Source organism: Gordonibacter massiliensis (ex Traore et al. 2017) (assembly GCF_019731765.1).
Taxonomy (GTDB): Bacteria; Actinomycetota; Coriobacteriia; order Coriobacteriales; family Eggerthellaceae; genus Gordonibacter; species Gordonibacter massiliensis.
The window spans coordinates 55,990-113,660 of the sequence record NZ_JAASIO010000004.1; the positions used below are offsets into that span (position 1 = coordinate 55,990).

The 57,671-nt window shown below is 63.9% G+C and carries 40 protein-coding genes (1 of these 40 running past the window's edge); 35 read left to right on the forward strand and 5 right to left on the reverse strand.

Annotated features, from left to right (window positions below; genetic code table 11):
• From HCH03_RS06355 to HCH03_RS06370, 4 genes are all read left to right on the forward strand, one after another.
• A protein-coding gene (locus tag HCH03_RS06355) for a coiled-coil domain-containing protein (protein ID WP_246599789.1) crosses the window boundary here: on the forward strand, positions 1-865 show its 3' portion. The gene continues 332 nt to the left of window position 1, outside the view; 865 of the gene's 1,197 nt are visible here — the last part of the coding sequence; the start codon falls outside the window, past its left edge; the stop codon is at positions 863-865.
• Positions 866-1,426: 561 nt separating this feature from the next.
• On the forward strand, positions 1,427-2,488 hold the full coding sequence (gene pheS, locus HCH03_RS06360) for a phenylalanine--tRNA ligase subunit alpha (protein WP_221688806.1): 1,062 nt from the start codon (positions 1,427-1,429) through the stop codon (positions 2,486-2,488).
• Between the two features lie 351 nt (positions 2,489-2,839).
• Positions 2,840-5,317 carry a phenylalanine--tRNA ligase subunit beta gene (gene pheT, locus HCH03_RS06365; protein ID WP_221688807.1) on the forward strand — a complete coding sequence of 826 codons (2,478 nt, stop codon included), beginning with the start codon at positions 2,840-2,842 and terminating at the stop codon, positions 5,315-5,317.
• 116 nt (positions 5,318-5,433) lie between these two features.
• Positions 5,434-6,297 (forward strand): DegV family protein, encoded by an 864-nt coding sequence (locus HCH03_RS06370; protein WP_221688808.1) that lies wholly within the window; start codon positions 5,434-5,436, stop codon positions 6,295-6,297.
• A 36-nt stretch (positions 6,298-6,333) separates the two neighbouring features.
• Here the strand turns inward: HCH03_RS06370 and HCH03_RS06375 are convergent, their stop codons facing one another.
• Entirely contained in the window at positions 6,334-7,158 is an 825-nt protein-coding gene (locus HCH03_RS06375) for a hypothetical protein (protein ID WP_221688809.1), read from the reverse strand.
• Positions 7,159-7,398: 240 nt separating this feature from the next.
• Between HCH03_RS06375 and HCH03_RS06380 the strand changes: the two genes are divergently transcribed.
• Positions 7,399-8,283: a methionyl aminopeptidase gene (locus HCH03_RS06380; protein WP_221688810.1), complete on the forward strand. Its 885-nt coding sequence runs from the start codon at positions 7,399-7,401 to the stop codon at positions 8,281-8,283.
• Positions 8,284-8,514: 231 nt separating this feature from the next.
• On the opposite strand, the gene HCH03_RS06385 is transcribed toward HCH03_RS06380, so the two are convergent.
• Entirely contained in the window at positions 8,515-9,234 is a 720-nt protein-coding gene (locus HCH03_RS06385) for a LytR/AlgR family response regulator transcription factor (RefSeq protein ID WP_221688811.1), read from the reverse strand.
• Positions 9,235-9,819: 585 nt separating this feature from the next.
• On the opposite strand from HCH03_RS06385, the gene HCH03_RS06390 reads away from it, so the two are divergent.
• The 11 genes from HCH03_RS06390 (at position 9,820) to HCH03_RS06440 (ending at position 31,737) form a co-directional block, all read left to right on the forward strand.
• On the forward strand, positions 9,820-22,038 hold the full coding sequence (locus HCH03_RS06390) for a fibronectin type III domain-containing protein (protein WP_221688812.1): 12,219 nt from the start codon (positions 9,820-9,822) through the stop codon (positions 22,036-22,038).
• 333 nt (positions 22,039-22,371) lie between these two features.
• Positions 22,372-23,061, forward strand: a complete 690-nt coding sequence (locus HCH03_RS06395) for a TVP38/TMEM64 family protein (protein ID WP_246599793.1) — start codon at positions 22,372-22,374, stop codon at positions 23,059-23,061.
• A gap of 405 nt (positions 23,062-23,466) precedes the next feature.
• Positions 23,467-24,330, forward strand: a complete 864-nt coding sequence (locus HCH03_RS06400; RefSeq protein ID WP_221688814.1) for a DUF6557 family protein — start codon at positions 23,467-23,469, stop codon at positions 24,328-24,330.
• A 4-nt stretch (positions 24,331-24,334) separates the two neighbouring features.
• On the forward strand, positions 24,335-24,562 hold the full coding sequence (locus HCH03_RS06405) for a hypothetical protein (RefSeq protein WP_221688815.1): 228 nt from the start codon (positions 24,335-24,337) through the stop codon (positions 24,560-24,562).
• Positions 24,563-24,902: 340 nt separating this feature from the next.
• Positions 24,903-26,108 carry a class II glutamine amidotransferase gene (locus HCH03_RS06410; protein WP_221688816.1) on the forward strand — a complete coding sequence of 402 codons (1,206 nt, stop codon included), beginning with the start codon at positions 24,903-24,905 and terminating at the stop codon, positions 26,106-26,108.
• A 3-nt stretch (positions 26,109-26,111) separates the two neighbouring features.
• Positions 26,112-27,617 carry a glutamate synthase-related protein gene (locus HCH03_RS06415; protein ID WP_080143526.1) on the forward strand — a complete coding sequence of 502 codons (1,506 nt, stop codon included), beginning with the start codon at positions 26,112-26,114 and terminating at the stop codon, positions 27,615-27,617.
• Between the two features lie 5 nt (positions 27,618-27,622).
• A complete protein-coding gene (locus tag HCH03_RS06420) occupies positions 27,623-28,087 on the forward strand; it encodes a 4Fe-4S dicluster domain-containing protein (RefSeq protein ID WP_080145201.1) in 465 nt (154 codons plus the stop codon).
• 1 nt (position 28,088) lies between these two features.
• Positions 28,089-29,447 (forward strand): NAD(P)/FAD-dependent oxidoreductase, encoded by a 1,359-nt coding sequence (locus HCH03_RS06425; RefSeq protein WP_221688817.1) that lies wholly within the window; start codon positions 28,089-28,091, stop codon positions 29,445-29,447.
• Positions 29,444-30,208, forward strand: coding sequence for a glutamate synthase (locus HCH03_RS06430; protein WP_221688818.1), 765 nt, complete (start codon positions 29,444-29,446; stop codon positions 30,206-30,208). The genes HCH03_RS06425 and HCH03_RS06430 overlap by 4 nt, the downstream gene beginning before the upstream one ends.
• 79 nt (positions 30,209-30,287) lie before the next feature.
• On the forward strand, positions 30,288-31,439 hold the full coding sequence (locus HCH03_RS16780; protein WP_221688819.1) for a PucR family transcriptional regulator: 1,152 nt from the start codon (positions 30,288-30,290) through the stop codon (positions 31,437-31,439).
• 118 nt (positions 31,440-31,557) lie between these two features.
• Entirely contained in the window at positions 31,558-31,737 is a 180-nt protein-coding gene (locus HCH03_RS06440) for a hypothetical protein (protein WP_080143522.1), read from the forward strand.
• Between the two features lie 103 nt (positions 31,738-31,840).
• On the opposite strand, the gene HCH03_RS06445 is transcribed toward HCH03_RS06440, so the two are convergent.
• From HCH03_RS06445 to HCH03_RS06455, 3 genes are all read right to left on the reverse strand, one after another.
• Complete coding sequence (locus tag HCH03_RS06445; RefSeq protein WP_080143521.1) at positions 31,841-32,269, reverse strand: FKBP-type peptidyl-prolyl cis-trans isomerase; 429 nt, start codon at positions 32,267-32,269, stop codon at positions 31,841-31,843.
• Positions 32,270-32,420: 151 nt separating this feature from the next.
• Complete coding sequence (locus HCH03_RS06450) at positions 32,421-32,855, reverse strand: FKBP-type peptidyl-prolyl cis-trans isomerase (protein ID WP_080145200.1); 435 nt, start codon at positions 32,853-32,855, stop codon at positions 32,421-32,423.
• Positions 32,856-32,925: 70 nt separating this feature from the next.
• Entirely contained in the window at positions 32,926-34,239 is a 1,314-nt protein-coding gene (locus HCH03_RS06455; RefSeq protein WP_221688820.1) for a glutamate-cysteine ligase family protein, read from the reverse strand.
• 164 nt (positions 34,240-34,403) lie between these two features.
• Between HCH03_RS06455 and HCH03_RS06460 the strand changes: the two genes are divergently transcribed.
• From HCH03_RS06460 to HCH03_RS06550, 19 genes are all read left to right on the forward strand, one after another.
• Positions 34,404-36,215, forward strand: coding sequence for a polysaccharide biosynthesis protein (locus HCH03_RS06460; RefSeq protein ID WP_246599794.1), 1,812 nt, complete (start codon positions 34,404-34,406; stop codon positions 36,213-36,215).
• 252 nt (positions 36,216-36,467) lie between these two features.
• A complete protein-coding gene (locus HCH03_RS06465; protein ID WP_080143518.1) occupies positions 36,468-37,124 on the forward strand; it encodes a recombinase family protein in 657 nt (218 codons plus the stop codon).
• A gap of 255 nt (positions 37,125-37,379) precedes the next feature.
• The gene (locus HCH03_RS06470; protein ID WP_221688822.1) at positions 37,380-37,934 is read left to right on the forward strand and encodes a transcription termination/antitermination NusG family protein; all 555 of its coding nucleotides are present in this window, start codon (positions 37,380-37,382) and stop codon (positions 37,932-37,934) included.
• A 201-nt stretch (positions 37,935-38,135) separates the two neighbouring features.
• Positions 38,136-38,675 carry an antiterminator LoaP gene (gene loaP / locus HCH03_RS06475; protein WP_221688823.1) on the forward strand — a complete coding sequence of 180 codons (540 nt, stop codon included), beginning with the start codon at positions 38,136-38,138 and terminating at the stop codon, positions 38,673-38,675.
• Positions 38,676-38,926: 251 nt separating this feature from the next.
• Positions 38,927-39,673, forward strand: a complete 747-nt coding sequence (locus HCH03_RS06480) for a sugar transferase (RefSeq protein ID WP_221688824.1) — start codon at positions 38,927-38,929, stop codon at positions 39,671-39,673.
• On the forward strand, positions 39,673-40,140 hold the full coding sequence (gene pssD, locus HCH03_RS06485) for a PssD/Cps14F family polysaccharide biosynthesis glycosyltransferase (protein WP_221688825.1): 468 nt from the start codon (positions 39,673-39,675) through the stop codon (positions 40,138-40,140). Before HCH03_RS06480 ends, pssD begins: the two co-directional genes overlap by 1 nt.
• 12 nt (positions 40,141-40,152) lie before the next feature.
• Positions 40,153-40,641 carry a glycosyltransferase gene (locus HCH03_RS06490; RefSeq protein WP_221688826.1) on the forward strand — a complete coding sequence of 163 codons (489 nt, stop codon included), beginning with the start codon at positions 40,153-40,155 and terminating at the stop codon, positions 40,639-40,641.
• Between the two features lie 4 nt (positions 40,642-40,645).
• On the forward strand, positions 40,646-41,770 hold the full coding sequence (locus HCH03_RS06495; protein WP_221688827.1) for a polysaccharide pyruvyl transferase family protein: 1,125 nt from the start codon (positions 40,646-40,648) through the stop codon (positions 41,768-41,770).
• Positions 41,755-43,515, forward strand: a complete 1,761-nt coding sequence (gene menD / locus HCH03_RS06500) for a 2-succinyl-5-enolpyruvyl-6-hydroxy-3-cyclohexene-1-carboxylic-acid synthase (RefSeq protein ID WP_221688828.1) — start codon at positions 41,755-41,757, stop codon at positions 43,513-43,515. Before HCH03_RS06495 ends, menD begins: the two co-directional genes overlap by 16 nt.
• 1 nt (position 43,516) lies before the next feature.
• A complete protein-coding gene (locus HCH03_RS06505) occupies positions 43,517-44,383 on the forward strand; it encodes an SDR family NAD(P)-dependent oxidoreductase (RefSeq protein ID WP_221688829.1) in 867 nt (288 codons plus the stop codon).
• A gap of 206 nt (positions 44,384-44,589) precedes the next feature.
• On the forward strand, positions 44,590-45,414 hold the full coding sequence (locus tag HCH03_RS06510) for a glycosyltransferase family 32 protein (RefSeq protein WP_221688830.1): 825 nt from the start codon (positions 44,590-44,592) through the stop codon (positions 45,412-45,414).
• A gap of 123 nt (positions 45,415-45,537) precedes the next feature.
• Positions 45,538-47,085 carry an O-antigen ligase family protein gene (locus HCH03_RS06515; protein WP_221688831.1) on the forward strand — a complete coding sequence of 516 codons (1,548 nt, stop codon included), beginning with the start codon at positions 45,538-45,540 and terminating at the stop codon, positions 47,083-47,085.
• Positions 47,082-49,397, forward strand: coding sequence for a polysaccharide pyruvyl transferase family protein (locus HCH03_RS06520; protein WP_221688832.1), 2,316 nt, complete (start codon positions 47,082-47,084; stop codon positions 49,395-49,397). The genes HCH03_RS06515 and HCH03_RS06520 overlap by 4 nt, the downstream gene beginning before the upstream one ends.
• Positions 49,398-49,400: 3 nt before the next feature.
• The gene (locus HCH03_RS06525; RefSeq protein WP_221688833.1) at positions 49,401-50,828 is read left to right on the forward strand and encodes an oligosaccharide flippase family protein; all 1,428 of its coding nucleotides are present in this window, start codon (positions 49,401-49,403) and stop codon (positions 50,826-50,828) included.
• Positions 50,825-51,919, forward strand: a complete 1,095-nt coding sequence (wecB, locus tag HCH03_RS06530) for a non-hydrolyzing UDP-N-acetylglucosamine 2-epimerase (protein ID WP_221688834.1) — start codon at positions 50,825-50,827, stop codon at positions 51,917-51,919. Before HCH03_RS06525 ends, wecB begins: the two co-directional genes overlap by 4 nt.
• A gap of 542 nt (positions 51,920-52,461) precedes the next feature.
• On the forward strand, positions 52,462-53,532 hold the full coding sequence (gene argC / locus HCH03_RS06535; protein ID WP_221688835.1) for an N-acetyl-gamma-glutamyl-phosphate reductase: 1,071 nt from the start codon (positions 52,462-52,464) through the stop codon (positions 53,530-53,532).
• 66 nt (positions 53,533-53,598) lie between these two features.
• On the forward strand, positions 53,599-54,933 hold the full coding sequence (argJ, locus tag HCH03_RS06540; RefSeq protein ID WP_221688836.1) for a bifunctional glutamate N-acetyltransferase/amino-acid acetyltransferase ArgJ: 1,335 nt from the start codon (positions 53,599-53,601) through the stop codon (positions 54,931-54,933).
• A complete protein-coding gene (gene argB / locus HCH03_RS06545) occupies positions 54,930-55,913 on the forward strand; it encodes an acetylglutamate kinase (protein WP_080143497.1) in 984 nt (327 codons plus the stop codon). Before argJ ends, argB begins: the two co-directional genes overlap by 4 nt.
• Before the next feature lie 168 nt (positions 55,914-56,081).
• Positions 56,082-57,359 (forward strand): aminotransferase class III-fold pyridoxal phosphate-dependent enzyme, encoded by a 1,278-nt coding sequence (locus HCH03_RS06550; protein WP_221688837.1) that lies wholly within the window; start codon positions 56,082-56,084, stop codon positions 57,357-57,359.
• Positions 57,360-57,671 lie beyond the last annotated feature (312 nt).

Genomic DNA, 57,671 nt, shown 5'->3' on the forward strand with positions numbered 1-57,671 from the left:
GGCGGCCCAGCAGGAGCTCATCGAAGGCCGTTCCGCCCTCGGCAAGGCCGCCGCCTACGAATACCGCGGCGGCTCCGCGCAATCGCTCGTCTCGGTGCTGCTGGACTCGCAGGACTTCGACGAGTTCGTGCGCAACCTCTTCTACCTCTCCGCCGTGATGCGCTATCAATCCGACGAGATAGCGGCGCAAAAAGAACGCTCCGAGCGCTTCGACGCGCTCATCGAGGATCTGAACGCGCAGAAAGACGAGCAGGACAAGAAGCTCGCCGAGCTCGAGGAGAAGAAGGCGGAGGCCGAGCAGACGGTGACGGCCGCGTCATCCCAGCTGCAAGGGGCGCAGAGTGAGTACGCTTCCGTCATCGAGGAGCTCCAACGGAAGGCCGAGGAGGCGGAGGCCCAGGGCGGGGTGAGCGAGCCGGTGGCCGTTGAGGAATCGAACACCAACACCATGCGCCCCGGCGACCAGGTGCAGCAGCCCGAGCCCGACCCGACCCCCTCGCCGACGCCCGATCCGGAGCCGACGCCCGACCCGGGAATAGGCTGGTCGACGGGCGTTGCCTCCGCTTACGGCGGTTCCACCGACCCCTACACGCCCAACCCCGGCACCACGGCCACCGGCGACACGTGCGACGACTGGTCCATGGGCGTGGCCGTGCCCATGGCGTGGCCCCGGTACTGGCAATATTACGGCCGCACCGTCGAGATATCCTACATGGGCATGACCGTGCTCGCCACCGTGAACGACTGCGGCTACATGGGCGGCGGCAGCCGTTCGCTCGATCTGCAGCCCGGCGTGTGGAAGGCCTTCGGCTTCTCGTCGTGCAACGACTGGGGCCTGCGCACGGTGAACTACCGGTTCCTGTAATTAGGCGTATCAAAAGCCGGCGAAAGCGCGCTTTCGGCGATCGCGTCGTAGGGCACGGGCATCTGCCCTTGCCGTCTACCTGCGGAAAAACACCTTGTTGAGCGGCAAGGGCAAAGCCAGCACCCTACAAAACCAACGAAACCGCGCTTTCGATGCTATGAGCCCCTTTTGCGCACAGCATCGGATGTGTGCTACACTTCACGGTTACATGCGACGACGAAGACAGCGCCGTGCGACGCGGTTGTCACCAGAGACGGGTGCCACCGGCTGAAAGCACCCGGACGACCAGGACGGCGATTCCCTTCCGAGCAGCGCGTTTGAACGCGGACGGTGCGCCTTGCGCGCCGAGACGCCAAGTAGGACGCGACGGGCGCTCCCGTCACAGGGCGAAACGAGCGGGCGGACGCATGAGCGGCCGTCAACCGAGGTGGTACCGCGAGAGCCTTCTCTCGTCCTTGGATCGGGGAGCAATCCCCAGCGAACCAAGGCGAGAGAAGGCTCTTTTTTGTGTGCGTCCGCCGCAGGCGGCGCGGGGAAGAGACGGAAAGGAAGCGCGAGGACATGGGTATCGTGGACGAGGTGGCGGCGCTGCGCGAGCAGACGCTCGCCCGCATCGCACAGGCGGCCGACACGGCCGCGCTCGAGCAGGTGCGCATCGGGGTGCTGGGCAAGGCCGGCACGCTGACGGCGCATCTGCGCAGCATGGGCCAGGTGGCCAAGGAAGAGCGCGCCCAGGTGGGCAAGACGGTGAACGAGGTGCGCGCCGCCGTGGAGGAGGCGCTGGCCGCGCGCAAGGCGGCCCTCGACGCCGCCGAGCTGGCCGCCGCCATCGACGCGGCCGCCGTGGACGTGACGCTGCCGGGCCGCGCCCAGCAGATGGGCACGCGCCATCTCATCAACGCCATCACCGACGAGATCTCCGAGATATTCCTCGGCCTGGGCTACACGGTGGCCCACGGCCCCGAGGTGGAGACCGACTACTACAACTTCGAGGCGCTGAACGCCCCGGCCGACCATCCCAGCCGCGGCTTGGCCGACACGTTCTACGTGGTCGATCGCTCGGGCGAGGCGTCCAGCGTGCGCGGCGAGTCCGACGTGCTGCTGCGCACCCAGACCTCGGGCGTGCAGGTGCACGCGATGGAGGACCGCGAGCTGCCCATCTACGTGATCGCCCCGGGCAAGGTGTACCGCCGCGACGTGGCCGACCCCAGCCACCTTCCGCAGTTCCACCAGATCGAGGGCCTGGTGGTGGACGAGGGCATCACGTTCGGCGACCTGAAGGGCACGCTCGACTACCTGTGCAAGCAGGTGTTCGGCGAGGAGCGCAAGACGCGCTTCCGCGCCCACTACTTCCCGTTCACGGAGCCGTCGGCCGAGGTGGACGTGAGCTGCGGCATCTGCCACGGCGAAGGCTGCCGCATGTGCAAGGGCACCGGCTGGCTGGAGATCCTCGGCTGCGGCATGGTGGACCCCAACGTGCTGTCCATGTCGGGCATCGACCCGGAGAAGTACTCCGGTTTCGCGTTCGGCATGGGAGTGGAGCGCATCGCCTGCCTGAAGTACAACGTGCCCGACCTGCGCATGCTGCTGGAAGGCGACATGCGCTTCCTGCGGCAGTTTTAGGGTTTCTGGCGGCGCAGGCGGGGCGGAGCCCAGTCGCTCAAACAGTCCTCGCTGCGCTGCGGAACTCGCTTGGTGGGCCCCGCCCCGCCTGCGCCTTCGCACGATGGACAGCGTTGCATGAAGCACGGGTGCGCTTATCACCGGTGCTGGGGGGCGTTCAGGCAGACAAGCGCTTGGTGAGAGGAAGGCCCCGTAGGGGCGATCTCCTGATCGCCCGTTTCGGCGGAACTGCGCTTTGTCATCCTGAGCGGAGCGCGAAGCGCGTAGTCGAAGGATCCCGTGCGGCGCGAAAGCGCGCATGCGAACGGAAGTAATATGCACCCTGTGCGCATCAAGGATAGGAAGCGAACGATGAAAGTATCACTCAAATGGCTCTCTGAGTATGTGGACGTGCCGGCGGACACGAAGGCGTTCTGCGACCGGCTCGATCTGACGGGCACGGGCGTGGAGGCGGTCGAGAAGACCGGCGCGGCGCTCGACGGCGTGTGCGTGGGGTTCGTGGAAACGTGCGAGCCGCACCCCGACAGCGACCACATGCACGTGGTGACGGTTGACGTGGGCGCCGGCGAGCCGGTGCAGATCGTGTGCGGCGCGCCGAACATCGCGGCCGGCATCAAGGTGCCGGTGGCTTGCGTGGGCGCGGTGCTGCCCGGCGACTTCAAGATCAAGAAGTCGAAGCTGCGCGGCGTGGCCAGCAGCGGCATGTGCTGCTCCGGCCGCGAGCTGGGGCTTTCCGGCGACCACTCCGGCATCATGGTGCTGCCCGAGGACGCGCCGGTGGGCATGCCCATCGCCGACTACCTGAAGCTGGCCGACACGGTGCTCGACCTGGAGATCACGCCGAACCGCCCCGACTGCCTCTCCATGGTGGGCATGGCGCGCGAGGTGGGCGCCATGTACCGCGCCGACTACGCGAGCCCGCTTGCGGACATGGCGGCGAAGCTGGAGCTGGACGCCGCCGCGACGCCCGTGGACGAGCAGGTGAAGATCACCATCGACGACGCGGTGCGCTGCCCGCGCTACACGGCGCGCGTCATCCGCGGATGCAAGGTGGGCCCCAGCCCCGACTGGATGGTCGAGCGCCTGGCGGCCATCGGCCAGCGCTCCATCAACAACATCGTGGACGTGACGAACTACATCCTGTTCCTGTTCGGCCAGCCGCTGCACGCGTTCGACCTGGCCAAGCTGAAGAACGCCGACGGCCTCGCGCACATCGTGGTGCGTGAGGCGCAAGACGGCGAGCGCCTGACGACGCTCGACGGCGAGGACCGCGAGCTCACGTCCGACATGACGGTGATATCCACGCCGGAGCTGGGCGCGGTGGCGCTCGCGGGCGTCATGGGCGGGCTGGACACCGAGGTCACGGACGAGACGGTGGACATCCTTCTGGAGGCCGCCACGTTCGAGCCCGGCCGCACGAGCCGCACGAGCCGCAACCTGGGCCTGTTCAGCGAGAGCTCCATGCGCTACGAGCGCGGCGTGGACGACCACGGCATCGCGGAGCGCTCGGCCGCAGCCGCGGCGCTCATGGTGGAGGTGGCCGGCGGCACGGTGTGCGCCGCCGCAGGCAACGACGACGGCATCGTGGACGAGTGGCCGGCACCTTCCACGCCTTGCGACCTGCGCTTCCGTATCCCGCGCTTCTGCGCCATGATGGGCGCCGACATCCCGCGCGCCGACATCGCCGACATCCTGGCGCGCCTCGGCTGCACGGTGAGTGACGACCCGGCGGGCGACGCCGACGTGCTGGCCGTGGTCGCCCCCACGTTCCGTCCCGACCTCGAGCGCGAGATAGACCTGTACGAGGAAGTGCTGCGCCTGTGGGGCATGGACCGCATCCCGGCCACGCTGCCCGGCGGCCCCGGCCGCGTGGGCACGCGCTCGCACACGGAGCACGTGCTGGACACCGTCAACGACGTCATGCGCGCGAGCGGCCTCAACGAGACCATGACCTACTCGTTCGCCGAGCCGGACGACCTCGACCGCCTGCGCATGGCGCCCGAGGGCCTGGGCGAGCCGGTGGAGCTCATCAACCCGCTGAACGCCGACCAGTCCGTCATGCGCCAGAGCATCGTGCCGGGCCTTCTGCGCAGCGTGGCCTACAACCAGAGCCGCGGCGTGAAGAACGTCCAGCTTTACGAGATGGGCATGGTGTTCTTCGCGCACGAAGGCCGCAAGCAGCCCAAGGAGCGCCGCCGTCTGGCAGGCGTGCTCGCGGGCGCCATGCGCGACGCGGGCTGGAACGACCGTCCCGCCGCCTTCGACTTCTTCGACGGCAAGGGCGTCATCGAGAGCCTGGCGCGCGAGCTGGCGCTGCCGAAGCTGCGCTTCAAGGCGCTCGCCGCCGACGAGGCCCCGCACCTGCAGCCCGGACGCGCGGCCGAGGTCCTCTCCGGCGGCACCGTGCTCGGCTGGGTGGGCGAGCTGCACCCGCTGGCCGTGGACGCCTTCGAGGCGGATGCGCCCGTGGTGGCGTTCGAGCTGGACGTGGAGGCGCTCGCGAAGGCGTCGCGCCCCGCGCGCGACTACGTGGACGTCCCGTCGTTCCCGGCCGTGTCCATGGACGTGGCCTTCGTGGTGGACGAGGGCGTGTCCCACGAGAAGCTCGTGCAGTGCATGAGCTCGGCGGGCGGCAAGCTGCTGGAGGACGCGCGCCTGTTCGACGTGTACCGCGACGAGAAGCGCGTGGGCGCGGGCAAGAAGTCGATGGCCTACGCCCTCACGTACCGCGCGGCCGACCGCACGCTCACGAGCGACGAGGTGGACAAGGCTCATGAGCGCTTGGTGAAAAAGGTGTGCGGGGCCACCGGCGCCGAGGTGCGCGGCTAGCAGATCGTCCATAATAGGTCTCTATGCGTGAGAAACGGGCGATGCGGCCGGGGGGCCGCTCGCCCGCATCGAGCGGCGGGGAATCCCGTCGCTCATTGTTTGAGAGGGTGGAGCAGGTGGGGAAGAACGTCGCGGTCGTCACGGACACCAACAGCGGCATCATGCAGGAGGAGGCCGACCGGCTGGGCGTGTACGTGGTGCCCATGCCCTTCGTCGTGGACGGCGAGGAGTGCTTCGAGGGCGTGAACCTCGACGCGGGGCGTTTCTACGCGCGCCAAACGGACGGTGCCGACATCGTCACGTCGCAGCCGTCCATCGTCGATCTGGGCCGACGTTGGAAGGAGCTGCTCGAAACGCACGACGAGATTGTCTACATCCCCATGTCGAGCGGCCTGTCCGGCTCGTGCGCCACGGCGTGCCAACTGGCCGAGCGCAGCGGCGGGCGCGTGCACGTGGCGGACAACCAGCGCATCTCGGTCACGCAGCGCGAGGCGGTGCTCGACGCGCTGCGCTGGGTGAGCGAGGGCAAGTCGGCCGCTGAAACCTGCGCGCTGCTGGAGCGCACGAAGCTCGACGCCAGCATCTACCTCATGGTGGACACCATGGCGCACCTGCGCAAGAGCGGTCGCATCACGCCGGCTGCGGCGGCCATCGGCTCGGTGCTCAAGATCAAGCCGGTTCTGCAGATCCAGGGCGAGAAGCTGGACGCGTTCACGGTGGCTAAGACGTTCAAGGCGGCGAAGCGCGCCATGATCAAGGCGCTCGCGGCCGACATCGCCAAGCGCTTCGGCGAGGTGGCCGACGTGCATCTCTACGTGGCGCACACGAACCGCGACGAGGACGCCCGAACGTTCGCCGACGAGGTGCGCGCCCATTTCGGCACGCCCGACGTGTACGTCGACCGCCTGCCTCTGAGCATCGCCTGCCACGTGGGCCCCGGCGCCCTGGGCATCGGCTGCGCGAAGCGCCAGTTCGCGTAGGGCGAGTCGCCGACTCTGCGCGTCAGCCCCCGCGCGTCAGCCCTGTGCGGATGCGGCCGTCGCCGACTCGTATATGCCGATAGCCTCCATCAGGCTCGTATCCCCGGAGCTCAGCACGCCGTCGCGCGTGTAGAAGGCGAGCGAGTACGTGGTGGAGCTGTACGAGGAGGACTCGCCTTCCAGCCGCTGGCTCCAAACATCCAGCCGCCACAGCACCCCGGCGCCCCCTTCGGGACAGGCTCCGATGCGCGTGACTTCGTGCCGGTTGAACCGGTAGTTGTCCACGACCGTGCGCGATAGCTCGCCCTCGCAACCGGCCGCTTCCAGCAGCGAAGCGCAAACGGTTTCCGCCTCCTCCTCGCTGGCGAGCGGAGCCGTCACGTTCATGCTGATAGCCCCGGGTCGCCTTCCCTCGAGCATGAGGTCGGGCGTGGTCTCGCCCCCGCCGACGCCCGTATGCAGGCGCGTGGTCGAGTCGGCGGGCGAAAGCGGCGTGTCGGCGGACACGCTCTTCCAAGCCCCAATAGGAACGCCGATCTCGTATTCGAATCCGAGGCGCTCCAGGGTTGCGGGGGTCTCCGCGGGGTCGAGCGAGAGGATGGCTCCGAGGTCGTAGGCGGAGGCGATCGAGGCGGGGTCGACCCCGTATGAGGGCTGCGCAACGACCTTGTCTGCGCCATCCGCAATTTCAAGAGGGGCGGCTTCGCGGTCGGTCACCTGCTCGCCGAAAGGTTCGGGCGAAACGGAGCCGTCCGGGTCGTTGCTTTCCCGAGGGGCGGCGCCGCACCCCGCGATCGTCGCGCAGGCGAGGGCGAGCGCGAAGCACCAGGCGATCGGGATGAGACGGGGTTGCTGCGGCATAGGGCGCTTCCTTTCGACGGGGCTTCTCGCCACGTAGCCTGCGCCCGGTCGGCACGACCGTTCGCAGGCGAAGCCGCGCGGTTGCCCGGCCATTATCAGGTAACACGATTTCGCCGGTGGAATTGTCGGGTTTTCGTACGCTTCTCCTTCCAAGCGGTTGCGGAAACGGCGGATCGCTCCCTTCTGCCTGTTCGCTCCGTCTAACAAGCGGTACAATGACCGCGAGCGAAAGGAATCAGCATGTACGACGGTGAAGAACGGCCCGGCCGCAACGACGCGTGTTGGTGCGGCAGCGGGCGCAAGTACAAGAAATGCCACTTGGACTTCGACGAGCGGCTGCAGGGCCTGTACGAGCAGGGTTTCGAAGTGCCCGAGCGCGCGTTGTTGAAGAGCGCGGCCGACATCGAGGGCATCAAGCGCAGCGCGGCCATCAACATCGGTGTGCTGGACTACGTGTCCGAGCGCATCGGGCCCGGCGTGACCACCGAACAGGTCGACCGCTGGGTGCACGATTACACGGTGGAGCACGGCGGCATCCCGGCCGACCTCAACTACGAGGGCTATCCGAAAAGCGTGTGCACCTCTCTGAACGAGGTGGTGTGCCACGGCATCCCCTCCGAGGACGACGTGCTGCAAGAGGGCGATATCGTGAACGTGGACTGCTCCACCATTCTGGACGGCTACTATTCCGACTCGTCGCGCATGTTCTGCATCGGCGCGGTGTCGCCGGAGCGCCAGCGCCTGGTGGATGAGACGAAGAAGGCCATGGAGGCGGGTATCGCCGCCGTGAAGCCCTGGGGCCTCTTGGGCGACGTGGGCGCGGCGGTGAAAGCGCATGCGAACGCGTGCGGCTTTTCGGTGGTGCGCGAGTTCGGCGGCCACGGCATCGGCCTCGACTTCCACGAGGACCCGTTCGTAAGCCATGTGGCCGAGGCGGGCACGGGCATGGTGCTGGTGCCGGGCCTCGTGTTCACCATCGAGCCCATGATCAACGCCGGCGCGCAGGAGATCGACATGAGCGACCCGAACGGCTGGACTGTGCGCACCGCCGACGGCAGCGACACCGCCCAATGGGAAGTGCAGCTGGTAGTCACCGAGGACGGCTGCGAGCTGCTATCCTGGTAGACCCCCCTCCCCGCAGCGAGCGCCCGCATTGTCGCCCCAAAGACGCGTTTTTCGCAGCAAAACCGCGTCTTTGGGGCGACAATGCGTTTTCTGGCGGCGCGTGAGGTTTGCAAAGTCCCGGAAACAGCCCCTTTTCGGGTTTGCAAAGTCGCGATTTCTGCCTGTTTTCGGGTTTGCAAAGTCCGTCCGCTTTTGAAGTGCCCCCCCGCAAGCGTCCGAGCGCGCCCGCCTTTACCCCCGTGCGCGGGAGAACAGGTAGTCGAAGTAGCGGCTGCGTGCTTCGGTGCGCGATGCCTGGCGCACGGGCAGCTTCGTGCCGTCGTCCATGAGGAAGCAGCCGTCGTCGGTGAGGTCGTCGGCGTGGGCGAGGTTCACCATGATGCCCCGGTTGCAAACGAACAGCTGCGGATAGGGGGCCACCAGGTCTGCGAGCCGGCTGAAGGACTGGCGCCAGCGCAGCGGTCCGTTCACGGTGCTGAGGTTCAGGTAGTGCCCGTCGGCGGTGATGGAGCGCACCTGCGACAGCGGCACGTTCACCGCCGTGGCGCCGTCGTGCACGCGCAGAACGGTCTCGTCGCCGGCCAGGCGCGCGATGGCCTCGTCGAGCGCGGCGGCGATGTCGTCGGGTGAGAAGGGCTTGGTCAAGTAGTGGAACGCGCGCACGCGGAAGCCGTCCACGGCGTGCTCGCTCGATATGGTGGTGAAGATGATGAGGCCGGGGTAGTTCTCGCGTCGCAGCCGTTCGGCCACCTCGATGCCGTTGGCCCCGTCCAGGTACACGTCTAGGAACACGAGGTCGTAGGCGAGCGCATCGGGGGCTTCGAACAGGTTTTCGCCGCTGCTGAAGCGGCTGATATCGCAGGTGCGTCCGCGCTTCTCCAGATGCGTGCGCAGCGTTTGCTCAAGGGTTTCAGCATCATGGGTGCAATCGTCGACGATGGCGATTCTCATCGGTCTCTTTCTACGGTACAGGCCGGCAGGAAAAGGCTCGCCTAGACGGCGCGCATCGCTTGTGCGGGGCGTCATTCGAGCCTCCTTTCCATTTTGGCGGTATCGTCGAAGGTCGACGGATGTTTTCGTGCCAGATCGCCGTGTTTCGTGCCAGCTCGCGCATGCCGGGGATCGCTTGGCGAACAGTATAATGCAGTGCCCCTCCCATTCTCGGAAACGTTTCACCGTCGCGCCGGCAAGCTCTCTCGAGGGGAGTTGGGTCGCCGGCGAACCGTGGGGTCGGGAAGGGGGTGCTGGTTGCCCCGAAGGGCGGACGAGCTTGCCGCATCCAGGCGACAGGCGGGCTGCCGTGTTCGGCCGGCGGACGCGGCGTTGCCTTTAAGGCGCATCCCCGCCGCACTCGCCGCTGGCGGCGCGGTCGCCCTGCTTTCGTGCCACATCGTCTCGTTTCGTGCCAGAAAGCGGTTTTCGCTTTCGCACCTCGGTAAACTTTCCCTTGAGTTGTGCTTTCCTGCGAGAACGAGGTGCGGTATGGGTCGGACATGCAAGCGTGAACACGGAAGCAAGCGGACGGCGTTCGCGGCATTGCTCGCAACGGGAGTGCTGGCGGCACTCCTCGCGCTAACCGGCTTCGCGACCCCCTCGCCCGCCTTCGCGGCAGAGCTGCAAGGCAAGGGCACCGCCGACGAGCCCACGCTCATCTACAACACCGACGACCTCATCGCATGGTGCAACGAGCTTACCGCCAAGGGCCCCGACTGGGAGCGCACCCAGTACGCGCGCCTCATGAACGACCTCACCGGCCCCGGCATCGACGGCACGGAGTACGGCGGCGCCATCACCGACGACGTCGTCAAGGACATGGCCCACCCCGACCTGCAGGCAGCCGAGTTCGACGGCAACGGCCACCTTGTGGAACTCCAGCTCACCACTCACGAGCACGGCGGCCTGTTCAAAACCGGCGGCAAGCCGAACGGGGCCGGCGGCTCCACCACGGTCAAGGACCTCCACCTCCTGGGCTCGGTGATGCACGCCCACGCAGGTTCCGATGACCGTGCGGCCACCCTGTTCGAAAGCATCGGCACCAAGGACAACCCCTCCGACGATCGCCACCTCAAAATAGAAAGTTGCACGAGCCAGGCCTACGTGTTCGGCGAGAAGGACAGCGGCGGCTTCATCGGCGCCTACTACGACAACGAGTACGGAAACCTCCTTGTCACGAACTGCGCGAACTTCGGCGACGTCACCTCCAACGACGGCGACGCCGGCGGCATGGTGGGTCGCATCGACACGCCGGGCACGGTAAGGCGCGATTGCGCCATCCGGTACAGCTCCAACAACGGCTACATCACGGCGTGGGGCAACGGCAACGCCGGCGGCATGGCGGGATGCATGAGCGTGGGCGAGAACTACCTCGCCGATTTCGATTACTGCTTCAACCAGGGAACGGTTTTCTCCTACAGCGGCGCCCAGTACGCCGGCGGCCTGGTGGGATACTTCGATAACACGTTCTACTACTCCAACTCACAGCACGAGGGGTGCTACAACGCGGGCCTCATCAGGGCCTTGGCCGACCATGCGGGCGGCATCATCGGCGGTGTTAGCGAAGGGGGCAGGGGCAACGTCATCCACAGCTTCACCTCTCGCGATAGCGTGCCGGAAAGCGCCGTGAGCGACAATAGTCGCAACGGCACCATTGTGAGAGATGCCGAGCTCTCCTCCTCGCACGTGCTCTCGGAGCTGGGCTACGACGTGTACGAAGACGACAGGTCGTGGTCGTGCACGAACTCCGAGTATCCGGTGCTCAAGGAGACGGGCGCCGGTCTGAGAATCGAATCGACGTGGATAAGCCCCCTGACCAGCAGGGTGGACCAAGCGAGCTATCATTGGAACATGATTCCGGGCGACGACGGCTACTTCAAGCTTCCCAGCTCGTACTCGCCGGACGGTTATCATCGGGCCTACTGGACGCGCGAGGCTCCCAAGGCCGACGGCACGTGGGACGCGCCTCCCAAAAAATACAATATGGACCAAAACGACATCCACGACCGCATCTACGGAGGCGAGCCCGTCTTCTACGCCTACTGCGTGCCCGACTCCTACACTGTCAAATTCGAGTTGAACCCTCCCGGGTCCATCAACCAGTACAAGATGGATCCGACGGGGACGGAGGCGAGCAAGACGGTCATGGAAGGCGATCCCCTCGGCGCGCTGCCCGTCTGCTCGTACACGGGCACGAAGGCCGACGAAGGCTGCTCCTTCCTCGGTTGGGCCACCGAGCGCGACGGGAGCGACCCCTCGGCAACCTGGGCTCACGAGGACACCGCCGACCTCGCCGACTACGCGGACAGCAAAAACACCGTCACGCTGTACGCGCAATGGGGCGAGCCGGGGCTTCCCGCGTTCGAGATCTTCCGGCAGCCCGAGGACTGGACGCTCATCTCCGCGGAAGCCGACGCGATCCACGAAGTCTGCTTCGACTTCGCCACCAGCTTCAAGACGAGCTCCTCGGACGGCTTCGACACGACGCTGCAGCGCAAGAAGGGTGGCACGTGGGAAGACGTGTGTCCCGTCGGGCACAACGACGCGCAGCACATCTTCTACATCGACTCCATGGACGAGGCCCGCTACGACTACCGCTTCAAGATAGACTACCAGGCGTGGCCGTACGAGGGCACCGTCTACACCGGCTCGGCGCGCATCGTGCTGGACATCCCGCAGACGCAGACGAAGGTCTCGTCCGTCGAGCTGAAAGACGACACGGAGGAGGACGAGGCCCTGGGCACGCACTCCTACGACGTCAATGGGAGCCTCGTGGGCGACATCCCCGTGCTCATGGACCAAGAGAACTCCTCCGACTACGGCCATCTGGCATGGATAGAGGGCGGTCCCACCAACATAATCACGAAGAAGCAGTATTTCGAACCCGACTACGGCTCGACCCGCTCGTTCACGCTGGAAAACCAGCACCTGCACGAGGGCCAGGCCTACACCCTGTGCGTGGCGCGCACGTCCCCCCGCTACAACATAAAGGGCAACTACCAAGGCGAGAGCGAGCCGTACCGCGTGCCGTTCGTGGTGCCGTATGCCGACAACGTGGCCGCCAGCATCACGCCGGTGCAGGTGACGGACGAGCCCGTGGTGAAGGACACCGACAACGGCAAGAAGCCGGTCAACTTCCATCAGGACTACGATGCGTTCACCAACGAAACGATCAACCTCGCGGCGGACGTCGAGTTCGCGCAGCCCTTGGACAGCGATCCGGTCGTTCTGTGGGACTACTACAAGGACGGATGGTCCCAGGTGCCCGACGAGTTCTTCGTCAAGGACGACGCCGGCAACCCCATCAAGGGCGTGGCTTGGAACGACGACCGCACGAGCGCGCGTTTGTACGCCACGGTGAGGGCCGATATGAAGTTCGACGACGCGCGCTTCCGAGTGCGGCTGTCCACGCCGCCGGCGCCCGTCGACACGGTGAGCGAATGGTCTCCGTGCGAGCTCACCGTGTTCGCTCCCGCGCCGAAGGACATCGCCGTGGACATCGTCGGCGACGGCACGCGCGCGGCCATCGACTGGGCATGGAGCGACGGTGCAGGCCGCACCCAGCCGGACGGCGGTTTCAAGGTCACGGTCGAGCTCGGCAACTCGGTGGTGTACGAGCAGAGCTTCTACAGCCATGAGCCCGGCCAGCCTGTGTACGTGGATCTGGAATCCCAGAAGCATTACGTGGCGACCGTGGAGGCGTACGACGGCGGCAAGAAGAATTGGGATGCCTGCGACTTCGATACGCAGGGCGAGCTAACGTGCGTTTGGGACCAGACCCATCTCACGGATGACGGCATCGGGCAATGGTGCAGCGTGGACTACGACTGGGCGGGCTACGACGACGGCAAGCATGTGGCTCGATACGAATGGCGGCTCACGAAGAAGCTGGAGGACCCTCAGGACGAAGACTTCAGCCTTTCGATGGTCACCACGGATGACTCGATGGTGTATTATCCGAACGAGTTCAAGAACCTTCCCGGAGGCTGGGATCCCACCAAGGCGGAGTGGTGCGACGTGATCGCCTCGGTGTGGGAGACCGACAGCCGCGGCAATCCCACGAAGAAGGTCGAGGGCACGGAGAAGCACCTTCTTCCCATACCGGTCCTTCACGCCACTTCCGAGCCGCTCAAGGTGACGGTGGAGAATGTCGGGTCGTACAGCGCCTCGGTATCGTGGGGATCGTCCGAGGAAGGCACCCCCCGCGCTTACCGCATCACAGTGACGGGGGCGACCAGCTACACGGTGGAGGTACCCTCTCCTGGGAAGCAGACTCTCGATCTGGAGAACCTCGTTCCGGGCGGCGACTACCAGGTGACCGTGTCTGCCTGCGACCCGCGCAGCGACGTGAACCTGGCCGCGTCGGAGCCGGTGTCGTTCACCACGGCCGAGCTGCCCCAGGCGGGCACGTGGTCTGCGTCGGTGGCCGAGGAGCAGGGCGTGGTGGGCACGGACACGTTCCACATCGCAGCCGACTACGCGGCGGACAGCGGCGACTTCAAGGCGGCTACCGGATACTTGTACACGTGGCGCGAAGGCGACGACGACTGGGTGGACACGGGCGAGACGGCCACGGTCGGAAACAGCGACGAGTCGCGCACGATGACCTTCGAGCACGAGCTGACCTCCGCCGACTACGGGCGGCAGTGGAGGGTGTGCGTGGTGGCGGAGCGGGGCGACGGCACGTCCACGGTGTGGACGAACCCCACCGCCGCCGACGTGGAGCCGCCGCGGATGACGAATGTGGAGTTGGGCGAGGCCACCATCGACAGCCTGAAGGCGACGTTCCCGGAGATCGAGGGGATCAAGGACGCCGACGGCGGGTACATCATCGAGCGCCAGGAGATAGACGAGAACAACTATATCGTGCGCTCCACGACGTACCTGGTGAACGCCCGCGAGGCCACGGCGGGTGCCGACGGGAAGCTGCATCGCAAGCTAACCGGCCTCAAGCCCGATACGGAGTACCGGGTGATAGTGTCGGCGTTCGCGAACGGGGTGGAAGGCGAATCCGGGGTGTCGAGCGGCGTGAAGACGCTGGCGGAGCCCACCATCGAGGTGCCCGCCTTCTCGCAGATGCCGAAGAGCGTGCGGGTGGAACCGGGCGCGGATGCCGTGTTCACGGCGCAAGCGAGCGTGGGCGACGGAGGCGGCGCGCTCTCGTACCGCTGGCAGCGCAAGGCGATGGACGAGCAGGACTTCTCCGACATCGCGGCGAGCGAGAAGTATGCGATCGGCACCGATGAAACCACCGGTGCGACCACGCTCACGGTGCGCGATGTGGACGCGTCGGACGTGGGCGCGGCCATCCGCTGCGTGGCGGTGAACGCGAAGAGCGACCAGACGGCCGAGGCGGCCAGCGGGGCGGCCTACCTGACGGTGGTTCCTGCTCCGGTGGCGAACGTGCAGGCGCAGGCGACCAACCCGACGTCGGGCGAGATCACCTGGACTCCGAGCGGCGCGGTGCGCCGCTACGCGGTGAGCTACCAGTGCATGGCGTATCCTCAGGCCGGGCCCATGCTCTGGAAGGTCGTCACCATCGAGGAGGGCGCGCAGACGGGCGCCTGTCAGCTTGACGGGCTGCAGCCCGGAATGGACTACTCGGTGTACGTGTACGCCGCGCCGCTGGCCGGTTTCTGGTCGAGCGCCTCGCAGTCGTACGCGACCCTCAAGCTGCCGCAAGAGAGCGCGCTCGCCGAGGCGACGGTGTCGCCGGACAAGGAGCAGGTCGATGCCGGCGAAACGGTGGAGTTCAAGGTTTCGACGAACGTCGACGCCGAGGCATCGGAGGAGCTGGAGTACCGCTGGCAGCGCAACGTCTTCGGCGACAGCTGGTGCGACGTGGACGGCGGCGACGCGGCGACGCTCTCCGTCACGGCGCCCGAGGGCGGCGCGGCGGACGCCTACCGCTGCATCGTCACGTCTACGAGAACGACGAAAAACTACGGCAAAGTAGTGGGCACCGATCGGAAAAGCGTGACCAGCTCCACCGGACTGCTGCTGACGAGCGTTCCCGTGGGGCAGCCCGTGCAGCTTGCCGCCGAGGCGAGCACGACGTCGGCGCACCTGTCCTGGGCAAGCGCCGACGTGCGTCCGGCAACCTACGAGGTGCAGTACGCGGAAGGGCCGAAACCGGTCGATGACGCGTGGGTTGACGTGGAGAACGTGGGCGCGAACACGTCGTGCGACGTGGAGGGCCTCGATCCCAACAACGTGTATTCCTGGCGCGTGCGCGCCGTGGTGCGCGGCGAGCTGCGGTCCGACTGGGCGTCGGGCGGCACGTTCGTCACGCTCGCGGAGACGAGCGCGCTTTCCGCCGTGTCGGTGACGCCCCGCTTCGGCACGGCCGTGGCGGGCAGCGGCGAGGGCGTCGTGTACACGGCGACGACGAACCTGGACGGTGCCCAAAACGGGGAAACGCTGTCGTACCAGTGGCAGGAAAGCGCGACCGGCGACCAATGGAGCGACATGCCGGAGCAGACGGGGCGCACGATGGTCGCGGACGCTTCGAGCAGCGCGCCGCGCTCGTGCCTGTACCGCTGCGTGGTGACGGCCGGTAAGGACGGCGTGGCGCTGAAGTCCATGGCCAGCGAGGCGGTGAGCTTCGTGACCGTGCCGAAGGTGCCTGCCGGCCTGGTGGCGAGCGACATCACGGCGGCCACGGCGGAGCTTGCGTGGACGAACGCCCTGAACGAGGGCGACGGCCTGTCCTATCGCGTGTTCTGGCGCGAATCGGGGTCTGCAGACTGGCAGAGCGCCAGCACCGAACGCGAGGCCTCGTATGCGCTGAGCAGCCTGAAGCCCGCCACCACCTACGAGTGGTACGTGCAGGTGATGAACGGCGTCACGCCGTCGGTGCGCTCGGCAACGTCGCTGTTCGTCACGCAGTCGCTGCCGCTTGTGCCCCAGCTTACGCATGTGGTGGTGGGTCCGATGGACCAAACGGTCGAAGCGGGCGAGCAGGCAACGTTCGCTGCGCTCACGAACGTGGACGACGTCGACTCCTCGGTCGCGACGAAGACGTATGTGTGGGAGAAGCGGGGCCTCGATTCAAGCGATTGGGCCGTGATCGACGACGCGACGGACCGCGTGCTGACGCTCGATGCCGGCACGAGCGCCTACGTGCGCTGCACGGTGACGTACAACCCGGTGGGGCTGGCGGCCGTGCCGCTGGCCGGAACCTCCGTGACCAGCAACGAGGCGCGCGTGCGCGAGACGCCCGCGCCGCCGAGCGACCTTCAGGTTAGCGACGTGGAGAAGGAATCGGCTGTGGTCACGTGGGACGATGGGGGGCAGGACGTCGAGTCCGACCTGATGTGGCGTGCCGTCGGCGCGAGCGAGTGGAACCAGGCGCTGGGTTGGGATCCGGGCGACGCGCCCGTGCGCCTGCCCGACCTTGTGCCGGGCACGGTGTACGAGTGGGGCGTGCGCTCCACCGCCACGTACAGCGATCCGCTGAGCTCGGACTGGGTGGCGGGCCCTCCGTTCGTCACGTTGCCGGAGAGCATCGTGTTCTCGAAGGTGGAGGTTGCGCCGTCCGCGCCGAGCGTCGTGGTGGGCACGGACAGCACCGTCGAGCTCGTGGCGAAGGCCGACAACGACGTCGATCACGAGCAGCTTTCCTACCAATGGCAGCAGCGCAACGCCGATTCCGGTTGGGACGACCTGCAGGAGCAGACCGGTGCCACGTTGCAGGTTTCCACGAAAAATATGCCGGTTGGCACGTACGGCTACCGCTGTGTGGTCAAGGCAGCGCGAGGCATCTACGAGAAGGAAGTCACGAGCAACGAGTCCATCGTGACCGTGACGCCCCTCGCGCCCGTCAAGCTTCAGGAAAGCGACATCGAGGCGAATACGGCCACGTTCGGTTGGACGTGGGACGGTGCATTGGCCGAGGGCGACGAGTTCGTCGTGGGCTACCACATGGTTGCGGGTCCTGCCGGCATCAAAAACGACCCCTGGCACTACAGCAACGAAGAGGACATCATATCCAACGGCAAGCTCGTCGTAGACAACGAGAACAGGACGTGCAAGGCCGCGTTGTTGGCGGAGCGATCCGTCTACGAGTGGCGCGTGCGGGTTGTGAAGGACGGCGTAACGTCGTCCTGGTCGGAGGTTTCCGCGTTCATCACGCCGCCCACGAAGCCGGTCGAGGGGCTCTATGCGGTGGCGGTGGCGCCGTCCGACCAGCTGGTGGGCGCGGACGATTCGGTGGAGCTCTCCGCTGCCACGAATGTGGACGACGACCAGAGCAAGGGCACGCTCGAGTACCGGTGGGAGTGGTGCGCGCTAACCGAGAAGCCCTACGAAACCGAGACAACATGGAAAGAGATCGAGGGTGCGACGGGGGCAAGCTTGACGCTTTCCGGGGAACAGGGGGAGACAAACCGCTACGTGCGTTGCACGGTGACGCAGACCGTCGGCGAGACGAGCACGGCCGTGGCCAGCAACCCGGCCAGAATACGCGTCGAGCCCTCGCCGCCGAGCGATCCGTATGTGGTGTTCAATGAAAACTACTACAACAACGGCATCACCCTCGGGTGGACTTTGAGCGGTCGTCGCTACGGCGTCGACGGCTACGAGATGGAATACCGCATGGCGGGTGCGAGCGAATGGACCACGCGCAGCAGTTTTGTCGGTTTGGGCGAGACGCTGAATTACTCGATGCTAACGCCGGGCGCCTCCTACGAGTGGCGGGTGCGCACGATTATGAGCGACGGCCCGGTTACGGAGTGGGTGGACGGCCCCGCGTTCACTGCGCCGAAGGTGGATGCCACGCCGGCGCGGGCGGCGGCGGTCGTCGGCAACGGCCGCACCCTCACGTTCACGGCCACGCCTGCCGTGGACGTGGGCGTGCAGGAACCGACGGGGTACCAGTGGCAGCGCAAGGGGGCCGACAGCAACAGCTGGACCAACCTGGAGAACGAAACCTCGCCCACGCTGAGCATTGAGGCGAACGCTGCGGCCGAGGCCGGAACGAGCACGTATCGCTGCCTGGTTACGATGCATCCCCCCAAAAAAGACGGCAGCGTTTCCGATTGCCTCGTGCCCAGCAACGCGGTGACCTGCACGCTTGCACCCGCCGCCCCGAAGGGGCTGACGGCGTCCGCCGTCGAATCCGACAAGGCAACGCTTGCGTGGGAGTGGTCGAGCGGCAGCTTGTCCGGGGCCGCGTACAACGTGTTCTATCGGGAAAGCGGCACCGTCACTTGGACGAAGGTCGCGGCTTTTCAGACGTCGTGCATGGTCGAAGGCTTGAAGCCCGACACGGTTTACGAGTGGCGCGTGCAAACCGTGCAGAACGACGTGGAATCGCTGCCGTCGTTCGCGAACGTGTTCTCCACGGCCGCGGAGCATTCCGATGCGCAGCTTGAGGCGGTTGTCGTCGAGCCCACCGACCTGGTGATGGCGTCAAGCGAATCGGCGGAGCTTTCGGCCGCCACGAACCTGGACGGCGTGGAGGGCGTGGACGCCGGCGCGCTCGCTTACGAGTGGCAGACGCGTGCGCTCGATTCCGGCTCTGGAGCGTGGCAAACGGTGGAGGGCGCCACGGAGGCCAAGGCGACGCTTCCCGTCGGAACGAACGGCTACGTGCGCTGCTTGGTCACGTACATGGCTGCTCCGGGGGCCGATCCGGTGACGAAGCCCAGCAACGAGGCGCGCGTGCGCGTGCGGCCCGACGCGATCGCGACTGGATTGACGGTTGACGCCCTGGACGAAACCGAGGCCGCGCTTTCGTGGTCCGGCGCGCTGCCCGAGGGCTGCACCTTCGCGCTGTCGTACCGGGCGGCCGGAGCCGAAGACTGGGCGTCGGTCGCCGGGCTTGCGGAAGCCTCGCAAACCGTGACCGGCCTCACCCCCGGCACCAAGTACGAGTGGCGCGTGCGCACGGTGTCCGACAACGGCCTTGCGTCCGCATGGGTCGACGGCCCCGCGTTCTCCACCAAGGCGAAGGACAGCACGCTCGAGGGCGCGGTCGCGGCCCCCGAGCGCGTGGAGGGCGTGGCCGGAAGCGACGAGCCGGCGGCATTCTCTGTGACCGAGATCGTCGGCGGGGTAGGCGAGGCGCTCGCCTACCAGTGGCAGAATTACGTTGGTGGCGCATGGGCGGATCTGCCGGGCGAGACGCGCGACGGCATCCAGCTGTCCGTGGCCGACCGCGAGGCGGGCGAGCATTCCCTGCGCTGCCTCGTCACCGGCACGCCGGAGGGCGGCGCGCCCAAGACGGTAGAGAGCAACACGGTGGTCGTGGCGCTCTCGCCGGCGGCTCCCTCCGACCTTGCCGCCGAGGGCGCGGCGGATACGGCGACGCTTGCCTGGTCGTGGGCCGGTCCGGGGTCGGCGGGCTCGTTCGCCGTGGAGTACCGCGTGGCGGACACCGAGCCGTGGACGCTTGCGGAGAACGTGGACTCCCAGGCCATGAAGTGCGTCCTGGAGGGCCTCGAGGCCGCCACGGCGTACGAGTGGCGCGTGAAGGCGACCCAGAACGGCATGGACTCCGCGTGGTCCGACATGGCTTCGTTCTCCACCGCTCCGGCGTTGGAGAGCGTGACGGTCGATCCGGCCTCCCAGGAGGTCGCGCCGGACGCGCAGGCGACGTTCGCCGCCGTCACCAACCTCGACGACGTCGAGGGCGCGGGCTACACGCTCTCGTACGCGTGGGAGCGTCGGGCGTTCGATTCCGGCGCCGACGCGTGGAGCATAATCGAGGGCGAGACGGGTCGCGAGCTCACGCTGCCCGCCGGCACCGACGCGTACGTGCGCTGCACGGTTGAGCAGGCGTTCGGCAGCGGCTCGAAGGTGTCGAAGACGAGCGACGCGGCCGTCGTGCGCGTGAAGCCGGCCGCGCCTGCGGAGTTGAAGGCGGGCGAGCCGGGCGAGACCGAGGTTCGACTTTCCTGGTCGGGCACGTTGCCGGAGGGAGGCTCCTACGAGCTGTCCTATAAGAAGGCGGACGCTGCCGAGTGGACCGAGGTCGGCGACCTGCACGACGCGTCGTACCAGGCGGAGGGCCTCGAACCCGGCACCGACTACGTGTGGCGGGTGCGCGCGGCGTCGCCCAACGGCCTTGCGTCCGAGTGGGTCGACGGTCCGGAGTTCCGCACCGCGTCCAAGGGCAGCCTGCTGAAGGAGGCCACGGTGTCGCCGGCCTCCGCGTCGGGCATCGCCGGCTCCGGCGCTGCGACGACGTTCGCCGTGACCACGAACGTGGACGACGACGCCGAGGAGAGCCTGTCCTTCCAGTGGCAGTCCGACCAGGGCGGCTCGTGGGTCGACATCGCCGGCGCCACCGGGCGCACGCTCGAGGTGAAGGCCGACGAGTCCCGCGAGGCGGGCAAGCACGGCTTCCGCTGCGTGGCCACGTCCCAGCGCGGCGACGGCCCGAGCAAGGCGGTGGAGAGCAACGGGGCGGTCCTCGCGCTCTCGCCGGCGGCTCCTTCGGGCCTCGCGGCCGAGGCTGCCGTGGACGAAGCGACGCTCGCCTGGGCGTGGGCAGGCCCTGGCGCTGCGGGCTCGTTCGCCGTGGAGTACCGTGTAGCGGGCGAGGGGGCGTGGACATCTGCGGAGAACGTGGACGTCCAGGCCATGCAGTGCGTCTTGAAGGGCCTCGAGCCCGCCACGGCGTACGAGTGGCGCGTGAAGGCCACTCAGAACGGCGTGGACTCCGCGTGGTCCGGCACGGGCTCGTTCTCCACGCGGTCCGTGAAACCCGTTCTGGAAAGCATCGCGGTGGATCCGTCCTCCCAGGAGATCGGGCCGAGCGAGCAGGCTTCGCTCAAGGCCGCCACGAACCTGGGCGACGAGGATGCGAGCGTCGCGTACGCATGGGAGCTGCGAGCGCTCGATTCCGATCCTGCGGATGTGGACGCGTGGCATCCCGTCGGCGACGGCGGGCGCTCGGTGACGCTGGACGCCGGCACGGGCGGTTACGTGCGCTGCACGGCCGCGCAGGCGCTCGACGGGGGTGCGCCGGTCGTCGTGACCAGCAAGGAGGCGCTCGTGCTGGTGAGGCCGGTCACGCCCGGCAACCTGCAAGCAGGCGAGGTCGGGTTCGCGGACGCGGTGCTCTCGTGGGAGGGCGACGCGGCCGCCGACACCTTCACGGTGGGGTACCGCGCGGTTGCCGCCGGAGCCGATTGGACGGAGGTCGCGGGGCTGACTGGTGCGACGCTGCCGCTGTCCGGCTTGGCCGAGGGCACGGCCTACGAGTGGTACGTCCAGGCGTTCCGGGGGTCGGGCGACAACGTCCTGGCTTCCGAGAAGGTCTTAGGACCCTCGTTCACCACGCTTGTGCATCAGGCCTACCGCGTGATCGCCGGGGCTGACGGCACGTGGAAGCCGGGGCAGTCCGGGTTGGCGTTCACCGTCAACGGGCCGCTGGACAAGTTCCTATCGGTGACCGTGGACGGCGCCAAGCTTGTTCTGGGTGCGGACTACACGGTTGCCGAGGGCAGCACCGTAGTGACGCTTTCGGCCGCTTACCTGGCCGAGCTCTCGGTTGGCGCGCACGAGCTGACGGTTGCGTTCGCAGACGGATCGGCCAGCGCGGCGTTCACCGTGGTGCAGGCTGATCCCGGCCCGACGCCCAATCCGCCGACGCCGGATCCGCCGAGTCCGACGCCCACGCCCGACAACGGCGGCGGCGACAACGGTGGCAAGGCGCTCGCACCCACGGGCGACCCGCTGGCTCCCGTGCCCCTCGTCGTCGGCGCATTGGCCGCCGTCTGCGTCGCCCTCGTCGCCCGCCGCAAACTGTCCTAAGGAGGCTCGGCCCGGCACCGCTCCCCGGTGCCGGGCCGTCCCTTTCAGGCGACCCGGTGTCGTGCGGGGTGGTAAAAAGGTGCGGCTGTGGCAATCGTCTCCAGGGCGAAAAATTCTGACCTAGGACAACGCTTTCGAGGCCGGCAAAAAGCCGTGGAAAAACCGCCGAATCATGTCCCCGATTGGGGACAGGTGCCTTTTGGTACATTTCCCAGGCGGTTGCCAAGTTGTTTCCCCGCCCGAACGCACGAGCCGTTTCGGCGTACGACAATTCATGGCATGGCGAAAAGCGAAAACAACGGGGCACTGCGCAGGCGACGGAAAGCGTTCGTTTTGGTTGTCGCGTGCGTTGCCGTAGCCCTCGCCGTGCTGGCGGTTCTCTACGGACGGGACGCGCTCGCCTATCTCGCCGACGGGCGGCGCGTGCAGGAGCAAGCGGCCCGTTTGGGGCCGGTGGCGCCTATCGCCTTCGTTGTCCTCGTTGTCGTGCAGCAGCTTTCCGCGTTCATTCCGGCCGAACCCTTCGAGCTGGCGGCCGGTTACGCGTTCGGCTTCTGGGAGGGCTCGCTCGTCTACCTTGTCGGAAGCGTGTTCGGTACCGTTGCCATCATCGTGGCCGTGCACTTGGTGGGCGATCGCGTGCTGGGGCTGCTCGTGTCCCCTGGCAAACTTGAGCGGTTCGAGCGGTTGGGCGACTCGCCGCGCTTCGAGCTGCTGTTGCTTTTGTACTTCCTCATCCCGGTCGCGCCGAAGGACGTCATGACGTACGTGGCGGCGCTCGCCGGCGTCAAGCCGCTGCGCATCCTGCTTATCACCACGGCGGGGCGGCTTCCCTCCATCGCGGCGTCGGCGCTGGCCTCTTCGCTTGCGGCGGGAGGCGACTGGCGTGCGGCCGCCTTCGTTGCCGGAGGCATCGCCGCGTTCGTCGTTGCGGGCGCGACGGTGTACTACCGCATGCGCAAGCACCAGGAGACGCGAAGGGGTGCCGACGACCGCACGGGAGCGGGGCGGGGCGACAGCTGAGACCCAACCTGCTTGTTCCGCATGGATGGAGCAAGCAGCGAAAAGGCGAAAAGTTGTCACCTTTAGAAAATTTAACAAACAAACGTTCGTATAATATGCTACACTATTAACGAACGAAAGAGCCAGTGCAAGCGCTGCCATTCCCGTCGCCGAAGGCGACGGCGCAGCCCATAGATGGCGGCGGTGTTCCGCGTCGCCCGTACCACGCTTGCAGGATCCTCTCAGCCCCAGGAACCCAAGGGAAGCGAGGTGTCTTGCCATGGTCGCGTTTGCGATGTCGGCAGGGTGTGGGAAGTCGGTTGCATGCGTCCGAGTGGTTGCGTGCGGCCGGAGCCGTCATGACTTTTGCGCGCTTGCAGAGCGCGGCGCGTGCGTCGATGCGGGCCGCGTTGGAAGGAGGGCGTCATGAGCGCCGCGCGCCTCTGGGATCGCGCGCGCCTGCGCCCCGGTGATCTGCCTACCCTCCAAGAAACGCTCGACGCATGCGACCGGCACCTTCTGGAGCGGGTCATCCTCGAGGAATTCGCCTGCCGCGGCACCTGCGTCGACGCGAAGCGCCTCAAGCGCATGCGCCGCCGTCTCGACGCGTCGCTCGACGCCATGAGCGCCCTTCGGGTCGAACGGGGGCCGAACAAGGGATGGGTGCTGGCTCCGCGCGAGTCGTACGTGCTCGATGCACGCCAAGCGTCGATAGCGTGGCGGCTCTGCGCCGCGCTCGTCCCGCGCTACGACGTGGCCGCCGCCAAACGCCTGCTCGACGCCTCCGGTGGGCAAGCGGTGTCGTACAAACAGGTGAAAGCAGCCGATCGTCGCTTGCGTTCTTTGACGGTTGGCGGGCGGGGCTCGTTGGAGGAAGACGCTTTCGGGGAGCGGAGCTACGCGCTGTCGCCCTGGGAGCGCACGCTTGGGTGCAAAGTGTGGCTAGGGGGCGATTGGCGCACGCGCGAACGCTACCTCGTCCTTGCGAGCGCGTTCTGGGAGATGACGTTCTTCGGCTTCGAGTACGACAAGATCCAAGCACGCATGGCTCGCGAGAAGGCTGCACGCCTGATGGGCTCGAGTCTCGACGAAGGAGGAAAGCCCCTTCGCTTCGCGAGCGCCCGCCGCTTTGGCGCGGCGCCGGTCGACTACGGCCTCGGCGTCCCCGATCGCTTTTCCGACGATGCGCTCAAGAGCCTTTCTCAGCGCGTTGCGGTGATGAACCACAACGCTCGCCATGCCTTCTACGAGCGCATGCTCGATCTCGCACGCTGCTTGGAAAGGAGCTGACGACATGGATGTCTTGCAGTTGGCCCATGCGGGGAGCGTTCGCGCGCTCATCCGGCTCGTTCGCGGGTACCCCCGTCCCGTCGTCATCGCGGACGGAGCCGAAGAGGCGGCGGTCGTGCTGTCGCCGGCCGCCTTCGAGGCGATCCTGCTTGGAGGCGGCGAAGGCCCCTTCACGTCGCCGAGGGGAGGGGCGGCTGATCCCTTGCGCGTGCTCGACGCGGGCGCGGGCTGATCGTCGGGGGCCGTAACAGAGTCGAAACACGACACATACGTGGCCGAAACATAAGCGCCGTAAACTTGTTGCACCACAGAATGTGGGTGCCTTGCATCCTCGTCTGCCGCTTCGAAGGAGCCTGCGTTTCGCAGGCGACGGCTTCGCGGCGGGCAACAGCTGCGGACGGCGCGTCGACTCGGACCTCCGCGCGTCGTCCCGACGGCTGCGACGAGGATGCAAAGCCCCCACATTTCTTATGAACGGCGACAACCGTTCGCGGCGCGCGTCGACCGCCTCCGCTGCGAACGGCCAGGTGCCGCCGCGCGGTTGGCGCGGCTTGCAGACGAGGAGAGTGACCATGTCCCCACGGGAAAGGCTCCGGGAAGGTGCGACGCGCATCCCGTCCGGATGCGCCATAGCCGGCATCATGGACCGTACTGGGCGGCGGCATGACGGCGACGACATCCTGAAGTCGATCGCGCTCATGCACGACCGCAGCAACGGCTTGGGAGGCGGTTTCGCCGCCTACGGCATCTACCCCGAATACGCCGAGTTGTACGCGTTCCACATCATGTACGAGAGCAAGGAAGCTCGCACCGAGACGGAGGCGTACCTCGACGCGCACTTCATGTGCGAGAAGCAGGAACGCATACCCACCGAGAACGTGCGCGGCATCCAGGACCCGCCGGACATCTGGCGCTACTTCGCCGCACCCCACCCGGTGAAACTCAATATGAGCGGCCTGGACGAAGCCGAGTACACCATGCAGCACGTGTTCCGCATCAACGCTTCCATCGACGGCGCCTTCGTCGCCTCGTCGGGCAAGAACATGGGCGCGTTCAAGGGCGTGGGATACCCCGAGGACATCGGCGAGTTCTACCGCATCCGCGACTACGACGCCTGGTTGTGGACGGCACACGGGCGCTTTCCCACGAACACGCCCGGCTGGTGGGGCGGGGCGCATCCGTTCACGCTGTTGAACTGGTCCATCGTGCACAACGGCGAGATATCCAGCTACGACGCGAACCGGCGCTACGTCGAGCAGTACGGTTACGACTGCGCCCTCATGACCGACACCGAGGTTATCACCTACCTGTTCGACCTGCTCGTGCGCCGACACGGGTTCTCCCAGGAGATGGCGGCCCATATCATGTGCGCACCCGCCTGGGACGTCATCGACAAGATGGAGCCCGAGCGGGCCGCGTTCGAGACGGCGCTCCGTTGCGTGTATTCCAGCGCCCTCGTGAACGGGCCCATGTCGGTGATCCTGGGGTCCGACGAGGGCATGCTCGCGCTGAACGACCGCCTGAAGCTGCGCGCGCTCATGGCGGGCGAGAAGGGCAGCATGGTGTATCTGGCGTCCGAGCAGGCGGCTATCGAGATCGTCTGCCCCGACGTAGAGAACGTGCGCTCCATCGACGGCGGCGTGCCCTTCGTCGTGCAGCTGGACGAGGTGGCCGCTCGCAAGGCCCGCAAGGTCGACGAGGGTCCGTCCGACCCCGTCGCATCGTGCGTTCCAGCCGCGCGCGTCACGGTGGCCTGCAACGAGAAAAGGGAGGTGTAGACCGTGCTCGATTACCTGCTTCCCCGTTACAAGGTGCTGCGCGACAACGACCAGTGCGTGCAGTGCGGCGTGTGCGAGCGTTCGTGCGCCAACGAGGTCCATCGGGTCGACGAGGAGCTCGGCCGCGTGACGGCCGACCATAAGAAGTGCGTGAACTGCCAGCGGTGCGTGGTCATGTGTCCCACGCAGGCCCTCGCCATAACGCGTTGGCCGCAGGTGGGAAACGGCTCGAACAACTGGACGCTCCAGGCCATGCAGGACATCGCCAAGCAGGCCCAGACGGGGGCCGTGCTGCTGTCGTCCATGGGCAACCCCCAGCACTATCCCATTTACTGGGACCACCTGCTGCTCAACGCGAGCCAGGTCACGAACCCGTCCATCGACCCGCTGCGCGAGCCTATGGAAACGCGCGTGTTCCTGGGCAGCCGCCCCGAAGCGCTCAAAGTGAACGAGGGCGCGCGCACGGCGGCGGCCCCGCTTCCTCCTCAGATCAAACTGGACGTGCCCATCATGTTCTCGGCCATGAGCTTCGGGTCGGTCTCGCTCAACGCGCAGAAGTCGCTCGCTATGGCCGCCGAGGAGCTGGGCACCTATTTCAACACCGGGGAGGGCGGCCTGCACAAGGACCTCGAGCGCTACGGCGACCACGCCGTCGTCCAGGTGGCCAGCGGCCGCTTCGGCGTGGACGTTCGCTACCTGAACGCGGGCGCCATGATCGAGATCAAGATAGGACAGGGCGCCAAGCCCGGCATCGGCGGCCACCTGCCGGGAGAGAAGATCAACGAGGAGGTTTCGCAAACCCGCATGATCCCGCAGGGCACCGACGCCATCTCGCCGGCCCCTCACCACGACATCTACTCCATCGAGGATCTGCGCCAGCTCATCTACTCGCTCAAGGAGGCCACGCGCTACGCCAAGCCCGTCGCCGTCAAGATCGCGGCCGTCCACAACGCCGCCGCCATCGCCAGCGGCATGGCGCGCGCGGGAGCCGACGTCATCGTGGTCGACGGATTCCGGGGCGGCACCGGCGCCGCCCCCGCGCGCATACGCGACAACGTGGGCATTCCCCTGGAGCTCGCCTTGGCGGCGGTCGACCAGCGATTGCGCGACGAGGGCATCAGGTCCCGCGTCAGCCTCGTGGCGGCGGGATCCATCCGCAGCTCGGCGGACGTCGTGCGCGCCGTGGCCCTGGGCGCCGACGCCGTCTACTGCGCGAGCGCCGCGCTCATCGCCCTAGGCTGCCACCAGTGCCAGGACTGCGCGAGCGGCAAGTGCAACTGGGGTATCGCCACGCAGCGTCCCGAGCTCACGCGGCGCCTCAACCCCGAGATCGGCGCCGAGCGCGTGGTGAACCTCGTGCGCGCCTGGAACCACGAGATCCAGGAGATGATGGGCGGCATGGGCATCAACGCCATCGACAGCTTGAGGGGTAACCGCCTTATGCTGCGCGGCGTGGGGCTCAACGAGAAGGAACTTGAAATACTCGGCGTGAAGCACGCAGGGGAGTGAGGGACATGAAGCGAATCTACGCGATCGAGCAATGGTGCATCGACTGCAAGCGCTGCGAGGTGGCCTGCAAGACGTTCCATTCCCACAGCAAGGACACGGTCAAGGCCTTCACGGTCGAATACCCCGAACCCCAGAATCGCGTGCGCGTGGAAGGCGGCTTGCAGCTGTCGGTGGCGGTGAACTGCAGGCACTGCGCCGACCCGAAGTGCGTCGAGGGCTGCATCTCGGGCGCCATGACGAAGAACCCGGTCACCGGGGTGGTCACGTCGAATCCCGAGAAGTGCGTCGGTTGCCGCACCTGCGTGGGCATGTGCCCGTTCGGCTGCGTGCGCATCGAGGACGCCGTCGAGAAGGGCGTGGCCTACAAGTGCGATCTCTGCGGCGACGGGTTGGGACAGCCGGGCGAGCCGAGCTGCGTGGCGGCCTGCCCGAACCGCGCGCTCATCTACGTTGAAAGCGAGGGCTGCTAGCATGGCGAACCGCACGACCGACTACCTCATCATCGGAAACTCGGCCGCCGGCGTCACCGCCGCCGAGTACCTGCGCGCCCGCGACGAAAGCGGATCCATTCTCGTCGTCAGCCGCGAGCCCTATGCCGTGTACGGACGGCCGCTTATCTCGTATTTGATAGAAGGCAAGACGACCGAGGAGGACATGGGCCTCAAGGACGAGGGCTTCTACGGGCGCAACGCCATCGACACGCTGCTCGGCCCCGACTTCGAGGTCGTGGCTCTCCGGGCGGCCGAGCACGAAGCCGTGCTGGCGAACGGCGACGTCGTCGCGTACGGGAAGTGCCTGGTCGCCACCGGAAGCGTTCCGTTCATGCCGCCCATCAAGGGGCTCGAGGGAAAGAGGAACGTGTTCACGTTCCTCTCGCTCGACGATGCCAAGGGCGTGTGGTACGCGGCCCTCGCGGCGACGGAGCGGGCCCATGCCGAGGAGCGCAAAAGCCGCGTCGTCGTCATCGGCGGCGGCCTTATTGGGCTCAAGGCGGCCGAGGCGCTCAGCCACCACGTCGACGACGTCGTCGTGCTCGAACTGGCGCCGCGCATCCTGCCGGCCGTGCTGGACGACCAGGGTGCCGCCGTGCTGCTCGACTTGCTGGCAAGGCACGGCATCACCTGCCTGACCAGCACCTCGGCGGACGAGCTGCGCGGCGCGAACGGCGAAGTGGACGTCCTCGCGCTCACGAACGGCGAGGAGCTGCCCTGCGACCTGTGCGTGGCGGCGGTCGGCGTGCGCCCGAATTCGCAGCTGGCGGTCGATGCGGGCGCCGAGCAGGGGCGCGGCCTCGTATGCGGCACCGACCTGCAAACCACGTTGCCCGACGTGTACGCGGCCGGCGACGTGACCCAGGTGACCGACCTGCTGGACGGCTCCCAGCATCCGCTTGCGCTGTGGCCCAACGCCATGCGGCAGGGCAAGGTCGCGGGCCTGCACATGGCCGGGGCCGACGACGCCGAGCCCTACCTGGGCAGCTTCGCGGTGAACGCCGTCGACTTCTTCGACATTTCGCTGCTCACGGCGGGCGTCATCAACCCGCCCGAGGATGGCGGCTACGATGTGCGCACGGTGGCGGAGGGCTCCGTGTACGCGAAGTTCGTGACGAAGGACGACCGGCTCGTGGGCTACATCCTGCTGAACCGTCCTGCGAACGCGGGCATATACACGGCGCTCATCGAGCAGCGCATCCCGCTCTCGTCCCTGTCGGGCGATCTATTCGCCGACGCCCCGCTCAACCTTGATTTCCCTGCCGACGTCCGGTGGGCTCGCCTGCACAAGTGCTACCCGGCCGATCGGGACGCGCGCGGATGGAAGGAGCAAGCATGACGGATACGACGACTCCCGCACCCGAGCGGGTCAGCGGCAATGCGGTGACGGTGTCGCTCGGCACCGAGCACTTCACCGAGGCCAACGAGGTCGTGCGCGAGGCGTTCGAGCTTGCCGACACGGTGGAGATCGAGCGGGCGTTCGCCCAGCGCTACCTTGGCTGCGGCATGCCGGCGGGCAAGGCCCTCAAGATCCACGGCGTTCCCGGCAACGACATGGCCTGCTACATGGACGGCGGCTCCATCGAGGTGTTCGGCAACGCGCAGGACCAGATCGGCAACACCATGAACGACGGGCTCATCGTGGTGCACGGGCGTTGCGGCGACGCTGCGGGGTACGGCATGCGAGGCGGGCAGATATTCGTGCGCGACGGGTGTGGATGGCGCGTGGGCATACATATGAAGCAGTTCGAGCAGAAGTGCCCGGCCATCGTCGTCGGAGGCGATGCGGGAAGCTTCCTGGGGGAGTACATGGCCGGCGGCGTCATCGTGCTCTTGGGCGAGCCCGGCGCGTACCTCGCCACCGGCATGCACGGCGGCGTCATATACCTGAAACACGAGCTTGCAGACGCCGACGTTCCCTCCGGGCTCGTGCAGGAGCCGCTCGACGCCGACGACCGCGCCATGTTGCGCACGTTGCTCGGCCGCTACAACGAGCTGTTCGTCGACGAGCTCGAGGCGCCGGTCGATACGACGGGCGCGGGCTTTTTCCGGTTGAGGCCCGCCTCCTCGCGCCCCTACGCATCCATGTACGCCAACTAGGGCGTCCTAGCCTCGACTTCCGCGCCGTTTCTCCGTATCATGGCCGAAAGCCGTGAGATGGCAGGAGAGGAGGGTCGACGTGATAACCGTGGCGGACATCGTGGCGCTTCCCGCCTTCAAGCAGGTGCGCCTTGCCGCGATGTGCCCGGGCGGGTACGGGCGCCCCGTGTCCAACGTGGGCATCATGGACTGCATGCCCGACGAGGGGGCCTACGCCGACTACCTGCCGGGAGAGTTCATCGTGTCGAACCTGGGTTTCGCGCGCGACGATCCCGAGCGCTGCGAGCGGGCCCTCCTGGCCATGCTCGCCCGCGGCGTGGCCGCCGTGGCCGTCAAGACGGTGTACGCGCCGCCTATCGGCGATCGCGTTCTGGCCGCGAGCACGGCGCAGGGGGTGCCCCTGTTCCTCTACGAGGGCGACTACCACGAAGTCGTGGCTTACCAGGCGCTCGACCTCATACGGCGCGACGGCGAGGAGTCGGACAAAGGGCGCAAGATCGACGCGCTGCTCGCCGGGCACGACGGCTCGGCCCTGCGCGCGGCCCTCTACGAGATAGCCGGCCTCACCGGGTCGACCGTGCAGTGCCTTGCCGTCGCCCCGCGAGCGGACGACGAATGCTCGCTATACGCCGCGCTCGGCGTGCTCGACGGCGTGCTCGCCGCGTTCCGCCGCGACTGGGGCAGCGTCGTGGACGCGCGCGCCTGCCGCTACCACGGCGCGCTGCTCGCGTTCGTGTCGTACGCGCAGCCGCCTGCCTGCGCGCGCTCGCGGTCGGAGGCCGACCTGCTCGCTCGCGCGACCTCTGCCGCGCCCCTGTTCTGCGGCATGGGGGAGGAGACGCCGCTTTCGGAGGGCGACCTGGCCATCCGCCAGGCGCTCGCGGCCCTCGGCGAGGCCCGTTCCCGCAACGTCGCGGCCGTGCTCTGGGCCGACATGCGCGAGGGTGCGTTTCGCATCGCCGCGCGCGAGGACCGGCTGTTCGCCCGCACCTGCGCGCTCTACCGCAACCTGCTCGCCTCCTACGACGAGGCGAACGACGCCGAGCTCGCCGCGACGGCCGAGGCGTTCGCCGCCTCGTGCGGAGACGTTCGCATGGCGGCCGAGCGCCTCGGCCAGCACCCGAACACCGTGCGCTACCGCCTGCGCAAGGCAAGGGACGTGCTCGGCATGCCCGAGGCGTCCGACCGCGAGCTCGCCCGTTTCCTCGCGTTCGTGGCCTTGGGCGCGTAGCTCCTTTTGTCCGATCGGACAAAAGGAGGCCTCCCGATTGTCACGCCCCTCCAAACGCTTGCCGGCGCCCGCGCCGTACACTGGGAGGCGCAAGGGAAGCGAGCGAGAGGAGAACCCCATGAAGAACCTGCTCAACGAGCAAGCCGTGTCGGCTCTGGCGGAGCTGCCGCTCCATGAGCTGAGCTACTGCCTCAAGTTGGCGAAGCGCTTCGAGACGCTCGGCATCGAGGGCGAGCGCGCCAGCAGCGCCCTGTGCTCCATCATCGACGCCGGCGTCGTGGGCGCCGCGCGGGAGTGAGCGCGCGACTGCGGTGCGCGGCGCTCCGGCGCGCGCACCTATCGCAAAGAAGAAGGGGCGCCCGCGGGTGCCCCTTCTCAACGCATCTGCAAACAGGATGCCGTTAGTCGGCAACCTCCACCAGCGTGATCTCGAAGTTGAGGTCCTTGCCGGCCAGCTCGTGGTTCATGTCGAACGTGGCGATGCCGTCCTCGATGGACTCAACGAACACGGGGAACGACTGACCGCCCGGGCCGCGCATGTACACGGTCTGGCCCACGGGAAGCTGCTCGCCGTTGGGGATCTGGCTCACGGGAACCTTCTGCACCATGTCCTCGCGGCGCTCGCCGTACGCCTCGGCGGCGGGGATGTGCACGTTCTTCGTCTCGCCCTGGGCCATGTCCTTCACCGCGGCGTCGAAACCGGGGATCATCTGGCCGGCATCGCAGGTGAACTCGATGGGCTCTCCGCGGTCGACCGACGAGTCGAACTTCGTGCCGTCGTCAAGCGTGCCGGTGTAGTGGACTTTGACCTTCTTGCCTTCGTTGCTCATGAACGAGCTCCTCTCAATGTGAAAAACCGTGGATCCAGTCTACCCCAACGGCTCATGCGGCCTCGTCCCAGGGCTGAAACCCTCTCCAAGTTGCCATAAGTTCGTTGACATCCGGAGCATGCGGCCCGCCGGAGCATGCGGCCCGCCCCGCTCAGCGATGCGGCAGCTCTTCCACGCCCAGCAGCGTCATCTCGAAGTTGAGCGCCTTGGCGATGGCCTCGTGGTTCATGTCGAACACGGCCTTCTCGTCGGTCAACTCCACCAAACGCGCCGGGTAGGTCTGACCCGTGGGATCCTCCAAATTCACCATCTCGCCCACCACCAGCTTCACCGATGCGGGGATCTTCGCGCGCTCCACCTCCATGACGCGCTCGTCGGTGCGCTCCTCGTAGGCCTCGTTCGCGCCCACATGGACCCGCCGCGTCTCGCCCACCTCCATATCGCGCACGGTTTCGATGAACGCCGGAGGCATCCACCCGTCCAGGCAGGGGAACTCGATGGGCTGCTCCGTCTGGTCGATGAACACGGCACCGTCGTCGAAGAAGCCCTTGTACGCCACCCTCACCATCTTGCCCGCGTTGTCCACGTCAACCTCCTTGCTCTGCATCTGCCGCCATCGTTCGCTCCGCTCAGGATGACAAGCCGTCAGGCTCTCCCTAGCCTTCGCGTTCCGCCAAATCGGCCAGCGTGACGCGCTGCTCCGCGAGGCGCGCAAGCGGTTCCAGGTAGCGCCGCTCGTCCTCCGCGAGCCCCCGGCGCGCCAGCCGCACGATCTCGTCGACCAGCTCGGCCACGGGCCGCCCGTACACCTCGGCCTCGTAGCCCCGCTCCATGAGCGCGTCCTTGGCCGCCTCGACGGCGGTTCCGTCCACACCGGCGAACAGCTCGTCGAGCGCGTCGAGGTTGGCGGCGTCGTAGAACAGCCCCTTCACCAGGCCGGCGTACGCCACCACATAGGGTACGGGCATGGCGTCGGCGGGCCTGATCTCGATGTACGTTTTCAAGCGCACGTCGTTGAAGAACATGGACACGGCGTGCTCCACCTCGGCGCGCGTCATGGTGCGTTCGGCGTATATCTCGCCGAACGTGCGCTCCGAGTAGCACCACTGCTCCTTGCGGCAGGGTATGAGGATGGCCGGCGTGTCCAGAATGTACTCCGCGTAACGGCGCAGGTCGAACGCCGGGTCCATCACGCCGGGCACCAGGCCGCAGCGGTCGGGGTCGCAGTACCGCCATATCTCGGTGCGCACGAGCTCGTGGGTGCGCGGCGCTCCCTCGAACACCGGCGCGTTGTCGCACATGAGCGAGAACAGCGGCACGAGCGCGAACGCCAGCCGCAGCTTGCGCAGGCAGTCGGCCGTCGACCAGTAGTCTATCGACACCTGCGTGGAGGCGCTGCCGCGCATCATGCGCGGCCCGAACGGCCCCTTCTCGCCCAGGTACAGGTTCATGAACTTGTAGCGTCGCTTGGGAATGAGCTCCAAATCCAGCGCCTTGGCGGAGGGGTGGTAGCCCACCGTGAGCGCGCGCTCACGGTGCGGCTCCAGCACCGAGGACAGCTTCCGCTCGAACGCCTCGAACGCCTCGAGCGCTTCGTCGAGGTTCCGGTACGGTCCGGCCGAGAGCTCCACCTGCGCCGCCGGCTCGATGGTCACGGCCTCGCCGGGGCGGGCGACGCCCAGAAGGTCGCCCTCGGGATCGCGCGTCGTGGAGGGGAAGTCGGCTTCCAGCTGGCCCAGCAGCCATTCCACGCCGTAGGGCTCGCTGTACGACACAGGGCTCAGGTTGTCGTGCACGAGGGTGTGCTCCAGCTCGATCCCCAGCTCGCCCGGCGCGTCGGCGGGCGTGATGCCGCTTTCGAAGTACGAGACGATGGCGTCGACGTTGCTCGACCGTGCGGGCTGGTCAACGGGGGTATCCGGTTCGGTCGCGGGTGTGTCGACCACATCCGCTGCGGCTGTTTTATTCATGTAGCAAGCTCCTGAAAAGCATTGGTCCGTGCAAGGTTACGTTACTTTGTATACAATACCCTTTTGGCTGCCATGCTTTGTCGGCAAAATGTCATCATTCGCTTTTCCATTCGGGGACGGGGCAACCTTTGGATGCTCATATCACAAAAAGAACAGCGCTGCTTTTGCTGCTCGATATCGTAGCGACGTACGCCGCCTACTGGCTCGCGTCGTTGCTCACCGCCGTCGAGGACGAGGTGTTCGTCAACAACGAGATCTTCTTCATGCTGGGCATCCTCGCGCTCATCAACGTGGCCGTGTTGGGCCTGTTCAGGCTGTACAACAACCTCTGGGAGTACGCCAGCGTCGACGAGGCCATCCAGATCATGTTCGCCGTGGTGCTGTCCACGCTCATCGGCGCCGTGTTCCTGTGGATCATCGACGTGCGCCTGCCCATCCGCGTGTTCTTCGTCTCGTGCTTCCTGCTCATATTCTTCATGGGCGGCATACGCCTGATCTTCCGCGTCATGCGCCAGAAGAAGCGCGCCCTGGGCTCCGCGCAGCGCGCCTGCGACCGGCCGCGCACGCTCATCGTGGGCGCGGGGGAGACGGGCTCGCTCGCCATCGGCCGCATGGCGTCGAAGGATCCGCTCATGCCCGGCGTCGCCATCGTCGCCACCGACGACGACGTCTCCAAGCGCGGCAGCCGCATCCACGGCGTGAAGGTGGCGGGCACCACCGAGGACATCGTCGAGCTGGTGGAGCGCTACGACATCGAGCAGATCGTCGTGGCCATCCCCTCCGCCTCGCTCGAGGACCGCAAGCGCATCTACGGCGAGTGCACGAAGACCGAGTGCAAGCTGCGCACGCTGCCCAACATCCGTGAGCTCTCGCTTGACGAGATCGGCGACGTGCGGCTGCGCGACGTCGACGTGGCCGACCTGCTGGGCCGCGAGGAGATCATCCTCAACACGCGCGCCGTGTCGGGCTACATCGCCGGCGAGACGGTGCTCGTCACGGGCGGCGGCGGCTCCATCGGCAGCGAGCTCGCCCGCCAGCTGTGCAAGGTTGCGCCCGCGCGCATCGTCGTGTTCGACATCTACGAGAACGACGCCTACATGCTGCGCAACGAGCTGCTGTCCGAGTACGACGACATCGACGTGATCATCGAGATCGGCAGCGTGTGCGACGAGGCCCGCGTGGCGGAGGTGTTCGCGAAGTACCGCCCCGGCGCCGTGTTCCACGCCGCAGCCCACAAGCACGTGCCGCTCATGGAGGCATGCCCGCGCGAGGCGCTCCACAACAACGTGTTCGGCACGCTCAACGTGGTGAAGGCCGCCGACGCGTACGGCGCGGCGCGCTTCATCTTCATCTCCACCGACAAGGCCGTGAACCCCACGAGCGTCATGGGCGCCACGAAGCGCATGGGCGAGATGATCATGCAGTACTACGCCCGCACGTCGAAGACCATCTTCTCGGCCGTACGGTTCGGCAACGTGCTGGGCAGCAACGGCAGCGTCATCCCCGTGTTCCAGCGCCAGATCGCGGCCGGCGGCCCCGTCACGGTCACGCACCCCGAGATCGAGCGCTTCTTCATGACCATCCCGGAGGCGTCGCGCTTGGTCATCCAAGCGGGCGGCATGGCGCACGGTGGCGAGATATTCATCCTCGACATGGGCGAGCCGGTGAAGATCGTCGACTTGGCGAAGGGCCTCATCCAGCTGCAGGGCCTCGTGCCCGACGTGGACGTGAAGATCACGTTCACGGGTCTGCGCGACGGCGAGAAGATGTACGAGGAGCTGCTCATGGACGAGGAGAGCACGCTTCCCACCGACAACAAGTCCATCATGATATCCACCGGCCAGGAGATCAGCTACGACGAGGTGGCCGCCAAGCTCGACGAGCTGGAGGGGGCCATCGGCAAAACCGACGAGGAAGCCGTGCGCATCCTCGAGGAAGCCGTCCCCACCTACCGCCACACCAAGAACTGCGCGTAGGGAAGCTCTCCGGCTGGCGATACCCCCTCCGTAGGGGCGGGCTGCTGCACCCTGCGAAACCCATGCGGCAAGCGCACCTACACCTCCACAGCATGCTCCCTCGTCTCAATTCCACTCGCATGGCCCGAACGACGCCGATTCGCGATAATAAACCCTAAGCCGACGGGCCGTGCGCCAGTCGGCTCCTCTTTTGGCGGCCGATGGCGAAGCGGCCCAAAAGGGCTCGCTTTTCCGAAAGCGATGGGGTGAGCAATGAAGCGAGAAGGCAACGTGTACGGATACGCGCGCGTATCGGCAAAGGATCAGAAGCTCAGTCGACAGATAGACGCCTTGACTGAGTTTCCCGTTGCGGCGGAGCGCATCTTCGCAGACAAGGCGAGCGGCAAGGATTTCGAGCGGCCCGAATACCGCAGGTTGGTCGAGCGGCTCGAGCCCGGCGACGTGATGGTGGTTAAGAGCATCGACAGGCTGGGGAGAAACTACAACGAGATACTCGAGCAATGGCGCATCCTCACGAAGGTGAAGCGGGTGCATGTCGTGGTGCTCGACATGCCGCTCTTGGACACGCGCAACGACCAAAACGGCATCACGGGCGTGTTCCTTGCCGATGTCGTTTTGCAGCTCCTCAGTTATGTTGCACAACTGGAGCGTGAAAACATTCGCCAACGGCAAGCGGAGGGCATCGCAGCGGCCCAAGCGCGCGGCGTGCGGTTCGGCCGACCGGCCATCGAGCTGCCCAGCACATTTCAATCCGTCAAAACGGCATACCTATCGGGCCAGGTCACACGCGCGGAAGCTGCCAAGCGCCTGTGCGTGTGCACCAGGACGTTCGATCGATGGATGAAAAAAGAGGGCGCTCAAAACGAAGAAGTCGCTCGCGGCGAAAGGCCAGTCGAAAAAGCCGTCTGAATAATTTTCGTTGCCAAAACGTAGACTTTTTGTCGCACGTATAACTAGCTTGCCATATTTCCAAGGCCTTGCATCCGACCTGCGCTTTTCTTTCAATCGAGATTATCGGCCATCTTTGTCAAAAAGTCTACGTTTGCTACAGCGGCTCAGGCGTGGCGGCGATTCGCCCCGTCAGCCGCAGCATCCGAACTTGCACGAAGCATGCGAGGGAGGAAGCCGGTGGCAGCGGAGGCACGACAGCGCAGAGAATTGCCCATGGGGTTCCTGTCGAACGGCCCGTCTCGCGACGGTGCGCTTCGCTGGTACGCCATTCACGTGCCCGAAGGCCGTGAGGATGCGGTGGCGGGTAAGTGCCGCCAGCTTCTGGCGTCGGATCTCGTCGAAGACTGCTTCGTTCCCAAATACGAACGGTACATGAAGTACGAGGGCGCTTGGCGCATCGTCGTCCACCCCATGTTCAGCGAGTACGTGTTCGTGGCCACGCGCGACGTGCGTGCCCTGTCGAAGGCGCTCGGGCAATTGTCGTTTCCCGTGTCGCTCGTGGGCAGGAGGGACCGCTCGTACGCGCCGCTTTCGTCCGCGGTGCAGACGTGGCTCGAATCGGCGCTCGACGACGCGCACGTGCTGCGTGCGAGCGAGGGCCGCATCGAGGGCGGCGTCCTGCGCGTGGAGCGGGGCCCGCTGCGCGGCTGCGAGGGTCGTGTGCGCAAGATCAACCGCCACAAGCGGATGGCCTATCTCCGTTTCGACGAAGGGGGCGACGGCGACTGCGTGCTGCAAGCGGCGCTGAACGTTCCGGTGAAGAACTAGCACGACCCCGGTTTCCCGCTGGGAGCCCAAAGCGGAGGCGCGTTGGGCTCCCAGCGGGAAACCGCGACGAACATATCCTGAGAAGCGCGGGCGGTGCCATCGGCGGGCCGAGCGGAACCAGGGGAATGCATACTCTCGATGCCGCGGGCCGAAGGGCCCGCATGGCGAAGCCGTGTCCGCCCGAGAACGAGGAGGCCGCTCATGTGGTACGTGATCCAAGTGCTGTCAGGGCAAGAGGACAAGGCGTGCGAGCTCATCAACCTGCATGCAGCCGGCGAGCTCTCCCGGGATGGCAGGCCCGTCCTCAAGGAATGCTTCGTGCCGCGCTACCAGGTGGAACGCAAGTTCCACGGGCAGTACCGCACCCTCACGCGCAACCTGTTCCCCGGCTACGTCATAGCCGTCACCAACCGTGTCGGCGAGCTGAACGACCGTTTGGGAAGGATCCCCACGTTCACGCGCATGCTCGGCAGCGAGAAGTCGTTCGTTCCCCTCGATCGGTCGGAAAAGGCGTTCATCAACGCCTTCACCACCGAGAAGCATCGCACGATTCACCTGTCGAAGGCGGTGATGGAAGGCGACGAGGTGGTGGTCACCGAGGGTCCCATGATCGGCCGCGAAGGCTGGATCACCGAGGTCAACTGCCGCAAAGGAACCGCCCGCGTCGAAGTGAGCATGTTCGGAAGAACCATCAACGTAGAGATCGGACTCGCAATTGTCGGCCGAAGGCCTGAAAAATAACAACATCCCCGTGCGGTATGGCGTGCGGAGCGGAAGCCGAAAGTCGGTTCTCCCTGTCATCCTGAGCGGAGGCGGCGGAGCCGCCGCAGTCGAAGGATCTCCTGCGGCGTCAGCCGAATCTCTTAAGGCGTGCGCAATCGGGGGGGGGGCGTTGATCTTAGCGCTCTGCCAGTTGCATTTCCACCTGCCGACTCGGACGAGGTAGCTGTGTTCCGCATCATCCGAACGAATCGCCAAGAGAAGGCGGCCGCATGACCGTCGAAGAACCCGCAGTAGCGGTCGAAGGGGAAGAGACGCTCGAGGTGCCTGATGCGGTATTTCTCGTGTCCGAACCAGCGTCGGAGAGCCTCGCTTCGATCCCCTTAAGTGCGGAAAGGCGGGTGGCTTACCGTTTTGCGAAGCGCACGTTCGATATCGTCTTTTCGTTAGGCGCGATCGCCGTACTGCTGATTCCGTCCATCGCGCTATGCATCGCCATTCGCATAGAGTCGTCCGGTTGCCCCATCTACTCCCAGAAGCGCGTGGGCCGCGTCAGCCGTAATGGCGAGGTCGCGACGTTCGACATGTACAAGTTTCGCAGTATGTATGCCGACGCCGACGAGCGCCTGTCCGAGCTGCAGCACATGAACGAGGCCGACGGCCCGCTGTTCAAGATCAAGGATGACCCCCGCGTAACGCGCATCGGCCGCTTCATCCGCAAGCATTCAATAGACGAGCTCCCGCAGTTCGTGAACTGTCTGCTCGGACATCTCTCCTGCGTGGGTCCGAGGCCGCCCCTGCCCTCTGAGGTGGCCCAATACGACGAGCGCGCCATGCGCCGCCTGTCGGTGAAGCCCGGACTCACGGGCTACTGGCAGGTGAGCGGCCGCAGCGAAACGAGCTTCGACGACATGGTGGATCTGGACCTCAAGTACATCCGGGAGCGTGGGGTCATCACCGACCTCAAGGTGATCGCCCGCACGGTTGCGGTAATGTTCACGGGCAAGGGGGCATGCTGATGGAGCTGTCCAAGGCGAAGGTGTGCATTCCCGCATCAAGTGGTGGGCATCTCACTCACATGAGAATGCTCATGCCTGTCATAGAGAAGGCGCATGACCGCTTCTGGGTGACTTTCGATAAGGCTGATGCTAACGCGGCTCTTGCCGGGGAGCGAGTCTACCATTGTTTCTTCCCTACGAATCGCAATGTAAAAAACACCGTGAGGAACACGATACTGTCGATTGGGATTCTCCGGAAAGAGCGCCCCGATTTGATTATCTCGTCGGGGGCGGCGGTAGCCGTGCCTTTCTTTCTTGTCGGAAAACTGATGGGCGCTAAAACCGTCTATGTCGAAGTTTTCGACCGCATCGATGCTCCGACGCTCACCGGCAGGCTCGTTCGCCGGTTTACCGATCTCTTTGTCGTTCAATGGCCTGAGATGACTTCGGTCTACCAGGGATCTGTTGACCTCGGATCAATTTTTTAGGGGAGGCGGCAGATGATTTTTGTGACCGTGGGCACCCATGAGCAGCAATTCGACCGCCTGGTCAAGTCGATGGACCGCCTGGTGGCGGATGGGGCTGTCGATGAGCCCGTCTTCATTCAAACGGGCTATTGCGTATACGAGCCGAAGAGTTGCGAATGGAAGAAGTTTCTTCCAGCGTTCGAGATGCGTTCCCGCATGGAAGCTGCCGACGTCGTCGTAACTCACGGTGGCCCATCGAGCTTCATCGAGGCGATGGCTGCGGGCAAGGTGCCCGTCGTGGTTCCCAGGCGGGCAGAGCTCGGTGAGCACGTCAACGATCATCAAACTGATTTCGTCCATGAGGTTGCCGAGAGGCAGGGCGGCATCGTTCCCGTCTCAGACATGATTGATCTGCCCGCCGCCATCGAAGAGGCTCGGCGTCGCACCGCAGACGGCATGAGCTTTGAGAGCCATAACGCGAAGTTCTGCGACGAGCTTGAGCTTCTGATAGAAAGATTGTAAGAAGATGCGCAAGCCAAAGGTCGGCATACTGTCGATGCAACGCATACGCAACTATGGGTCGTTTCTGCAGGCGTATGGGCTGAAACGCCTGCTCGAATCGCTCGGCTGCGAGGCACGCTTTGTGGACTTCCGTCCGGGACGCTGTCTAGTCGAGTCGAAAGCATCCCGTCTTCCGCGTCCTGCAGCCAAGCTCACCGAGGTCCTCAGCGGTCCCGGTCCACTTGCCGCGAAGATCGCGTATGCCAACTACAAACGCCGGTACGACTTGCGATCATGGCCGCTGCTCGCTCTGCCGGATGAGCCTGACTACCGCACAGATGACCTTGACATGCTCGTGATTGGTTCCGACGAGGTGTTCAACTGCGTGCAGTCTAATCCCAATGTCGGTTACACCTCGGACCTCTTCGGCGCGGCGTCGGAGGCGGGACGGCTCGTCACCTACGCCGCCTCCTGCGGAAACACCACCGTTGCAAAGCTACATGAGTATGGGGTGGCGGACGAGGTTTCGGGTTGGCTTTCCCGTTTCGATGCAGTATCTGTGCGGGATGAGAATAGTGCGTCGGTCGTGTGCGAGCTCATTGGGGCCGATCCCGTCCGGAACTTGGATCCCGTTCTCGCCTGGGATTTCTTCGGTGAGGAGGACGTTCCGGCACCTCCCGTTGCGGGTCGCTACATGATTGCCTACGCCTATTCGGGCAGGCTCGCGGCGAGCGAGTGCTCGGCGCTGCGTGCCTATGCGGACAGGCGCCGCCTCAAAGTTGTGAACGTCGGGGGCGTGCAGGGCTGCTGCGACGAGTTCCTCGACCTCGGCCCGTTCGAGGTCTTGGCGGCGTTCAAAGGGGCCGAGTGCGTTCTCACTGACACGTTCCACGGAACCATTCTTTCAACCATCGCGGAGCGTCCGTTCGCCACGATCGTTCGCACGGAGGGCTACGGTAATGCCGAGAAGCTGACCGATCTGATTGGCAGGCTCGATCTGGAGGATAGGATCGCCTCATCAAAAGAAGATTTTGCGCAACTGCTCGATGAGGCTCCGGATTGGGAGTCCGCCCGTGCTCGCATTGAGAGGGGCCGCGCCGACGCTGCCGAATACCTGGCCAAGGAGGTCTCAGCATGTACACAGAGTTGAAGGCGTACCAAATCATCATCTCGCTTCTGAAGGAGTACGGCATTCGCCGCTGCGTGTTATCGGCGGGTAGCCGTAACGTGCCGTTTGTGCACTCCGTCGAAGAGGATCCGTTCTTCGAGTGCTACTCGATTGTAGACGAGCGGAGCGCGGGCTACTTCGCACTCGGCCTCGCGCAGGAATCTGGCGAGCCGGTCGTCATCTCCTGCACGTCGTCGACGGCAACTTGCAACTATTGGCCACCGGTTACCGAGGCTTTCTACCAGGGCGTCCCTCTTGTTGTGCTTACCAGCGATCGCGACCCAGCGATGCTTGGGCAGTGGGAGGACCAGATGATTGACCAGGCGGGCATGTTCGATCGTCACGTGCGCAAGTCAGTGAACCTGCCGATTGTAAATGACCACGACGATTTCCTTTTCTGCCAGCGCTTGGTCAATGAGGCTCTGCTCGAGCTTGACCATCGCGGTACGGGGCCAGTGCATATTAACGTGCCCATGAAGAGCTACAACAACTCTTTCAACGTGCGCGAGCTGCCGAGGGTCACGCGGATTCGCTGCGTCGAGGAGCGTGATGACTGGGCACCCTATGCGGAGATGTTGGCCGGGGCTAAGCGCGTCCTCGTCGTTGCCGGGCAGACCACGGGCGCCTCGCCCGAACTCGCGGAAGCTCTCGACCGCTTTTGTCGCTCGTGCAACGTCGCCGTGGCCGCCGAGCTTATGGCGAACATTCCGCGTGACCACGCTTTCAACCCCACGCTTTGCATGGAGTACCGCTACATAACGGAGAAGAAGTTCTCCGAGTTCGTGCCTGACATCGTGATTTCTTTCGGTGGGAACATGACGGCGGGGCTCAAGGATATGCTCCGCAAGAAGGCGGGATGCTTTGAGCATTGGTCCGTTCGCGAGGACGGCTCGGTCTGCGATATGTACAAGAGCCTTACGACCATTTTCGAATGCACGCCGGAGGCCTTCTTCGGCGGCATGGCGGACGCCCTTGCGGGAGGGTCGAACGATGGGGAGTATCTCGCTTCGCTCAAGACGTATGAAGCATCGGCGGCAGTCCCAGAACTGCCGTGGTCGAACGTCCTCGCCATTAGGGAGGTCGTCGAGAGGATTCCTTCCGGGTCGATTCTCCACCTTGCAATCAACAATGCGATTCGCATCACCAACTTCTTCGAGCTAAATCCCGGAATCAAGGTGTATGCGAATATCGGGACTCACGGTATCGACGGTCCCGTATCGTCTCTGCTCGGCCAGGCGGCAGCAGACGGAAAGCCAGCTTACCTGGTGGTTGGCGACCTCGCCTTCTTTTACGACATGAACGCCCTTCGCATTCGCCACGTCTCTGATAAGGTTCGCATTCTGTTTCTGAACAACCAGGGCGGCGAGGAGTTCTACTACAACCGCATGTGGAAGAACGAGGCGTCCGACCTGCACACGACGGCACGCCACCACACGAAAGGCGAGGGCTGGATCCGCGAGTGCGGGTTCCGGTACCTGTCTGCGCGGAACGAGGCGGAGCTGGACGCCGCGCTGGAGGAGTTCTTCGACGACGGTGCGGAGGAACCCATCATCCTGGAGGTTTTCACTGAGATGTGCTCCGATTCCGAGGCGCTCTACGACATCTACGATGCGACCCGCCCGCGCGATGCACAGTCCGAGGCGATTCGCCGCTCCAAGGAGCTTGTCAAGAGGACGATCGGACAAGAGAAGGCCCAACACATTGCGGGTATCTTCAAGAGGGGCTAGCATGGGAATCAAGAGATACATAAGGAAGGTCGCGAAGTTCGTCCTGTCCTCCTCGTCGACACAGCACGTGACGGTTGAAGTGGCCCGGGTGGAATCAGGCTCGCTCCTTGCGGGCAGACGCGTCATCGTCACCGGCGGCGGGCGAGGTCTCGGTTTTGCCATTGCCGAGCGTTTCGCCTCGGAGGGCGCCCGCGTGATTGTGTCCGGTCGCAACGAGGAAACCCTAAGACGTGCGTGCGGGAAGATCGGCGCGTCGGCGTCGTACATGGTCGCCGATGTGCGCGATGTCGAACATGCTCCAAGGTTCCTGGACGCCTGCGAAGAGCGGTTGGGCGGTTCCGCCGACAGCCTCGTCTGCAACGCCGGAGTATCGCTGCACGAGGGGCATTTCTCCAACGTCACGGTCGAGGGGTTCGACGCGCAGTTCGAAACCAACGTACGCGGGGCTTTCTTCCTTTCCAAGGAGTTCTTGGAGCGCCGTTTGAGCGCGGCAGAGCCCTCCGGGAGTCTGCTTGTCGTCACTTCGGAGACCGGGATGCAGGCTTACGACACTCCTTACGGCATGACCAAGGCTGCTATGGACAGCTTCGTGCGCGCTGCTTCGCGTCGCGCATACAAGCGCGGCGTCCGCGTAAACGCGATTGCTCCGGGTGTGACGCTTTCTGACATGACAGCCGAATATGCTGACGCATCCGACGGCAACCTTTGGCGCGACTGCGCCTCGGGAAGGACTTTCTTGCCCGAAGAGGTCGCTGAGGTCGCGCTCTTCCTGTTGTCAGACGCTTCCAAGTGCATTTCCGGAGAGGTGATTCACACCAACGCCGGCAATCATATTAAGGCGTTCTGGGATGAGGCGGCGGATGAGTGATGCTGCCGTGCTGTCGTTGGCCCATTGCATGCTTTCTTTAGTTGATATAGCAATTTGATCTGCTGGGTGGCAGATAAGGCGTCGGCTGCCGACCGGCAGATAATTACGGCTAGTTTTGCTGCTTCGGGATTAGGTTTACATGCGGGCTCGGGTCTCTGTTGGTGTCTTGTTTGTGCAGGCTTGTGCCATCCATCGAACGAAGAGGAATGACGATTGTAGCGATGACGAATTCTCATTCGATACCTAAAACAATTCATTATGTATGGTTTGGGGGAAATCCTCTGACCCCCCTAGCAGAAAAGTGTGTTGCGTCGTGGAAGGAACAATGCCCTGATTACGAGATAATTCGCTGGGATGAGTCGAACTTCGACGTAACTCAGAATCGATATTGCTTTGAAGCGTATAAAAGCAAAAAATGGGCTTTTGTAAGCGATTATGCCCGTCTAAAAGTTCTTGTTGATTATGGCGGCATTTATATGGATGCAGACGTTGAGGTTCTGCGATCAATAGACCGCTTTTTATTCGAAGAAGCCTTTTCGGGTTTTGAAACCAATACCAGTATTCCGACCGGAATAATGGCATGCCGAAAGGGGTTCCCGCTGTTTAAACGATTGTTGGATGAGTATGATGAAAGAAGATTCATACTCCCAAACGGCGCTTTCGATACTACACCAAACACGAAGTATATTACGAATACGTGCCTCGATGCGGGGCTTGTTCTGAACGGACGGAAGCAGACAATCGAGGGCTTCGCTCTCTATCCAAAGGACTTCTTCTGTCCAAAAAGTTGGCATACAGGATTAATCGAGCTGACCGATAACTCCTACACAATCCATCACTTCAGCGGATCGTGGCATCCTGAAGACAGGCAAGAGGTGGAGCTGCACCAAGCTTTAGCAAGAAGGTTTCCCCGGGCACCTCATAAGTGCATTTTTGTCGCCGCAAATCTCGCCCTCTGCATCAAGGAGAGAAGTCTGAGCCCCCTGTTTAAAAAATTGAAGAAGCGTCGAGGAAAGGGAATGGGGCAGTAGACGAGACCATGTCTCGAAGAGGGCTAACAGAAAAATGGTGAAAGGCAGTCTCAATGATGCGAAAGTGTATCGGTTGTACAGGTTGCATTTATCACTGATTGCCCAAGAGGAAGGAGTTGCGCTGTGACTATTTCCGGCATTCAGGACAAATCATCATTTCTTAATATCGTGCCATGGCTCATCGCCTTAACGCTATGTTTGCTTTTCGGAGCGTTTATGCATCAGGAGATAGCATGTCTTGGTATTGCCCTGTTGATTTCTACTCTTTACGCTTCAATGGGTTGGAAAGAGAAGGCAAATGCGCCGATCCTGATCGTGTGGCTGCTGTCACTCCAGAATCTAATGATTGGCGTCGGCGCTCATGTTTCAGGCAATGATTCCGGCGATTTGATCTGGCTTACGCAAATTCCTTTTGCGGTGACTGGCGTTTTATTTGTTTCGGTCATTTTGGATCGCATGAATAAGCCCATGGTCGATAGGATTAATAAGTATTTTATTCTACTTGCTATTTGGATTGCCGTCATGTTTCTTCTTGGAGTAGGGTCTCTAGCGGCACGTTTGGTTAGTGTTCGTAACGCAACGGTTTTTTTCATGGCATTCTGCATAGCAAGAGAATACCTTAAGGAAGATTCCGAGCGGGAACGATTCTATTTCCAATTTGGCATATGCTGCGTAATTGTTTCGGTAGCTGGCATAGTTTTGATGACCCAGGATGTTGCCTTCTGGATGAATATGGGACTTTCTGAGGTCTACATTGCGAAGCAATCTCCTATTTCACTCACAACAGAATGGGGTCATCGATTCGTTACCTCGGTTGATGGAATTCATAATGTCGTCAGAATGATGTCGACGTACTATGAGCCGGTAAATCTAGCGTATTTGTTATCTGCTGGCCTGATATGCATCGGGTTGACTTGGAAGAAGGGGGTACCGAAATACTTGGCGCTATTGATTGTTGCTCTGGGTCTATTCTTGACTTTCGGTAAGGGCGGCTGGATGGTGGCTGGCGTATTTGTCTTGTTCTTGTTGTTCTACAAATCAAGCACAAAACGAAAAACCGACGAGCATGGTTTAAGGCGCCCTCTTGTTATTTTGGGGATAATACTAACTGGAGCTTCTCTAGCGGCAATATTGTATTTTCTGTTTGTCGGTGGGGCTGTGAGGCCTCATTTTTGGGCGGTAATCAATACGTGGGAAAATGTAATTTCGCGTCCGGTTGGGCATGGTCTTGGCAGTGGAGGAAACGCTGCCTATGCTTTCAATTCGGCATTGGGCGAATGGCTTTCAACCGGCGAAGAGTCCGCGCTGATGTCGTTTATGTATCAAATCGGAATCCCAGGAGTTCTTCTTCTTCTGCTCACTATGATCGCGTTTTGCAAGACAAGTAGAAGCATTCTGCCTTCCAGTAAGGGTGCGGCGCTATTTTCGCTACCTATCATTTTGCTAGCTGTTTCGCTGCTTCAGGACAACACTTTTGCGCCGCAGTGCATCATTCCTTTTATGTTTCTGCTTGGTTCGATTAGTGCAGAAGCGAAAGACGCATCGCGATTATCCGATATCAATTCCACTTCTGGAGAAGTGTTCAAAGCTATCCCCTGTAGGGCAGGAACAGCGCAAACAATTGGAAGCGCCGAGGGCGGATTTCGTTTGAGAGAACGGCAATATAAATGAAAGCTGCAGTAATGACATGGCACACTTACAAAAACTACGGCTCTTTGCTGCAGGCTTATGCGCTGCAGGAAGCTTTCCTGCAGAACAACGTGACTTCGTTTTTAGTGGACTATGATCCGAGGGATTTTCAGCGAAACGAGTTTTCAGGGGCGACAGGGTATGTAAAATATCATGCTAGGAGGCTCCTCAAGCAGCATTATGCAGGCCAAAATGGGTTTTTCGCAAATTTCGTGTACCCACAGTACGAAGACAAGGCTCGCGATGAAGCCTTTCACGAGTTCGGAAAGATGCATCTACGCTACACGAAAAGATGCGTATTAGCTTCTGATTTCTATGAATTAAACGAAGAGTATGAAATTTTGGCGTGCGGTAGCGATCAGATTTGGGCTCCTACCAGCTTCAATCCTCGCTACTATTTGGATTTCGCAAAGGATCCGGCAAGAACCTTAGCATATGCGCCAAGTATTGGCCTGCCGGAAATACGCGATAAAGCGATAGGGCAACAAGTTGCAAGGCTAGCTGGCAGGATTGCCCATCTCTCTATTCGCGAGCAGCGTGGTGCGGAAATCCTAGAGTCTCTCCTGGGCGTTCGGCCGACGGTTGTCCTTGATCCGACGGCTCTTCTCACGGGGGAGGAGTGGCTCGAACGATTCTCGATAGGCAACTCGAAGGATGCGAAGAATCCGTATGCTGTCTGCTATTTTCTTAGTGATGACAGACGCAAATGGGAAGATGCGCAAAGAATAGCGAAGGAAAACAAGTTGCGCCTGCTGGGTATCCCCGTGTTCAAGAAGGATGCCACACGTGGCGTAGAGCTCTGTTACGGCGTCGGGCCAATCGAATTCCTTTCACTCATCGCTGGATCTAATGCCGTGTTCACGGACTCTTTCCATGGGACGATGTTCTCGCTGCTCTTTCATAAGGATTTGCATGTGTACAAGCGGTTCTCCGACTCCAGCAGTACAAATCAAAACTCGCGTATCAGCAACATACTTGCAATAGCAGGATTGGGTGACAGCGTTTTGCATGACGTACAGTCGAAAGTTCGGAAGCCTGTCAGTGCAATCGATTGGAATGAAGTGGACAGGAGAATCGAAAGCGCAAGATGCGCCTCAAAGGCGTTTTTATCGAAATCGATTGAAGAAATATCCGATCATGTTTATACCAGCGAGTTGGCCTCATTTCCGCCGACGATGACATGTTGCGGTTGCGGGGCCTGCGTATCGGTATGCCCTGCGAAAGCCCTTCACCTTCATGAAAACGAGAATGGCTTTTTCGAGGCTTTCATTAATCGAAACAAATGTATCGAGTGCGGTATCTGCGTCAAAGTGTGTCCTTTCTCAAATCGGCAGGGTGCAGACATCGAGAGAGCAAAAATGTTCTCATACGTCACCGCAGATTCGGCGGCGCTTAAGCGAAGCGCTTCGGGTGGTATTTCAAACGATCTTACAATTGAGGCCCTTGCGCACGGGTGCGAAGTGACGGGGTGCGCCTTGGAGGAGGGCTGTTGTGGGGCTGCTCATAATACCATCTCTTTCGATGAAGGATTGCCGGAGGCATTCCAGGGATCGAAATACATCCAAAGCAACTTCACGATGGCATTTCAAACGCTAAGGCACAGCGGTTTTCAGGTTGTGTTCGGTACCCCTTGTCAAATCGCTGCGCTGCGAAATATCCTTGTTCTCAAGGGCGAGGAAGAGAGATATCTACTCGTGGACCTCATCTGTCACGGGGTGCCTTCGGCGCATCTTTACAGAAAGACGATCAACGAGTTCATGTCGCTATCTGAATCGCAAGATGAACTCCTAAAAGTTCTATTTCGTGATAAAGAGTCAGGCTCGTGGCAGGACAGGTGCATGAGTATCATCGGCACAAGCAGAAAACAATCTCTTAAATCCAACGAAGCCCCATTTTATTCATTTTTTAACCAAGGCAACTGCTATATGGATTCTTGCTATGAGTGCCTCTGGAGGAGATCTTCCGCTGCGGATATACGCGTTGGCGATTACTGGGGAAAGCGCTTCTCCGACAACCAGGAGGGCGTTTCGATGGTCGTTGTTTTCACCGAGAAAGGTGAAAAAGCCGTAGAGCGCCTCTCGCGGACTAGGACGTCCCACTGTGAGCTGCAGGATATCTCGGACTATCTAACGGTGCAGCAACTCAAGAACCGTTCCAAGCCCGTGCATAAGGATGCCCTTGTCTCGGAGTTGAAAGATCCTGCTAAGTCGTTAAAGGAGCTGGAAAAACGTTGGTGTCCCGAACGAAGGATTCAAAAATCAATCAGGAAGGCCAAGCGCTCTTTTCGCAGGTAGACAATGAGTAGATACAGGCGGCTTGCTAAAGATACAGTGCTCATTGGCATAGGGAGCTTCTCGTCAAAGCTGCTGACATTCCTTTGCGTCCCTCTCTATACGGCTTTGTTGACGACCGGGCAATACGGACTCGCCGACATTATCACTACAACGTCATTGCTCGTGTTCCAAGTGCTTACGCTTACAATCTGCGAAGGCCTGCTGAGGTACTGTCTGGAGGATGATTCAGACAAAGCCGGCATCTTCACCGTCAGCATTATCATTACGTTCGCAGGATTCTTCATACTTGCCGCAATCGCTCCCTTCGCTAACAATATCGAGGCGATCGCCGAATGCTATCCGCTCTTCATGGTGTATTACATCGGCTATGCGATTTACGCGACGGTGTCCTATTTTGCCAGGGGAATTGAAGCGATAGCTGCCTATTCTTTCTGCGGCGTGCTGAACACCGTGTTGACAGTAGCTTTGAACATCCTATTTCTTGTCGTCTTCGACCTTGGCCTCGCTGGCTACATTTCTGCCTACGCTATCTCCTTCACTCTTTCCGCAGCTGTTCTTTTTATTGTGGTTAAAGGCTGGCGGTATTTGCGGCCTTGCAGTATCAAAGGCGCGCTGGTCAAGGAACTCATCTCGTATTCTGCCCCAATGATTCCGAATAGCATCAGTTGGTGGATAAGCAATTCAGCTGGCCTGTATTCCGTCGTGCTATTTTGTGGGATATCGGAATCTGGCATCTATTCAGCTGCTCAAAAGATCCCGGCAATCATCTACGCGCTCTGCGGGATTTTTATGACGGCTTGGCGAATCTCGGCGGTGAAAGGATTCGGTTCGATAGAGTCCAAGAATTTTTATGCTCACATTCTGCAAGGATTGATCGCCTTTGCTTCTACGCTGACGGCAGGTCTCATACTTTTTGTCCAGCCAATCGCGTCAATAATGTATGCATCTGATTTTCAGGAAGCGTGGAGGTACGTGCCTCTACTCACTATTGCCGTTTACTTCCACTCCATGGATGAATTTCTGGGTTCGGTATACACGTCAGCGATGAAAACGAGAATGTTGTTCTTCTCTGCCGTGATTGGCGCTGCGGTCAATGTTAGCTTATGCTGCGTTTTAGTTCCTCTTTACGGCATTGACGGAGCCGCGATATCTGCACTTGCAAGTTACGTGCTCATCTACGTTGTCAGGGATGTTCATACGGCAAAATTCTTTGCTTTTCCGCGTTGCAGGCGCGAACAGGTTTGCTGCTCTGTCTTGCTCATCATTTCCGCACTGTCTATGGCTCATCTGGGTTTAGTGGGCGTACTTGTGTCGTTTTCAGTGCTGCTCGCCGTAGCATTCTTGAACAGAAAGGCATTCGGCTTGGTTCTGAACGTTGTTAGTTCAAGGCTTCCAAATCAGTTGAATACAAAGAGGAAGGCGAAGCGATGAACAAGGCGATGCTCGTCTTCGGCACCCGTCCGGAGGCCATCAAGATGTGTCCACTTGCGAACGAACTGAGGTCCCGACCTGAAGATTTCGAGACGGTCGTGTGTGTCACGGGGCAGCACCGTGAAATGCTCGACCAGGTGCTCGGCGTGTTTGGTGTGAAGCCGGATTACGATCTCCATGTCATGAGACCGGGGCAGACGCTGTTCGACATCACGAGCGGCGTGATGTCGAAAATCAAATCTGTTCTCGCGGATGAACGACCGGATGTCGTACTCGTGCACGGCGATACGACGACCTCGTTTGCTGCCGCCCTCGCGGCATTTTACCTGCAGATCCCGGTAGGGCACGTGGAGGCTGGACTTCGCACTCGTAACCTTTACTCGCCTTGGCCCGAGGAGTTCAATCGTCAGGCAGTGGACGTCATCAGTAGCTGGTATTTTGCACCTACGGAGACCAGCCGTCAGAACCTGCTCGACGAGGCCAAGCCTGGCGACCGTATCTTCGTTACTGGCAACACCGGTATCGATGCGCTAAGGACGACAGTGCGCGAAAGCTATTCTGATCCTGAGCTTGGCTGGGCAGAGGGCTCTCGCCTCATCCTTATCACGGCGCATCGTCGCGAGAACCTTGGCGAGCCTATGCATCGCATGTTCCGTGCCATTCGACGTGTGATGGAGGAGAGGCCGGACACTAAGGCAATCTACCCTATCCATATGAACCCGCAGGTCCGTAAAGCGGCACATGAGGAGCTGGACGGCTTTGACCGGCTGCATATCATCGACCCGCTTGAGGTTGTGGACTTTCACAATTTTATGGCTAGGTCGCATCTCATCCTCACCGATTCTGGCGGCATCCAGGAGGAGGCCCCCTCTCTCGGCAAGCCCGTACTTGTAATGCGCGACACTACCGAGCGCCCCGAGGGTGTGGAAGCGGGAACGCTTCGGCTCGTCGGCACCGAGGAGCCGACCATCTATCGAGAGTTCTCGCGCCTACTCGACGACCCGGCAGAGTACAAGGCGATGTCGCATGCCTCAAACCCCTACGGCGACGGACACGCGAGCGAACGCATCGCACGCATACTTGCGAAATAGCGGAGCGCCTTCCCATAGCGTTTCAATTTGAATTGTAGCTATAGGGACGAAGATAGAGGCAAGATACTGTCCGAGCACTTTAGGCTCGCGTGCGCCGTTTTTCCGATAAGGCGGGCAGGAACGCCACCACACCTTCAAATGACGTCTGCGTATCGCTGAATTCATCGAGAGCTTTAATGGCTGAGGAAATCCACAGGTTCTTCCTGTGGCGCGATAGCGGATGCGCATCGAAAAGGCATGGCCTGCAGATAGGCGCATAGATAATAGAGCTAGATCGATTACGAAGCTGTCATTTCTGCTATCTCCAAATAGCCTGAGGCATTCGTTCGCTAAGGAATACGAACTGCCCCCCGAATTCAAGAGAGAGAGGGCGGTTCATTTCCTGTAACTATTTCATTTCCCGCCTTGCCAAACGTGCCGTTCTTTTTTACGATGGAGCGCAACGATGCTGCGGCGTATTTTTGTGCAGATGCACGATTTTGAGGTTTCTGCGCCTCGGCAAGCCGAGTTCGGCTCGGCGCGACGGCAAGCGAGGGATCGACATGGCTATCAAGACGGGTATCGTGGGCGCTGCGGGATTCGCCGGCATCGAACTGGTGCGCCTCGTGCTGCGCCATCCCGACCTCGACTTGGCCGCCGTCACGTCCAACGAACTGGCGGGCACGCCCGTGGCCGCTGAGTACCCCGGCTTCACCGGCGCCACCGACCTCGCATTCGCCGCGCATGACGATCCCTCGCTCGACGCGTGCGAGCTCGTGTTCCTGGCCGTGCCCCACACGGCGGCGCTCGCCATGGCGCCGCGTCTCGTGGCGGGCGGCGCCACCGTCGTGGACCTCTCGGCCGACTTCCGCCTGAAGGACCCCGCCGTCTACGAGCAGTGGTACAACACCCCACACACGGCAACCGATCTGCTGTCCCGCGCCGCATTCGGCCTTCCCGAGCTGTTCCGCGCCGATCTCGAGCGCGCAGCCCAAGCCCGCACCGCCGGCGAACCCGCGCTTGTCGCTTGCGCTGGCTGCTATCCTACGGCCACGTCGCTTGCGGCGGCGCCCGCGATCCGCGCGGGCCTCGCGGCTACGGACGGCGTCGTGGTGGCGGACGCCATCTCGGGCGTCACGGGCGCAGGCAAGAAGGCCACGGCGCGCACGCACTTCTGCTTCGCCGACGAGAACCTGGAAGCCTACGGCGTGGGCACGCACCGCCACACGCCCGAGATTGAGCAGATCCTCGGCATCGCGGGGCAGGACCGCCTCGTGTTCACGCCGCACCTCGCTCCGCTCAACCGGGGGCTGCTCTCCACGGTGAACGTGCCGCTCGCGCCCGACGCACCGGTCGACGCCGCCGCCTATGTGGAACTGTATCGCGACTTCTACCGCGACAGCGCGTTCGTGCACGTGCTCGATGCCGGTTCCATGCCGAAGACCTCCTCGGTGGCGGGAACGAACAACGCCCACGTCGGTCTCGCCGTGAACGCGGCCGCGCGCATGCTCATCGCCGTGTGCGCCATCGACAACCTGGGCAAGGGCGCGGCCGGCCAAGCGGTGCAGTGCGCGAACATCGTGTGCGGCCTGCCCGAGCGACGAGGGCTCGATCCCGTTGCCGTGCCCATGTAGCGCGGCCCTCCAAGCGCAAGCAGTTTCCGCGACGCCTCGGCGCCGCTTCACGAGAAAGAGGCATCCATGACCAACAGCGTGCAAGCATCCGGCGATCCCGCTGCGGGCTTCGCCCCGCTGCGTCCGCCGTCCTCCGCCGACGCCCCGCCGGCCTCCGAGCCGGGCGGCGTGACGCGTGCCCGCGGCTTCCGAGCCGTCGGCGTCCATGCGGGCTTCCGCAAAGACCCCTCGCGCCTCGACCTGGCGCTCGTGGCGGCCGACGAGCCGTGCGCCTGCGCGGCGGTGTTCACGCGCAACGTGTTCTGCGCCGCCCCCGTGACGGTGTCGCGCGCGCAGCTGGGTGCCGACCAGCCGGGCGAGCCCGCTTACGGCACGGCCCGCGTCGTGGTGGTGAACTCCGGCAACGCGAACGCGGCCACGGGGGAGCGCGGTTTGGAAACCGCACGCGCCACGGCCCGCATCGTGGGCGACGCAGTGGGCTGTCCCGCCGACGAGGTGCTCGTGGCCTCCACCGGGGTCATCGGCGAGCACCTGCCGCTCGAGCCCTTCGAAACCGGCGTTCCGGCAGCCGCTGCGGCGCTCTCGCCCGACGGCGGCGCGGATGCGGCGCGCGCCATCATGACCACCGACACGCTTCCCAAAGAGGCGGCCGCCTCCTTCGACGGCGCGGACATCGGTTATGCCGGCTGCACGTTCTCCGTGGGGGGCATGGCGAAGGGCTCGGGCATGATCATGCCGAACATGGCCACGATGATCGCCGTCGTCACCACCGATGCGCCCGTGCTGCCGCACGACCTGCACAAAGCCCTCGCGCGCGCGGCGGGCACCAGCTTCAACAAGGTCACGGTCGACTCCGACACGTCCACGAACGACTCGTGCTTCCTGTTCGCCAGCGGCGCGGCCGCTCCGGCCGGAGCCGAGCCCTTCGCGCCCGGCACGCCCGCCTTCGCGGCGTTCGAGCAGGCGCTCGGCGACGTGTGCCAGAACCTCGCGCGGCAGATGGCCGCCGACGGCGAGGGGGCCACGCGCCTCGTCACCGTGAACGTGACGGGCGCCGCCACGCTGGCCGATGCCGACGCCGCCGCGCGCGCCGTCGCGAACTCGCCGCTCGTCAAGACGGCCGTGTACGGCCACGACGCCAACTGGGGCCGCGTGGCCATGGCCATCGGCAAGTCGGGCGCTGCCTTCCGCCAGCAGGACGCCGCCATCGACATCATGGGCATGCCCGTGTGCCGGGGCGGGCTCACGGTGCCGTTCGACGAGGACGAGGCGCTGCGGCGTTTCGAGAACCCCGAAATCGTCATCGACGTCGACCTCGGCGCCGGCGATGCAGCCACGACGGTATGGACGTGCGACTTCAGCCACGACTACGTCACGATCAACGGAGATTATCGCTCATGAAGTACGCAAAGGACACGCGCCCCAAGGGCGTATCGCACAAAGCGGCGGAAGTGCTCGTCGAGGCGCTTCCCTGGATCAAGAACATCACCGGCAAGACCGTCGTCATCAAGTACGGCGGTTCGGCCATGGTGGACGAGCAGCTGCGCGCCGACGTCATGAACGACATCGTGCTGCTGAAGATCGTCGGCGTGAACCCCGTCATCGTGCACGGCGGCGGCAAGGCCATCACCCAGGCCATGGACCTCATGCAGTTCCCCGTGGAGTTCAAGGACGGCCAGCGCGTCACCACGCCCGAGGCCATGGACCTGGTGCGCACGGTGCTCATGGGCAAGGTGAACACCGAGCTCGTGGAGGCGCTCAACGAGCACGGCAACTTCGCCGTGGGCGTGAGCGGCGCGGACGCGGGCGTCATCGTGGCGGAGCAGGCCAGCCCCGACCTCGGGCGCGTGGGCCGCATCACGCGCATCAACCGCCCGCTTCTGGACGACCTCGTGGCCGGCGACTACATCCCCGTTGTGGCGTCGGTCGCCCTCGGCGAGGACGGCGGCTTCTACAACGTGAACGCCGACATGGTGGCAGGGCACATCGCCGCCGCCATCGGCGCGCACAAGGTGGTGTTCCTCACCGACGTGGACGGCCTGTACGAGAACTTCGCGGAAAAGGACACGCTCATCTCGAACCTCACGCTGTTCGAGGCCCAGTACATGATAGAGAACAACGTGGTGTCCACGGGCATGATCCCCAAGCTGAAGTCGTGCGTGCACGCGCTGGAGTCGGGCGTGTTCCGCGCGCACATCCTGAACGGCACCACGCCGCACTCGCTGCTGTTGGAGCTGCTCACCAGCACGGGCGTCGGCACCACCATGCACTCCACAGAGGAGGCCTGCAAGCTCGACACGCACCCCCTGGGCAACTTCGCCTCCAAGCTGCTGGAGAACCGCGAGCAGGCCCTGCGCGAAGCCCAGCATCCGCAATCGTAGCGGTTGCGGAGCCAGCGGGCGAACGGGCGGCGGCCCGTTCGCCCTTCGCCCCGCAACCGGAACGCCGGCCCGCATGATCGTCAACCTCCGTAGAGGCGCTCTCCAGAGCGCCCGTTCCGGCGCAGCCGGAAAACCCAGCCCGCCGCAACCGAAAGGGATGCCAGCGATATGAGCCTCGAAGAACAGCAGAACCTGGAAGCGACCTACGTCATGCACACGTTCGGGCGCAAGCCCGTCGAGTTCGTGCGCGGCGAGGGCATGGAGCTCGTCGACGACCAGGGCAACACCTACCTCGACTTCATCGCCGGCATCGGCGTCATCAGCCTGGGCCATTGCCATCCGGCCGTCGTCGGCGCGCTGCAAAGCCAGGCGGAGCGCCTCATCCACGTGAGCAACTACTATTACATAGAAGGCCGCGGGGAAGTGGCGCATCGCCTTTCCGACCTGCTCAACGCCGGCGCGCCTGCAGATGCGGAGGCGTGGCAGAGCTTCTTCGCGAACTCGGGCGCCGAGGCCAACGAGTGCGCCATCAAGCTCGCCCGCCTGCATGCTCGCAAGCGCGCGGAGGCTCGGGCGCTCGCTGCCGGTGCCGGCGAGGACGAGGCCCGCGCCGCCGCGGCCGCCGCGCCGCGCGTCATCGTCACGCTCGACCGCAGCTTCCACGGCCGCACCATGGCCACGTTGGCCGCCACGGCCCAGCCCGCCAAGCAGGAGGCGTTCCAGCCGCTGCCCGACGGCTTCGCGCACACGCCGCTCAACGACGTGGCCGCGCTCGAGGCGCTGTTCGCAGCCCGCGGCGACGAGATCTGCGCCGTCATGGTGGAATGCGTGCAAGGCGAGGGCGGCGTCCATCCGTGCACGCCTGAGTTCCTCGCGGCGGCGCGCAAGCTCACCAAGGAGCGCGGCGCGCTCCTTATATGCGACGAGGTGCAGACCGGCGTCTTCCGCTGCGGCGCTCCGTTCGCGTTCCAGCGTTTCGGCATCGTGCCCGACGTGGTGACCATCGCGAAGGGCGTTGCCTCAGGCATGCCCACCGGCATGTGCGCTGCGCGCGCGAGCGTGGCCGCCGCTTTCGAGCCCGGTGACCACGGATCCACCTTCGGCGGCAGCAACCTGGCTGTCGCGGCCGCCCAAGCCACGCTGCGCACGCTCGCCGACGGGGGCTTCGTCGAGCGCGTCGAGCGCGTGGGCGCCTACCTGCGCGCCCGCCTCGCCGAACTGCCCGACGTCGTGGAGGTGCGCGGCCTGGGCCTCATGGTGGCCGCCGACGTGGCCGAGGGCATCGACGCGAACGACGTGGTCCTGCGCGGCCTGGGCGAGGGCCTCGTGCTCAACGCCACCGGCCCGCGCACGCTGCGCTTCCTGCCGCCGCTCGTGTGCGAGGAGCGCCACGTGGACGCGCTCGTGGAAGGCTTGGCACGGCTGCTGGCTCGCCTGTCATCCTGAGCACCGATGGCGAAAGCTTCAGGTTGTCATCCTGAGCGGAGCGCGTAAGCGCGTAGTCGAAGGATCCCGTGCGGCGATAGCCGGAAACGTCGCGGCTGGCGCCGCACGGGATCCTTCGACTACGCTCACTGCGTTCGCTGCGCTCAGGATGACAGGGGATCCGCATCCCAGCCGCTCATCCGCTCGCCACCTTCTCCCGTTTGCGGAGCTTTTTTGCGGTTTTGGAAGATTCTTGTGCTCAAACGTAGCGTCATGGGTTACTATTTACTGCATAAATTTTGCCGGACTTGCGATTTTCTGCATACCCCGGCG

What these genes read in the sequence shown, in the direction of transcription:
- menD (WP_221688828.1), top strand. Translation starts at nt 41,755, where the DNA reads ATGTACACAGAGTTGAAGGCGTACCAAATCATCATCTCGCTTCTGAAG.
- argB (WP_080143497.1), top strand. Translation starts at nt 54,930, where the DNA reads ATGAAGTACGCAAAGGACACGCGCCCCAAGGGCGTATCGCACAAAGCG.
- HCH03_RS06470 (WP_221688822.1), top strand. Translation starts at nt 37,380, where the DNA reads ATGGGGTTCCTGTCGAACGGCCCGTCTCGCGACGGTGCGCTTCGCTGG.
- loaP (WP_221688823.1), top strand. Translation starts at nt 38,136, where the DNA reads ATGTGGTACGTGATCCAAGTGCTGTCAGGGCAAGAGGACAAGGCGTGC.
- HCH03_RS06465 (WP_080143518.1), top strand. Translation starts at nt 36,468, where the DNA reads ATGAAGCGAGAAGGCAACGTGTACGGATACGCGCGCGTATCGGCAAAG.
- HCH03_RS06405 (WP_221688815.1), top strand. Translation starts at nt 24,335, where the DNA reads ATGGATGTCTTGCAGTTGGCCCATGCGGGGAGCGTTCGCGCGCTCATC.
- HCH03_RS06430 (WP_221688818.1), top strand. Translation starts at nt 29,444, where the DNA reads ATGACGGATACGACGACTCCCGCACCCGAGCGGGTCAGCGGCAATGCG.
- HCH03_RS06480 (WP_221688824.1), top strand. Translation starts at nt 38,927, where the DNA reads ATGACCGTCGAAGAACCCGCAGTAGCGGTCGAAGGGGAAGAGACGCTC.
- HCH03_RS06440 (WP_080143522.1), top strand. Translation starts at nt 31,558, where the DNA reads ATGAAGAACCTGCTCAACGAGCAAGCCGTGTCGGCTCTGGCGGAGCTG.
- HCH03_RS06550 (WP_221688837.1), top strand. Translation starts at nt 56,082, where the DNA reads ATGAGCCTCGAAGAACAGCAGAACCTGGAAGCGACCTACGTCATGCAC.
- pheS (WP_221688806.1), top strand. Translation starts at nt 1,427, where the DNA reads ATGGGTATCGTGGACGAGGTGGCGGCGCTGCGCGAGCAGACGCTCGCC.
- argC (WP_221688835.1), top strand. Translation starts at nt 52,462, where the DNA reads ATGGCTATCAAGACGGGTATCGTGGGCGCTGCGGGATTCGCCGGCATC.
- HCH03_RS06510 (WP_221688830.1), top strand. Translation starts at nt 44,590, where the DNA reads ATGACGATTGTAGCGATGACGAATTCTCATTCGATACCTAAAACAATT.
- HCH03_RS06400 (WP_221688814.1), top strand. Translation starts at nt 23,467, where the DNA reads ATGAGCGCCGCGCGCCTCTGGGATCGCGCGCGCCTGCGCCCCGGTGAT.
- HCH03_RS06490 (WP_221688826.1), top strand. Translation starts at nt 40,153, where the DNA reads ATGATTTTTGTGACCGTGGGCACCCATGAGCAGCAATTCGACCGCCTG.
- HCH03_RS06525 (WP_221688833.1), top strand. Translation starts at nt 49,401, where the DNA reads ATGAGTAGATACAGGCGGCTTGCTAAAGATACAGTGCTCATTGGCATA.
- HCH03_RS06380 (WP_221688810.1), top strand. Translation starts at nt 7,399, where the DNA reads ATGTACGACGGTGAAGAACGGCCCGGCCGCAACGACGCGTGTTGGTGC.
- HCH03_RS06520 (WP_221688832.1), top strand. Translation starts at nt 47,082, where the DNA reads ATGAAAGCTGCAGTAATGACATGGCACACTTACAAAAACTACGGCTCT.
- HCH03_RS06425 (WP_221688817.1), top strand. Translation starts at nt 28,089, where the DNA reads ATGGCGAACCGCACGACCGACTACCTCATCATCGGAAACTCGGCCGCC.
- HCH03_RS06505 (WP_221688829.1), top strand. Translation starts at nt 43,517, where the DNA reads ATGGGAATCAAGAGATACATAAGGAAGGTCGCGAAGTTCGTCCTGTCC.
- HCH03_RS06420 (WP_080145201.1), top strand. Translation starts at nt 27,623, where the DNA reads ATGAAGCGAATCTACGCGATCGAGCAATGGTGCATCGACTGCAAGCGC.
- wecB (WP_221688834.1), top strand. Translation starts at nt 50,825, where the DNA reads ATGAACAAGGCGATGCTCGTCTTCGGCACCCGTCCGGAGGCCATCAAG.
- argJ (WP_221688836.1), top strand. Translation starts at nt 53,599, where the DNA reads ATGACCAACAGCGTGCAAGCATCCGGCGATCCCGCTGCGGGCTTCGCC.
- HCH03_RS06445 (WP_080143521.1), bottom strand. Translation starts at nt 32,269, where the DNA reads ATGAGCAACGAAGGCAAGAAGGTCAAAGTCCACTACACCGGCACGCTT.
- HCH03_RS06495 (WP_221688827.1), top strand. Translation starts at nt 40,646, where the DNA reads ATGCGCAAGCCAAAGGTCGGCATACTGTCGATGCAACGCATACGCAAC.
- pheT (WP_221688807.1), top strand. Translation starts at nt 2,840, where the DNA reads ATGAAAGTATCACTCAAATGGCTCTCTGAGTATGTGGACGTGCCGGCG.
- HCH03_RS06455 (WP_221688820.1), bottom strand. Translation starts at nt 34,239, where the DNA reads ATGAATAAAACAGCCGCAGCGGATGTGGTCGACACACCCGCGACCGAA.
- pssD (WP_221688825.1), top strand. Translation starts at nt 39,673, where the DNA reads ATGGAGCTGTCCAAGGCGAAGGTGTGCATTCCCGCATCAAGTGGTGGG.
- HCH03_RS06375 (WP_221688809.1), bottom strand. Translation starts at nt 7,158, where the DNA reads ATGCCGCAGCAACCCCGTCTCATCCCGATCGCCTGGTGCTTCGCGCTC.
- HCH03_RS06410 (WP_221688816.1), top strand. Translation starts at nt 24,903, where the DNA reads ATGTCCCCACGGGAAAGGCTCCGGGAAGGTGCGACGCGCATCCCGTCC.
- HCH03_RS06385 (WP_221688811.1), bottom strand. Translation starts at nt 9,234, where the DNA reads ATGAGAATCGCCATCGTCGACGATTGCACCCATGATGCTGAAACCCTT.